The organism is Pseudoalteromonas sp. P1-25 (assembly GCF_001401805.1).
Classification (GTDB): Bacteria; Pseudomonadota; Gammaproteobacteria; order Enterobacterales; family Alteromonadaceae; genus Pseudoalteromonas.
Genome location: NZ_LKDW01000001.1, coordinates 1 through 57671, shown reverse-complemented (window position 1 = coordinate 57671; position 57671 = coordinate 1). Strand labels below are relative to the sequence as shown.

Annotated in this window: 48 protein-coding genes (1 of these 48 running past the window's edge); 26 read left to right on the top strand and 22 right to left on the bottom strand. The window is 40.1% G+C overall.

Features of this window, described 5'->3' with window-relative positions:
* On the bottom strand, positions 1-1146 hold the 5' portion of the coding sequence (locus tag AN393_RS00240) for a malate synthase G (protein ID WP_055013483.1). It extends 1047 nt beyond the left edge of the window; 1146 of the gene's 2193 nt are visible here — the first part of the coding sequence; its start codon is at positions 1144-1146; the stop codon falls past the left edge of the window.
* 236 nt (positions 1147-1382) lie between these two features.
* On the opposite strand from AN393_RS00240, the gene AN393_RS00235 reads away from it, so the two are divergent.
* Positions 1383-2984, top strand: coding sequence for an isocitrate lyase (locus AN393_RS00235; protein WP_055013482.1), 1602 nt, complete (start codon positions 1383-1385; stop codon positions 2982-2984).
* Between the two features lie 682 nt (positions 2985-3666).
* On the opposite strand, the gene AN393_RS00230 is transcribed toward AN393_RS00235, so the two are convergent.
* From AN393_RS00230 to AN393_RS00220, 3 genes are all read right to left on the bottom strand, one after another.
* On the bottom strand, positions 3667-5703 hold the full coding sequence (locus AN393_RS00230) for a S9 family peptidase (protein ID WP_055017006.1): 2037 nt from the start codon (positions 5701-5703) through the stop codon (positions 3667-3669).
* A 139-nt stretch (positions 5704-5842) separates the two neighbouring features.
* Entirely contained in the window at positions 5843-6574 is a 732-nt protein-coding gene (locus AN393_RS00225) for a 5-oxoprolinase subunit PxpA (RefSeq protein ID WP_055013480.1), read from the bottom strand.
* A gap of 19 nt (positions 6575-6593) precedes the next feature.
* On the bottom strand, positions 6594-8390 hold the full coding sequence (locus AN393_RS00220) for a glycoside hydrolase family 3 protein (RefSeq protein WP_055017137.1): 1797 nt from the start codon (positions 8388-8390) through the stop codon (positions 6594-6596).
* 745 nt (positions 8391-9135) lie between these two features.
* Here AN393_RS00220 and AN393_RS00215 point away from each other — a divergent pair.
* Both AN393_RS00215 and AN393_RS00210 read left to right on the top strand, forming a co-directional pair.
* Positions 9136-9345, top strand: coding sequence for a cold-shock protein (locus AN393_RS00215; RefSeq protein WP_004587186.1), 210 nt, complete (start codon positions 9136-9138; stop codon positions 9343-9345).
* 176 nt (positions 9346-9521) lie between these two features.
* Complete coding sequence (locus tag AN393_RS00210) at positions 9522-10223, top strand: ABC transporter substrate-binding protein (RefSeq protein ID WP_055013479.1); 702 nt, start codon at positions 9522-9524, stop codon at positions 10221-10223.
* 15 nt (positions 10224-10238) lie between these two features.
* On the opposite strand, the gene AN393_RS00205 is transcribed toward AN393_RS00210, so the two are convergent.
* From AN393_RS00205 to udk, 3 genes are all read right to left on the bottom strand, one after another.
* On the bottom strand, positions 10239-10952 hold the full coding sequence (locus AN393_RS00205) for an ABC transporter substrate-binding protein (protein ID WP_055013478.1): 714 nt from the start codon (positions 10950-10952) through the stop codon (positions 10239-10241).
* A 446-nt stretch (positions 10953-11398) separates the two neighbouring features.
* A complete protein-coding gene (locus tag AN393_RS00200; protein ID WP_055013477.1) occupies positions 11399-12622 on the bottom strand; it encodes a NupC/NupG family nucleoside CNT transporter in 1224 nt (407 codons plus the stop codon).
* A 17-nt stretch (positions 12623-12639) separates the two neighbouring features.
* Positions 12640-13269, bottom strand: coding sequence for a uridine kinase (gene udk / locus AN393_RS00195; protein WP_004587190.1), 630 nt, complete (start codon positions 13267-13269; stop codon positions 12640-12642).
* A gap of 195 nt (positions 13270-13464) precedes the next feature.
* Between udk and AN393_RS00190 the strand changes: the two genes are divergently transcribed.
* The 5 genes from AN393_RS00190 (at position 13465) to AN393_RS00170 (ending at position 18113) form a co-directional block, all read left to right on the top strand.
* Positions 13465-14682 carry a phosphopentomutase gene (locus AN393_RS00190; RefSeq protein WP_055017005.1) on the top strand — a complete coding sequence of 406 codons (1218 nt, stop codon included), beginning with the start codon at positions 13465-13467 and terminating at the stop codon, positions 14680-14682.
* Positions 14683-14698: 16 nt separating this feature from the next.
* Positions 14699-15400, top strand: a complete 702-nt coding sequence (gene deoD, locus AN393_RS00185) for a purine-nucleoside phosphorylase (RefSeq protein ID WP_055017004.1) — start codon at positions 14699-14701, stop codon at positions 15398-15400.
* 817 nt (positions 15401-16217) lie between these two features.
* On the top strand, positions 16218-16961 hold the full coding sequence (locus AN393_RS00180; protein WP_055017003.1) for a ferredoxin--NADP reductase: 744 nt from the start codon (positions 16218-16220) through the stop codon (positions 16959-16961).
* 92 nt (positions 16962-17053) lie between these two features.
* Positions 17054-17779, top strand: coding sequence for a nuclear transport factor 2 family protein (locus AN393_RS00175; RefSeq protein ID WP_055016594.1), 726 nt, complete (start codon positions 17054-17056; stop codon positions 17777-17779).
* Positions 17780-17792: 13 nt separating this feature from the next.
* A complete protein-coding gene (locus tag AN393_RS00170; protein ID WP_004589283.1) occupies positions 17793-18113 on the top strand; it encodes a hypothetical protein in 321 nt (106 codons plus the stop codon).
* Between the two features lie 457 nt (positions 18114-18570).
* Here AN393_RS00170 and AN393_RS00165 read toward each other — a convergent pair whose 3' ends face one another.
* Entirely contained in the window at positions 18571-19449 is an 879-nt protein-coding gene (locus AN393_RS00165) for a TPR end-of-group domain-containing protein (protein ID WP_055016595.1), read from the bottom strand.
* A gap of 646 nt (positions 19450-20095) precedes the next feature.
* Between AN393_RS00165 and katG the strand changes: the two genes are divergently transcribed.
* Positions 20096-22276 (top strand): catalase/peroxidase HPI, encoded by a 2181-nt coding sequence (katG, locus tag AN393_RS00160; RefSeq protein WP_055017002.1) that lies wholly within the window; start codon positions 20096-20098, stop codon positions 22274-22276.
* Positions 22277-22965: 689 nt separating this feature from the next.
* Here katG and AN393_RS00150 read toward each other — a convergent pair.
* From AN393_RS00150 to AN393_RS00140, 3 genes are all read right to left on the bottom strand, one after another.
* Positions 22966-24567 (bottom strand): ABC-F family ATPase, encoded by a 1602-nt coding sequence (locus AN393_RS00150; protein WP_082422642.1) that lies wholly within the window; start codon positions 24565-24567, stop codon positions 22966-22968.
* Between the two features lie 187 nt (positions 24568-24754).
* Positions 24755-25504, bottom strand: a complete 750-nt coding sequence (locus AN393_RS00145) for an ABC transporter substrate-binding protein (protein ID WP_055017000.1) — start codon at positions 25502-25504, stop codon at positions 24755-24757.
* A complete protein-coding gene (locus AN393_RS00140; protein ID WP_055016999.1) occupies positions 25501-26238 on the bottom strand; it encodes an ABC transporter substrate-binding protein in 738 nt (245 codons plus the stop codon). The genes AN393_RS00145 and AN393_RS00140 overlap by 4 nt, the downstream gene beginning before the upstream one ends.
* A gap of 281 nt (positions 26239-26519) precedes the next feature.
* On the opposite strand from AN393_RS00140, the gene AN393_RS00135 reads away from it, so the two are divergent.
* The 3 genes from AN393_RS00135 to AN393_RS00125 all read left to right on the top strand — a co-directional run bounded on the left by AN393_RS00135 (position 26520) and on the right by AN393_RS00125 (position 30941).
* Positions 26520-27122, top strand: a complete 603-nt coding sequence (locus AN393_RS00135; RefSeq protein WP_055016998.1) for a bifunctional 2-polyprenyl-6-hydroxyphenol methylase/3-demethylubiquinol 3-O-methyltransferase UbiG — start codon at positions 26520-26522, stop codon at positions 27120-27122.
* Positions 27123-30074: a DEAD/DEAH box helicase family protein gene (locus tag AN393_RS00130; protein ID WP_055016997.1), complete on the top strand. Its 2952-nt coding sequence runs from the start codon at positions 27123-27125 to the stop codon at positions 30072-30074. It begins immediately after the preceding gene.
* A 456-nt stretch (positions 30075-30530) separates the two neighbouring features.
* Positions 30531-30941 (top strand): hypothetical protein, encoded by a 411-nt coding sequence (locus AN393_RS00125; protein ID WP_055016996.1) that lies wholly within the window; start codon positions 30531-30533, stop codon positions 30939-30941.
* A gap of 5 nt (positions 30942-30946) precedes the next feature.
* On the opposite strand, the gene AN393_RS00120 is transcribed toward AN393_RS00125, so the two are convergent.
* On the bottom strand, positions 30947-32524 hold the full coding sequence (locus AN393_RS00120) for a DNA cytosine methyltransferase (protein WP_055016995.1): 1578 nt from the start codon (positions 32522-32524) through the stop codon (positions 30947-30949).
* A 357-nt stretch (positions 32525-32881) separates the two neighbouring features.
* On the opposite strand from AN393_RS00120, the gene AN393_RS00115 reads away from it, so the two are divergent.
* On the top strand, positions 32882-34348 hold the full coding sequence (locus tag AN393_RS00115) for an MvaI/BcnI family restriction endonuclease (RefSeq protein ID WP_055016994.1): 1467 nt from the start codon (positions 32882-32884) through the stop codon (positions 34346-34348).
* Positions 34349-34940: 592 nt separating this feature from the next.
* Positions 34941-35816 (top strand): nuclease-related domain-containing protein, encoded by an 876-nt coding sequence (locus AN393_RS00110; protein WP_055016993.1) that lies wholly within the window; start codon positions 34941-34943, stop codon positions 35814-35816.
* A 44-nt stretch (positions 35817-35860) separates the two neighbouring features.
* Here the strand turns inward: AN393_RS00110 and AN393_RS00105 are convergent, their stop codons facing one another.
* Both AN393_RS00105 and AN393_RS00100 read right to left on the bottom strand, forming a co-directional pair.
* On the bottom strand, positions 35861-36202 hold the full coding sequence (locus AN393_RS00105) for a hypothetical protein (RefSeq protein ID WP_055016992.1): 342 nt from the start codon (positions 36200-36202) through the stop codon (positions 35861-35863).
* Positions 36203-37222, bottom strand: a complete 1020-nt coding sequence (locus tag AN393_RS00100) for a hypothetical protein (protein WP_055016991.1) — start codon at positions 37220-37222, stop codon at positions 36203-36205.
* 928 nt (positions 37223-38150) lie between these two features.
* On the opposite strand from AN393_RS00100, the gene AN393_RS00095 reads away from it, so the two are divergent.
* The 10 genes from AN393_RS00095 to AN393_RS00055 all read left to right on the top strand — a co-directional run bounded on the left by AN393_RS00095 (position 38151) and on the right by AN393_RS00055 (position 45295).
* Positions 38151-38810 carry a hypothetical protein gene (locus AN393_RS00095; protein ID WP_055016990.1) on the top strand — a complete coding sequence of 220 codons (660 nt, stop codon included), beginning with the start codon at positions 38151-38153 and terminating at the stop codon, positions 38808-38810.
* Positions 38807-39292: a hypothetical protein gene (locus AN393_RS00090; protein ID WP_055016989.1), complete on the top strand. Its 486-nt coding sequence runs from the start codon at positions 38807-38809 to the stop codon at positions 39290-39292. The genes AN393_RS00095 and AN393_RS00090 overlap by 4 nt, the downstream gene beginning before the upstream one ends.
* Before the next feature lies 1 nt (position 39293).
* A complete protein-coding gene (locus AN393_RS00085) occupies positions 39294-40073 on the top strand; it encodes a hypothetical protein (protein ID WP_055016988.1) in 780 nt (259 codons plus the stop codon).
* 60 nt (positions 40074-40133) lie between these two features.
* The gene (locus AN393_RS00080; RefSeq protein ID WP_055016987.1) at positions 40134-40397 is read left to right on the top strand and encodes a hypothetical protein; all 264 of its coding nucleotides are present in this window, start codon (positions 40134-40136) and stop codon (positions 40395-40397) included.
* A 39-nt stretch (positions 40398-40436) separates the two neighbouring features.
* Complete coding sequence (locus tag AN393_RS20390) at positions 40437-40577, top strand: hypothetical protein (RefSeq protein WP_162838355.1); 141 nt, start codon at positions 40437-40439, stop codon at positions 40575-40577.
* Positions 40577-41110: a hypothetical protein gene (locus AN393_RS00075; RefSeq protein ID WP_055016986.1), complete on the top strand. Its 534-nt coding sequence runs from the start codon at positions 40577-40579 to the stop codon at positions 41108-41110. Before AN393_RS20390 ends, AN393_RS00075 begins: the two co-directional genes overlap by 1 nt.
* Positions 41111-41162: 52 nt before the next feature.
* Complete coding sequence (locus tag AN393_RS00070) at positions 41163-42074, top strand: NYN domain-containing protein (RefSeq protein WP_235576003.1); 912 nt, start codon at positions 41163-41165, stop codon at positions 42072-42074.
* A gap of 64 nt (positions 42075-42138) precedes the next feature.
* Entirely contained in the window at positions 42139-42612 is a 474-nt protein-coding gene (locus AN393_RS00065; RefSeq protein ID WP_055016984.1) for a hypothetical protein, read from the top strand.
* Between the two features lie 2 nt (positions 42613-42614).
* Positions 42615-43748, top strand: coding sequence for a DUF1570 domain-containing protein (locus tag AN393_RS00060; RefSeq protein WP_055016983.1), 1134 nt, complete (start codon positions 42615-42617; stop codon positions 43746-43748).
* A 986-nt stretch (positions 43749-44734) separates the two neighbouring features.
* A complete protein-coding gene (locus AN393_RS00055; protein WP_055016609.1) occupies positions 44735-45295 on the top strand; it encodes a hypothetical protein in 561 nt (186 codons plus the stop codon).
* Between the two features lie 217 nt (positions 45296-45512).
* Here AN393_RS00055 and AN393_RS00050 read toward each other — a convergent pair whose 3' ends face one another.
* Both AN393_RS00050 and dgt read right to left on the bottom strand, forming a co-directional pair.
* Positions 45513-47123, bottom strand: coding sequence for a hypothetical protein (locus AN393_RS00050; RefSeq protein ID WP_055016982.1), 1611 nt, complete (start codon positions 47121-47123; stop codon positions 45513-45515).
* A gap of 166 nt (positions 47124-47289) precedes the next feature.
* Entirely contained in the window at positions 47290-48756 is a 1467-nt protein-coding gene (gene dgt / locus AN393_RS00045; protein WP_055016981.1) for a dGTPase, read from the bottom strand.
* A gap of 191 nt (positions 48757-48947) precedes the next feature.
* Here dgt and AN393_RS00040 point away from each other — a divergent pair, with 191 nt between their 5' ends.
* Complete coding sequence (locus AN393_RS00040) at positions 48948-50171, top strand: alkaline phosphatase family protein (RefSeq protein ID WP_055016980.1); 1224 nt, start codon at positions 48948-48950, stop codon at positions 50169-50171.
* A gap of 31 nt (positions 50172-50202) precedes the next feature.
* On the opposite strand, the gene AN393_RS00035 is transcribed toward AN393_RS00040, so the two are convergent.
* From AN393_RS00035 to AN393_RS00010, 6 genes are all read right to left on the bottom strand, one after another.
* Positions 50203-51543 carry an ATP-binding protein gene (locus tag AN393_RS00035; protein ID WP_055016613.1) on the bottom strand — a complete coding sequence of 447 codons (1341 nt, stop codon included), beginning with the start codon at positions 51541-51543 and terminating at the stop codon, positions 50203-50205.
* Positions 51533-52225, bottom strand: coding sequence for a response regulator transcription factor (locus tag AN393_RS00030; protein ID WP_055016614.1), 693 nt, complete (start codon positions 52223-52225; stop codon positions 51533-51535). The genes AN393_RS00035 and AN393_RS00030 overlap by 11 nt, the downstream gene beginning before the upstream one ends.
* Positions 52225-52758: a PepSY domain-containing protein gene (locus AN393_RS00025; protein ID WP_055016979.1), complete on the bottom strand. Its 534-nt coding sequence runs from the start codon at positions 52756-52758 to the stop codon at positions 52225-52227. Before AN393_RS00025 ends, AN393_RS00030 begins: the two co-directional genes overlap by 1 nt.
* 136 nt (positions 52759-52894) lie before the next feature.
* Positions 52895-54211 carry a DUF5666 domain-containing protein gene (locus AN393_RS00020; RefSeq protein ID WP_055016978.1) on the bottom strand — a complete coding sequence of 439 codons (1317 nt, stop codon included), beginning with the start codon at positions 54209-54211 and terminating at the stop codon, positions 52895-52897.
* 156 nt (positions 54212-54367) lie between these two features.
* Complete coding sequence (locus AN393_RS00015; RefSeq protein ID WP_055016977.1) at positions 54368-55111, bottom strand: zinc-dependent metalloprotease family protein; 744 nt, start codon at positions 55109-55111, stop codon at positions 54368-54370.
* A gap of 60 nt (positions 55112-55171) precedes the next feature.
* Entirely contained in the window at positions 55172-55888 is a 717-nt protein-coding gene (locus AN393_RS00010) for a hypothetical protein (RefSeq protein WP_055016976.1), read from the bottom strand.
* 377 nt (positions 55889-56265) lie between these two features.
* Between AN393_RS00010 and AN393_RS00005 the strand changes: the two genes are divergently transcribed.
* Positions 56266-57423, top strand: coding sequence for a benzoate/H(+) symporter BenE family transporter (locus tag AN393_RS00005; protein WP_055016975.1), 1158 nt, complete (start codon positions 56266-56268; stop codon positions 57421-57423).
* Positions 57424-57671: the final 248 nt, after the last annotated feature.

The window sequence follows — 57671 nt, the reverse complement described above, 5'->3', positions numbered from 1 at the left end:
TTTAATGCCTGAGTGTTTATTTAAATCGTGCAGGGCGGCGGTCGCCGTAAACATTGCATCCATAATGCCTTCAAATACGCTTTGGCCGTAAATGTCGGTAATGGCGGGGTTTGTCATTAAGTGGCCCACATTACGTACAAACATCATACTGCGGCCTTTAAGCGTAAGGCTACTGCCATCAAGGGCGGTATATTGCCTATCGCTTTGTAAGGTACGCTCTATGGTTTTATCACCTTTTTTAAATGATTCAACTAAGTTACCTTGCATCAAGCCAAGCCAATTTTTGTAAACTTGTACTTTATCCTCGGCATCTACTGCGGCAACCGAGTCTTCGCAATCCATAATGGTTGTCAGAGCAGCTTCAAGCAGTACGTCTTTTAGGCCTGCTTTATCGGCTTGACCGATAGGGTGATGGTGATCTATTTGTAGCTCTACATGCAGGCCATTGTTTTTTAATAAAATTGCGCTTGGGTTTTGCGCCTCCCCTTGGTAACCAATAAGTTGCTCGGGGTTTTTTAGTTGGGTATGCGAGCTGTCTCTTAGGGTGATAGACAAGGCGCCTTCAACAATGGAATAGTTGGTACTTTCTATGTGTGAGCCATTTTTAAGGGGGAGGGCTTTATCTAAAAATTGGCGCGCATACGCCATTACTTTAAAACCACGAACTGGGTTATACGTAGTGCCTTTTTCGGCCCCGTCGTCTTCACTGAGTACATCTGTGCCGTAAAGGGCGTCGTATAACGAGCCCCAGCGTGCGTTAGCCGCATTAAGCGCAAAGCGTGCGTTACTAACTGGCACAACAAGCTGAGGGCCTGCACTAAGCGCTATTTCGGGCTCTACATCTTGCGTTTCTATGGCAAAGTCTGCAGGCTCGGGTACTAGGTAACCAATCTCTTTTAAAAATGCTTGGTAGTGCGCGCTATCCCACGTTTTATGTTCTTTATGGTAGTCATCTATTTGTTGCTGCAGCTGCTCGCGCTTAGCGAGTAGGGCGTTATTTTGTGGGGTAAGCGTTTGTACTATATTTGCAAAGCTTTGCCAAAACTGCTGTTCTGATAGGTGCGTGCCTGGGAGTAGCTGTGTTTTTACAAAGTTGGCCAGCTGTGTATCTACGCTTAGCCCTGAGTGTGTGAGAGTGTGTGCCATATTTACCTTCCTTAAACGGTCGCGGTGTTGTTGTGTGCGTTAAAGCAACCATAACGCAAAAAAGGCTCAGTGCGTGCTTTTTAGCCATTCATAAAAAATATAGCGGTAATAACAACTATAAATTTACTAAATCTAAAAAATAAGCCTAATGTTGAATTAAGCGATACGGAGCACACACTCCTAGCCACTCTCACAACAATTTAAATAATTTATAGACCCGTTCGAAGGATTTTATTATGACAACATACACACGTGAAACCGATACTCTAGCAACACTTTGCCAATCTCAAGGTAGCGCATGGAAAGCCATTAACCCAGAGTATGCAAGCCGCATGCGTTTACAAAACCGTTTTCGTACTGGGATTGAAATTGCACAATACACCGCAGATGTAATGCGTGAAGATATGGCCGCTTACGATAAAGACACCAGCCAATACACGCAGTCTTTAGGTTGCTGGCATGGTTTTACTGCGCAACAAATGATGATGGCAATAAAGCGTCATCAAAAAACAACTAAGCGCAGTTATGTTTACTTAAGTGGTTGGATGGTTGCTGCGCTTCGCTCTGCATTTGGCCCGTTACCGGATCAAAGTATGCACGAAAAAACCTCTGTGCCGGCACTCATTGAAGAGATTTATACGTTTTTAAAGCAAGCCGATGCACGAGAGTTAGACCACTTATTTAACGAGCTTGATGAAGCCAAAGCCAATGGCGGCGATGTGCAAGCGGTACTTAATAAAATCGATAACTTTGAGACACATGTAGTGCCCATTATTGCTGATATTGATGCAGGTTTTGGTAACGAAGAAGCAACCTACCTACTTGCTAAAAAGATGATTGAAGCGGGTGCCTGCGCCATTCAAATAGAAAACCAAGTGTCTGACGCTAAACAATGCGGCCATCAAGCAGGTAAAGTAACTGTTCCGCACGAAGATTTTTTAGCAAAAATTAATGCTGTACGTTACGCATTTTTAGAGCTAGGAATTGATAACGGGATTATTGTTGCGCGTACCGACTCATTAGGTGCAAGCCTTACGCAAAAAGTGCCTGTGTCGCAAACACCAGGCGACTTAGCTAGCCAATACAATGCGTTTTTAGAAACCACGCCTATTAACGGTGTAGATGATTTAAACGAAGGTGATACGGCAATGAAAATTAATGGCCAATTATGTAAGCCAACGCGTTTAGAAAACGGCTTGTACCAGTTCCGCGAAGGCACTGAAAAAGACCGCGTAGTACTCGATTGTGTTACAAGCTTACAATCAGGCGCTGATTTATTGTGGATAGAAACCGAAAAACCACATGTTAAGCAAATTGCAGAGCTAGTAAACCGCGTTAAAGAACAAGTACCGGACGCTAAACTTGTTTATAACAATTCACCATCATTCAATTGGACACTTAAATTCCGTGAGCAAGTGTATCAACAGTGGGTAGAAGAAGGTAAAGATGTAAGCGCGTACCCAACTCTTGGCGATAACAAAGGATTTATGGCACCAGAAATGGACGCTACAGAGCTTGCAGCCGAAGCGGATGTACTAGTACAAAATTTCCAGCGTGATGGCGCACGTGAAGCAGGTATTTTCCATCACTTAATCACGCTACCTACTTATCATACGGCTGCACTAAGCACCGATATTTTATCAGAAGGCTACTTTGGTGACATGGGGATGCTTGCCTATGTACGCGATGTACAACGTCAAGAAATACGCCGTGAGCAAGCTTCAGTTAAGCACCAAGATTTAGCTGGCTCAAATATTGGCGATACACACAAAGAGTACTTCTCTGGTGAGAACGCACTTAAAGCCGGTGGTGAAGATAACACCATGAATCAGTTTTAACGTTTCTAGATAGTGTTACTCAAGGGCCTTACGGCCCTTTTTTTGTGGCTGATTATTAATACTATTCAGTAATAAAGCTTAATCACTTCGAGAGTTAAACGTGTCGTTATTGGTGTTAAAAAACTCTCATTTACGACTTCATGGAGGCAAAGCAAGGCAGGGGCAATCTCCAAGAGCAACTAAATAGCTCATTTTTGCTTAGCTATTAACACGTTTTCCATCTTCAAAATTGTTCACTTAAATAGGCGGATTGGTATCACTGTTTGAGATTTAGATCAGCTTTTAACTAGCTCAGTTATTTTGAGATCAGAATTTAACTAGCTTTTAAGTTGGCCTGATTTAATAGCTTATTTTTACTTTAAATACGATGAAATAGAGGAAAAAACAAAAGAAAACAGCCGTTTTTAAGTTTATAACAGGTATCAAGTAAAATAATAAACCGAATTTTTACTAACTAAGCTCTGTTATAAAACATTTTTTTACTAACTGAGCGCTTATAAACAGTGACTCAAACCGATTTTTTACTAACTCAAACCATTAAAAACACAATAAACCGAAATTTTACTAACTGAAAACCAGCTAAGTCCGATATGGTTAAAGATTAAAACTGTAAAGGGGGTTTACAGTTTTAGCAAAATATTAGCCACGCAGAGGTGGCTAATATTAAATTTAGTCACAGTACTTACTTTTTGTTTGTATGTTTATCAAACCACCATTGGATATAAGCGACTTTGGTCATTAAATTAGAAGGGCGAGCTGTAATTCCATGCGAGGCATTAGGTATACGTACCATCGCAGTATCAACACCTTGGAGCTTAAGAGCTTGGTAAAATTGCTCGGTTTCTGAAATTGGAGTACGGTAATCAGACTCACCTGTTAAAAGCATAGTGGGAGTTGTTACGTTCCCTACATAACTAATAGGAGAGCGTTTCATGTAATGCTCCATATGATCCCAAGGCTTACCCGGAAACCAGTAATCAGCGAAGAATGGATAGAAATCGGCAGTTAGTACAAAACTGATCCAATTAATAACAGGTTTTGCAACTACGGCAGCGGCAAACCTATCAGTGTGACCTACAATCCATGCGGTTAATACACCACCGCCCGACCCACCGGTAACAAATAGTTTAGACTCGTCAATAAAGCCTTTTGCTATTAGCGCATCAACACCGGTCATTAAATCGTCAAAATCGTTACTTGGATAATTATGATGAATTGTCTGCGCAAAGGCTTTACCGTATGAATCGCTGCCACGAGGATTCATGTATAAAACCACGTTACCTTTGGCTGCAAATAATTGCACCTCGGTACTAAAATGAGGGCCGTAGTTAGCCACAGGGCCGCCGTGAATTTCTAGTACCAGTGGGTATTTTTTTGATTTATCAAAGCCTGGTGGGTAAGCTACCCAGCCTTGAATCGGTAATTGGTCGTGGCTTGATTTAAGCCAAATTTCTTCTACTTTTGCCAGTTGTTTATCGCCTAGTGCATCGACATTGAGTGTGGTGAGGCGCTGAACTTTACCGCGTTTTATAGTGGCTATATCTGCAGGGCGCTGAGTATCGGCAAGTGTAAAAGCAATGTCGCCATCTTCGCTTATATCAAAGTCACCACCTGAGTAGGGGCGGCCAAAAGCAACACTACCAATTTGCTCAGTGATCACTTTACGGTTGCCACTGCGAGGCTGATAAGCAAGGGTGGTTTGACCTTCATCTGCGTAGCTAAAGTAAACCCCTTTAGAATTAGCACTCCATTTAATTTGTCCCACGCTTCTATCAAAGTTAGGGGTTAGGCTTGTTGTTTTACCAGACTTTAAATCGCGAATATAAAGTTGCGTGTTTTCGTAATTAGTACGTTTATCGTCATACCCTGTATACGCTAAGTAACGCCCATCGGGAGATACTTTAGGTTGTTGATCTGGCCCATTGCGGTTGGTAATGGCCTTGATGTCTAGGGTGGTTAAATTAAGTTGGTATATTTCACTGTTGATTGGCTTTAATTGATTTTGTTCATGGCGATTGGCAGAAAAATAAAGGGCTTTACCGTTTTTACTGAAACTTACTTCACCCGCATTATCAAACTTATCGTGTGTAAGCTGCTTTGCATTACCGCCGTTGGCATCTATAGCAAATAATTGATTATAGCCTTTTTGTGTGTAGCCTCCACCGTCGGCTCGGTAGTAAACATCGTCTATAAATTTTGCTGGTTCGGCCCACGTCGCGCCTTTAGGCTTACCAGGCAAGCTTACAGGGGCGGCACTGCTACTTGGCACAAACATACTAAAAATAAGTTGATTAGAATTAGGGCTCCAAGTAATTGCACGTGGGTTGCTGGTTAGGTTACTTATTTTTGCTAAAGCACCTGTTTTAAGCCACTTTATATAAATTTGGCTGCTACCATCGCGGTTAGATATAAATGCAAGGCGCTGGCCATCAGGTGAAAGAACAGGGGAGTGATCCATATGAACGCCAGAGGTAAGCGGCTGTAGTTGTTTGGTTTTATAATCAACTGACCAAATATTACTGACTTTACGGTCGGTTTTTATATCCATCCGATTACGTACAAAGTACACCGTTTTACCATCGTCGGTTATATCAATTTGATTGGCATATTCAAGATTAAACACATCTTGTAGCTGTAATGTGTTGTCCTTTGCAAAAGCTAACTGACTACTAGCTAGTAATAAACTGCTACTTAAACTAAGTGCTATAAGCGTCTTCATTTGTATTCCCTGTTGTGTTTTTTGTATACATAGTTATATGTCAGCAGGGAAAGGATGAAAAGCGCAATGCGGTGAAACAATAATTTGTAACTACGAGTTAAAGCTGTAAAGGGGCTTTACAGCTCAAAAGTATGAGTTATTAAGTTAATTCACACAGGGATTTAATTTCTTTAATAAGTGCAATACCGGCTGCGTTGTCGCCATGTACACATAAGCTGTTAGCGTTTAAATTAAGTGTACTACCTGAGCGGGTAGTGACTGTGCCGTCGTTTAAAAGCTGTTTTACTTGCGCTAAAAGCGCTGGTTTATCGTGAACACTGCCCTCAAGGTGGCGAGATACTAAGTGTCCTTCGTCTGTGTATTGCCTGTCGGCAAAGGCTTCTAAAATTAGCTCAACGCCTAAGCTGTTTGCGGCTAAAGAGTGTTTAGCAGAGTCTTTAGTGGCTAATAGCATAAGCTTTAATGGCGACGGGTAGTGCGCAACGGCTGTAATAACCGTTTGTAAAATATGATCGTTTTTCATCATATCGTTATACAAAGCACCATGTGGCTTAACATAGCTAAGTGTTAAGCCTTGCACTTTGGCCATGCCATCAAGGGCAGCAATTTGGTAATGTAAGCAATTAGTCAGTTCTTGCGCACTCAGCGCCATAGAGCGCCTACCAAAACCTTGTTGGTCGGGATAACTTGGATGCGCACCTATTTGAACGTTATGCTGCTTTGCTAAATATAATGTATCAGCGATGACATCTGAGTCACCAGCATGAAACCCACAAGCAATATTCGCCATATCAATATGAGGCATTACCTCATCATCTAACCCCATTTTCCATGCGCCAAAGCTCTCGCCTAAATCGCAATTAAGTTTCATTTTATATCCCTTGTTTTTATTATTTTATGGTAACAGGCAGCACGCCGTGAGCCGGTACATTACCCAACAATACCTTTGCTAGCGCTGTAAATGCAGGCCCTGCAACCGCATTGTTTTTATCTGTATCTATATTGTACGCATAAGAAGCAAGCACTGCATCAGCTTTGCTGCCAAACTGCGCTATGTCGTAGGGGGCACGTAAGCTTATAAAAATTGTTTTTTTATTCACAGATGCTGCAATATCCAGTAAAGATGCCAGCGCTTTAGGTTGCTCTGCCGTATTGAGCGCAAAGCGAGGATTGTCTTTTAAATCATCCATTCCGCCAATCTCTACTGCACTTTGGTTTGGTGTGGCGTTGCCCGCGATAACAATATCTGCGTTTTTAATTAAGTTATGTGCTTTTACTGGGTCAAAGCCTTGCAAACTGCTGCAACTATATTTAAGCGTAATTGAACTTGTGGCGCTAAGTGCTTGCTGCATAGCCATGCATTTTCGTGTGTCGGGCATAATAATATGTACATGCTGCCCTTTAGTTAAATTAAGGGGTAATGCGTTATTGTTATTTTTAACCTCGGTAATGGCGTTTACGGCAAGCTCAGCTTCTATTTTTCGATGAGCTTTAGAGCCAATAATATTTTTTGCTTTAGCTAACGAGCTTAATGGGTCTAACTTGGTCGTTAATTTAAACTTATTTTTTAACGTTGTTATACGCGCAGCCGATTGAGCCACTTCGTTTTTATTTAGCTGGTTGCTGTTAACCGCTGCGATTAGTTCATCCATGAGTTCGTCTAGTGCGTTTAAATCATCCGGTGTTCTTATTTCTATGGGCATGAGGGCTAAATCTACGCCTGCTGCAAAAGTATTAATTACCGCTTGGGTAGGAGTAAAAAAATCGCTAATGCCAGCCATATCGAGTGCGTCGGTAACAACTACGCCTTGATAATTTAACTCGCCTCGTAAAATATCAGTAATGATAGTACGCGACATAGTGGCAGGCTTAATCATACTTTTGCCTTTAGTACTAACAAATGTACTGCTATCGAGCTGTGGGTATTGAATATGCGCCGTCATAATCATCCCCGGGTTTTGCGTAGCAATAATATCCTTAAATGGAGCGAGATCTTGCTGGTAAATTTCTTCTTTAGAATGGTTAACTTGTGGCAAACCTGTATGGCTATCTACGTTGGTATCGCCGTGCCCTGGGAAGTGTTTTAACGACGTTATTACCCCATTGTTTTCGTACCCTGCAACTTGGGCTGCGCCAAGCTTACTGACTAAAGCTGGATTTTCACCAAATGAGCGTACATTAATTACAGGGTTATCTGGGTTCATGTTTACATCTACGGTGGGAGCATAGTTAACATTAATACCTAAAGATTTAAGTTCTTTTGCTATAACCGTCGCTATTTGCGTCGCGTATTTTGTACCGTGCTTTTCATATGTAGCCCCAATAGACATGTTACCAGTAAATGAGGTGGCCACGTCGCGAGGCAGTCTAGCAACGCGCCCGCCTTCTTGATCTATTGAAATAAATAACGGCAGCTTAGAGCTCGACTTGCTAGCAGCATTTTGTAATTGGCTATTAAGGTTAATGGTTTGCTCAATAGATTGGGTGTTTTCAGAAAATAAAATTACCCCACCAATATTATGCTTTGTAATGGCCGCTGCTAGTTCATCAGGGAGAGACGTAACCGGTGTTCTACATTGTTTGCTTGACCCTTGTTGGCAAAAATAGCGTAAATCGAGTATTAGTTTTTGCCCCAGTTGTTGCTCAAGAGACAGAGTAGGCTTAGCAAAAGAAGATTGTAATGGCATTAAACACCCAGATAAAAAAACAACAGACGAAATAAAGCATTTATTTAGCAAAACACACTCCAGCGCTAAATAGATAAGTACCAGTAGCTTATCTACTTTTTTATACAACTGCAAAGTGCAGCTGCTTGTATGAGCAGGGTAATTTATTGGGCGTGTATCATTGCTGAATACAGATTTTTAGTTTGTACCAACATGTACAGCTAAAGTGTTTTTGGAGTAAGTAGTAATGCACTTTGCTTAAGCCACAGTATATATTTACACCGTTTGGTAACAATACACTTTTAACGCATGCAGTGGATGTTACAAAGGCGCTAACGTACATAGGTTCTGGCGCAATTAAACGTGGCAGGTGAGGGTGATGTTATTTCCAATGGTGGGTATGCTTATAAATAGGGGCTCTGCAAAGGAGATGATAAAAAGCTGAGAATTTAATAGTGTGCAGTTTAAATAAGCACGTTAACTACAAAAGCCTTGCTGTGGTTAGGTTTCAGGTTAGTTGCGAGGCTATTTATAGCAAAGCCCAAGCACTATTTATTAATTGTATTACCATAAAGGCTTGACATAAATAGTTAACTCTATATAGTGGGCCGCAGCTAGAAAGAAAGCATGATAGTTTATAAATCTTTATTTCGTTGTTGTATAAGTAATACTTGTAGTACCGTCCTGAAGTTTTTAAGTACCATCTCATTTTTTGCTACACCCGCTCTTACGAGCATATTTTTTATTTTTATATCAGGATATTACAATGTCTAACATCGTATCAGGTACAGTTAAGTGGTTTAACGAGTCTAAAGGTTTTGGTTTCATCGAGCAAGAAAACGGCCCAGACGTTTTTGCACACTTCTCAGCAATCAAAAGCGAAGGTTTCAAAACTTTAGCTGAAGGCCAACGTGTAGAGTTCACTCTTTCACAAGGTCAAAAAGGTCCTCAAGCGGATAACATCACTCCGTTATAATTTTTACTGTTAAAGTAAAAATAAAAAAAAGCGCTTAAGGCGCTTTTTTTGTGCCTAAAATTTGACTGTCCTACCTAAACACCTATTCTTTTATAAAAATTTATTATATTTATTGTGGTGTTGTTATTTTAAAAGCCTTACTTTCACTTCTTTTTATATTTTGCATACAACCTGTTTTGGCAAATAGCTTTAAGCTAACTATATATACTGATCATTTTGCACCCTATAACTTTTTAAACGATGAAGGTGTTTTGACTGGTGTAAATTTTGATATCGTAAATACATTATGCATTGACGCAAACATAGAATGCACATTTAGAGTGCAGCCCTTTGCGCGTGCTATGAAGTCTGTATCGTTAGACCCCCACTCAGCAATATTTTCTGTAGCTAAACATGAAAACCGGGTAAGTGTATTCAATTGGTTAGGGCCATTAGTTTCAGGTAAAACCTACTTTTATAAATTGGCTGGTAACAATCAAGTACAGAGCGCTAGTTTGAGCGAGCTTAAAAGTTATACTTTAGGTATTGTTAGAGGAGATATATATAGCACCCTAGTCGAAAAGGCGGGTTTTGAACGCGGCAAAAACCTCTTGGTGGTGGCACAAGAGCAAGAGTACATTGAGCTATTTATAAAAAAGAGGTTAGATTTAATTATAGGATCGGAGCAAGTCGTTAATAACCAACTTAAGGCATATGGTTTATCGCTAAGTAATGTTGAACAACTGTATGAGCTGCCTGTTCCGCCTTCTCTAAAAGATAACTATTTGGCGTTTAATAAACAAGTGCCTTTAGAGGTTACTAAGCGCTTTGAAATTGCGTATAACAAGCTTGTGCAACAGCGAGGGCTGGCATATTTTATGGCCCCCTATGAAAAATAATTAAGCTAGTTAAGGCTAAATATCATAGGGTAGGGGCGTTGTTTTTACTACCTCAAAATAGGCTTCATTAAGGGCCTTTATATATTTTAGATCAGTATTTATGTTGGCGGCTAAGTATGCATTAATGGTTAATTCATCCACTTTATAAAGAAAGCTTAAATGGTTTTTTTCATAGCCTAAGTACTCTACCATTTTAACCATAAAGTTTTTATCATCTACAATTAAGTCGACTTTGTTTGCTAACAAAAGCGCATATGATTTTTTTATGTCAGAGGTTAGTACCACTTCAAAGCCTATTTTCGATAACGTATCTGTTGCAAAATCGTTGCGCTGCATCGCAATTTTATATTTTTTAGCATCCTCAGTTGTTGAAATACTTATATCTGAGCGACTACTTAAGCTAATAAATCCTAGTTCAAAATGACCTACTGGGCCGCCTATCCAGTGAAACTTAGCCTCTCGTTCTGGGGTTCTGGCGAGGCTATATATAAATGTATTATCGACTGTTGTTGCTAATTTATAAGCACGCGCCCAAGGGTACATATGAATGTCGGGAGATAAGCCAGCAGCTTTAAAAATGTCGCGTATGAACGCAGTGCCAGAGCCTGACACCTCTCCATTAACGAGGGTTTGATGCGGTGGTGAAAGCTCCGTAACGACTAAAATTTGCTTAGATGAAGCAAAGCTAAAAAAAGAAAAAAACAGCAATAAAGATACAATTACACGCATTAATTAAGTTCATCTCATAGTGTTCAATAACGAATACAACGCTTAGCTGGCCATCACATAGCAAAAAGTAAATAGGTTTTATTTTTTTGATAGTTTTGTGACTAATAGCTCATAAGCAAAAACACACGCCACTTATGTGCAAAAGATGCGGCAACGTTACAGCAAAAAATTACTACTAAGTGTGGTCTAAGATTGCAAATTTACCAATAATTAAAAGGATTTATGAAAAAAAGCTTATTTATTACGGGTGTTTGAGTAAACAGCTCGTTGAGGGAGGGACAAAGGCTAGTGCTTATTTAACTAAAAGGAGTAAGTTTTTAATAGCCCTAAAACGATAAAAGGGCCTTGCGGCCCTTGGTGAAGTATCGTTCAAGTCAGATAGTGCTTTAACCCCTTAAAGTACTATCTTCTTGTTTTGCAACACCGGTGTTCATCTCATTAAGTTTCTAAGCTAGCGAGAGGAAAAACCCAGCAATTGCTGCGCTCATAAGGTTAGCCATAGATCCTGCTAACACTGCTCTGAGCCCTAAGCGTGCGATATCCTTTCGCCGACTAGGCGCCATACCGCCTAATCCACCTAGTAAAATAGCTATCGACGATAGATTAGCAAACCCACACAAGGCAAATGTTACAATTGCTTGAGTGTGCGCACTTAACGTATCGCGATAATTTATAAAGTCTAAGTAAGCAACAAACTCATTTACTACTAACTTTTGACCAATAAAACTACCTGCTATGATTGCCTCATCCCATGGTACGCCAAGTAACCATGCAACAGGGGCAAATACATAACCTAAAATCTCTTGTAGCGTTAAAGTAGGATAGTCAAACCACCCTCCAATTCCGCCTAATAAGCCGTTTAATAACGCTATTAATGCTACGAAAGCTAATAGCATTGCGCCCACATTTAGCGCTAAATGCATGCCGTTAGCTGCGCCTGATGCTGCTGCATCAATAACATTAACAGGCTTGTCTTCATCGCTATCTAACTCTGCGAGCGTATCTTTAGGTGTTTCGGTTTCTGGCACAATCATTTTGGCCATTAAAAACCCACCTGGTGCAGCCATAAAGCTAGCGGCAATTAAATACTTAAGCTCTACACCAATTATTACGTAACCTGCCATTACAGAGCCTGCTACCGTGGCTAAGCCACCTACCATTACTGCAAACAACTCAGACTTAGTCATGGTTGCTATAAACGGCTTAACGATTAAAGGTGCTTCAGTTTGGCCTACAAATATATTAGCCGTTGCTGAGAGCGATTCTGTGCGCGAGGTTTTCAATAATTTTTGTAAACCGCCGCCCAAAATTTTAATTATCCAATCCATAATGCCAATGTGATAAAGCACAGCAACAAGTGCTGAGAAAAACACAATGACCGGTAAAACTTGAATAGCAAAAATAAAACCTAGCGTGTCTTGCGAAGCAAGTGGGCCAAATAAAAATCCAATCCCATCGTTTGCAAAACTAATAACCGAAGAAACGGCACTAGACATACTTGCTAACACATTTTTGCCTGCTTCAAAAAACAGTACAAACCCACCAATAACTACTTGCATAGCAAAGGCTATCGCTACGGTGCGTAAGTTTATTGCTTTGCGATTAGTCGACGCCGCAAAAGCAATACTTAGTAGTACAAACATGCCTACTAAGCTCATAAATGTTGTCATACAGATGTTTCCCGTTATTATTCTTGTAGTAAATACTTAATTTTACTTTTAATAATATCAATCGCAACGCGGTTCATACCGCCTCGAGTCACAACCAAATCAGCGTTATGCTTTGAAGGCTCAATAAATTGATAAAACATCGGTCTAACAGTTGCTTGATATTGCTCAACAACAGATTGTAATGTTCTACCTCTTTTTTCCATGTCTCGTTGCATACGACGCATTAAGCAAATATCAAGGGGGGTATCTATAAACACCTTAATATCAAATTCTTTATTAAGTGCTTTATCACTTAATAATAAAATACCTTCTACTATTAAAATTTTAGCTGCAGCAACGCGGCGAGTTTCATCGCTTCGTGTGTGTTGTGCATAATCATAAGTAGGTACTTCGACAGAGTTACCACTACGAAGTTGAGTTAAATGTTCTAGCATTAACTCATGTTCAAATGCATCAGGATGGTCGTAGTTAGTTTGCGTACGGTGTTCCATAGGCAAATGCGACTGATCCTTGTAATAAGCATCTTCTTCAATAATGGCGATAGCGCCTGGTTCAAGCTCATTAACCAACTCATTGTAAATAGTTTGGCTAAAAAGAGATTTGCCCGACGCCGATGCGCCAGCAATAGCTATAATAGTTCGTGTCACTAAAGTTCTCACCCACACAGAAAAGGAAAAGTTGTTTGGTTGATCACAATAGCAAAAAAGACACGAATAATCTCTTTTGCTTTGCTTAAGAACGCAAATTTATAATGTTTAGCTTTTATGAAACAGGACTTATGTCCTGTACGGAAAATTCGTTCAGCGGATAAAGTAACCACCTAGAAGCAAAGTGAGGTCAACATGGCAAGAGCAATCATCTTAATGGCAGACAGCCTAGGTATAGGCGCAGCACCCGATGCAGACAAATTTGGTGATGTTGGAGCAAATACACTTGCCCACTTGTTAAAAGCATACCACGACGAAACGGGTAAAGCGTTATCGTTACCTAATTTATCTAAATTAGGTTTAATTGATGCCTGTGAGGCAGCAGGTGGCGAAACGTGTTTAGTTTCTGACCGTCAAGCATCACAAGGTGCATGGGGTTATGCAAAAGAGCTTTCAAGCGGTAAAGATACGCCTTCAGGGCATTGGGAAATGGCCGGCGTACCCGTGTTATTTGATTGGGGTTACTTCCTTAAAACACAGCCGAGTTTCCCACAAGAATTTGTAGATGAGTTTATAGCCCGCACGGGTATTCCTGGTATTTTAGGCAACTGCCATGCATCAGGCACCACGATTTTAGAGCAACTTGGTGAAGAGCACGTAAAATCAGGTAAGCCAATTTGTTATACCTCTGCAGATAGCGTATTTCAAATAGCTGCTCACGAAGAGTCATTTGGTCTAGAGCGACTTTACGAAATTTGTGAAATTGCTCGCGAATTACTCGACAAGCTAAATATAGGTCGTGTTATAGCTAGGCCATTTTTAGGCACAAGCAATGCAGACTTTGCTCGCACAGGTAATCGTCGTGATTATTCTGTATTGCCGCCGTCGCCAACATTGTTAGATGTGTTATCTAAACACGGTGGTGAAGTAATAAGCATTGGTAAAATTGCTGATATATATGCACACCAAGGTATTACGCAAAAACATAAAGCCCCAGGGCTAATGAATTTGCTTGAAAAAAGCAGCGAAGTATTAGCAAACGCGCCAGACAACAGCTTAATTTTTACCAATTTAGTTGATTTTGACGAAAAGTTTGGCCACCGTCGTAACCCAGTTGGTTATGCAAAAGCATTAAAAGAATTTGACGATTACTTACCAACTATACTAAACCAATTAAATGCAGATGATGTATTAATGATCACTGCAGATCACGGCTGTGACCCAACCTTTCCAGGTTCTGAGCACACCCGCGAATATGTACCAGTTATAGCTTATCAACCGGGCATGCAAAATACCCCGCTTGGCGAGCGCAATAGCTTTGCAGATATAGGTCAAACCCTTGCACAGTGGTTTAACTTACCTGCACTTGAATACGGCGACGGCTTTTTAAATAAGCTTAACGCGCCTAAATAAAAAGGAAAAACAATTAATGAGTACTCCGCATATTAGTGCAAACGTTGGTGACTTTGCTGAAACAGTATTAATGCCGGGCGATCCGCTTCGTGCACAGTACATTGCTGAAAACTTTTTAGATGATGCAGTACAAGTAACTGGTGTACGTAACATGTACGGCTTTACAGGCACATACAAAGGTAAACCGGTAAGTATAATGGGTTCGGGCATGGGCATACCATCTATGTCTATTTATGCGCGTGAGTTAATTGTAAGCTTTGGCGTAAAAAATATTATCCGTATTGGCACCTGTGGTGGTATTGGTACAGATATTAAAATTCGCGACGTAATTTTTGCACAAGGTGCAAGCACCGACTCAAACGTAAACCGTGCACGTGTTCGTGGTTACGATTTTTCAGCAATTGCTAACTTTGACCTACTTTTAAACGGTGTTAACGCCGCTAAAGAGCTAGGTATAAAAGCAAAGGTAGGTAACGTATTTACTACCGATACTTTCTACCAAGCTGACGACACATTTTACAAAGACCTAGATAAACTAGGAGTACTTGCTGTTGATATGGAAACAGCCGGTTTATACGGTGTAGCAGCAGAGTACGGTGCAAATGCAATGGCATTATTCACGGTAAGTGACCACGTGATCACTGGTGAAGCAACACCAGCCGATGAGCGCCAAAGCACGTTTAACGAAATGGTTAAAATTGCATTAGAGTCTGTTTAATAAACGTAATTTTATTAAATTAGCAAACAGTTCCTTGGTAACGTATTCACTAAGTTTTGGAGACACGCCCAAAGTGAAGTGAGACTAAACCCCCAAAGCCGCATTTTATGCGGCTTTTTTTATGCCCATAAAAGCGTTGCTTTTAAAACGCCAGCAAGCTGCGCGTCTACAGGGCTGGGTTTTGCTCCGGCGTTAGTTTGACTTGTAGACGTTGAGCTTGCTCACGTTAGAAGCGCAGCTTCTCATGACTTTGGCAAAGGGGTTTACACAACGTAAAACGTTGTTTTTAAAACGCCAGCAAGCTGCGCGTCTACAGGGTTGGGTTAAGCTCCGGCGTTAATTTTACTTGTAGACGTTGAGCTTGCTCACGTTAGAAGCGCAGCTTCTCATGACTTTGGCAAATGGGTTTACACAACGTAAAACGTTGTTTTTAAAACGCCAGCAAGCTGCGCGTCTACAGGGAAGGGTTAAGCTCCGGTGTTAATTTTACTTGTAGACGTTGAGCTTGCTCACGTTAGAAGCGCAGCTTCTCATGGCTTTGGCAAAGGGGTTTACACTTAGGTAAAAGCGTTGCTTTTAAAACGCCAGCAATGTGCGCATTAAAAAAAAGTAGCTGGAGTTTACCTCGCGTATTTGTATTAATTTATCGCGGCATAAAGCCGCTGCTACTCATCTTTTTAATAAAATCAATGTTACCCAAAGTAAAAACGTTATGTTTAAAAAGTAGTTGCTCGCAGTGTCACTCTACTTAAGTTAATGCTAGTGTATAAATTACAACCATTTATCATTTTTAAAGCGTTAAGCTATGGAGTTGACTATGTCTAACTGGGTAGATGCAACTGTAAAAAAAGTAATATGGTGGAGCGATACACTGTTTAGTTTAGTCGTAAACGCACGTGTAGAGCCATTTAAAGCAGGGCAGTTTACTAAGCTCTCGATTATGGATGGAGATAAGCGTATTGCACGGGCATATTCTTATGTAAACGCGCCTAATAACCCCGATTTAGAATTTTACCTTATTAATGTAGAGGGTGGTTTATTATCGCCTAAGCTGGCGCAATTAAAACCAGGCGACACTGTATTAATAGAGCAACGTGCTTCTGGCTTTTTTACCCTTGACGAAATACCGCCAAGCCAACAGTTATGGATGTTAAGCACAGGCACCGCAATAGGGCCGTTTTTATCTATTTTGCAGCAACCAGAGGTATGGGAAAAATACACACAAATTAACTTAGTGCACGGCGTACGTTTTAATGCCGATTTAAGCTACCAAAACTTAATACACACGCTTACAAACGCGCACCCTACACAGCTTAATTATATTCCGGTTGTAAGCCGTGAGGAGCCACAACAAGGCCTAAAAGGGCGTATAACGACAGCAATTCAAAACGGTGAGCTGTTTAGTAAAACCCCACACATGCCAACGCCTGATAATGCCCAATTTATGATTTGCGGTAACCCACAGATGGTGAAAGACACAACCGACTTACTTTTAGCCAAAAACTTTAAACGAAATCGTCGCAGAGACCCAGGGCACATAACGGTTGAGCAGTATTGGTAAAGTGTATAACAATCATTTAATTGCTACCCGAAAACGCTCAAATTTGTTATGTTGCAGCATTAACAGCGTTATATGTTCATATTAGGAAAGTTATGAAATCGTTATCTATTATTTTTGCCACGCTTATTGCCACAGTAGCCCTGATCAGTTACGCAGCAGATCAAACCGAAGAGAGTCAACAAGAGCAAAAAAGCACCGAGCAAGCGTCAAGCTCTACTCAAGCCAGCAGTTCGCAACCAAAAGATGAAAAGTTAAACACACTTGAGTACCAAGCCCCAAAGCTTAAAACGCCAAAAGTAGAGACAACTAAACCTGATGATTCAAAAGTACTAGGTAGCGAAACCCCTAAACCGGTAGAAAAACCAAAAACCAAAGTAGAAAAAGCAGCGGCCGTAGCCGAGGCAGAAAAAGCGGTAACCCAAGCCAAAGAAGCATTAACTGCAAAACAACAAGCTAAAGCTAAGCAGTCTCGTGAGTCGCTCGCTGTTGTAGAGCAATTAGTTGAAGCTTATAACGCACGTAACATTGAACAATTTATTCGTATGTACGATGAAGATGTAGAGTTTTATATTTTTCCTAATGAGCTATTATTTAAAGGAAAAGAAAAGCTCATAGCCCGTTACGGCTTAATGTTTAAAAAATTAAAGTGCATTAATAGCTCACCAATAAAGCGTATTGTGCACGGCGACATAGTAATAGATCACGAGCTATCAGAAACCTGTTCAACAGACGAAAACGTGGTAGATAAACGCTCAGAGTTAGTTTCGAGCTACCAAATAAAAGATGGAAAAATAATCCGCGTATTATTTTTTAGATAATAAAAGGCCTACTATGCAGTTAGCAGACGACAAAAAAATTCGCTTAATGTACCGTGTTGAGCCTGGGTGTTTAGGGCCGCAAGGCGCAGATCACATAGAAGACTTTTGTCGTTATGCTAACAAGCACATTAAATCACCTTATTACGGGCAATTTTTGTTTTTACCGCGTTTTGATAAACAAAAAGATGAGCGCCAGTACAGCGTAAAAAACCGTAACTTGTCGCGAGTGCAGGCCAAAGCCTATTTAAATCATTTTGAAATTGATATAGATACCTTCGAAGAGCAACTCGACGAACTCCTCACCAAAGCCATCGATTTATACTTTAAACGCTAACGTTAACATTTTATTTGTTGAGCTTGCTCACGTTAGAAGCGAAGCTTCTCATTACTAGTTACTTCTCTAAAGCGAAGCGCCTCTTCACCTCTTTGTGATTGTATTGGTTTAATATTTACGAGCTATCGCTCGTTACGCCAGCAAGCTGTGCGTCTACAGGGTTGGGTTTAGCACCGGTGTTAATTTTACTTGTAGACGTTGAGCTTGCTCACGTTAGAAGCGTAGCTTCTCATGGCTTTGGCAAAGTGGTTTACGTTTAGGTAAAAACGTTGTTTTTAAACGAAAGCAATGTGCGTCTACAGAGCTGGGTTTAGCTCCGGTGTTAATTTGACTTGTAGACGTTGAGCTTGCTCACGTTAGAAGCGAAGCTTCTCATGGCTTAGGCGTGTAGCTAACGCAATGATAAAAAACCACAACAGCTTTTATATCAACACGTTAGCATCTTGGCTATAAAACTCTAGCTACCTGCCACTATCGCATTAAAGCTGTCGTTATCGTGCAGGCTGGCAAATGCGCTTTCGTGCAATAACTCATTACGTAAGTTTGGCGAGTAATCAAGGGCCATTTTAATATCGGCCAATGCATCGGCATGTTTGTGTGTAAGTGCATACGCACATGCACGCTGCCAGTAGGCATAGCCGTAGTCGCTATCTATATCAATGGCTTGGTTACATAACTCAATGGCTTTGGCGGTTTCGTTTAGCTCTAATAATGCATCCGCTTTGTAGGCAATGGCTTCTACATCTTCCGGCTTACGTTTTAAAATTTCGTCAAATATTTCTATTTTGTTTGCAAAGTCGCTTTCTAGGTTTGCGCGCATCCATAAAGAATGCACCTCGTTAGTGACTGATATACGCTCTTGGTTACTGAGTATTTCTTCTGAGCGTACACGTAGTTTTTCTTCAAGAATTTTTAGGCGATCTTCGTACTCGTCAGTGATCACACTTACACGCGTATTTACTATGTCTTCTACTTTGTTTTTAACATCGCGCAGCGAGTTCCAACCTACTAAAACCAAAATAGAGGCCGTAGCAGTAATAATAAAAAATACATTATTTATTGTGTCGGTGGTGTAAATAAGCGCTCTGTCGGCGGTGTCTAATTGGGCGTGGGTAACTTGTTTAGTTACATCTTCGCGTAATTGTTGTTGGTCTTGGCGAACAGCTTTTAACTCATCAAGAATATAGCGTTCTAAAAGCGGTTTATACATAGGCTCATTTAATTGTGCTAACGCTTGTTGCTGTTGCTGTTCTGTTGGGGCAGCTGACTCTTGTGCATTAACAGTATTTAAAAGCGAAAAAAAACAAATAAATAGAATAGATATATAAAAACGCATGGGTACGCCTAAGTTAATTATTAGTGACTAACCGCACTTTAACATGCAAGGCTTATTGGCACTAGGGCGTGTTGGCTTTGAACATAAAACAACATAGCAAACTCACATAACTTTAAAGCGCACTAAGTGTTAGGCAAAAAAAGCCAGCCCAAAGTGGACTGGCAAAACTGCTTAAAACAACAATAAATTGTCGCAGGGAAATAACAGGAGTGAGTGGTCATAATAATCAAGTTAATCTGAACATTTACTTAATTATTTAAAATAGATTTCAATAAGTTATAAAGTAAAGGTGCATTGGGCTTAGTAATGCACCTTTATAAACAACTTTAATTTCATGGTGAAGGGGGGTATTCCAATGTGCGCTTAATTAAAAGCCACTTTCAAACCCTTCACATAACATTACGGGTTAACTATTTAATCCGATCACTTAAATTTCAGCGCTTAAACATTATCCAATAAACCAATGGTTTCAATCGATTTAATTCAAGTTAATACACTGGCGAATGTAATATTTGGGGTCTATATTGTTTGGGCAGTAAACAAAAATTATGCGCAAAATTAATACACCTTAGCGTGTTACTTCAAATGTAGGCGCTGGGGCTTGAGTAAAATAGTTAAACTCTTCATTTAAAGTAAGGAGCTGATAATGAGCAGCACTAAAACGGGCCAATGCCCGGTAATGCACGGTAGTAACTCAGTTATTTCTAAAGTAAACACAGATTGGTGGCCAAATACTCTAAATTTAGACATTCTTCATCAGCACGACACCAAATCAAACCCCTACGGCACAGACTTTAACTACGCCGAAGCATTCAAATCTCTCGATTTAGACGCAGTTAAAGCAGACCTAAAAGCATTTATGACCGATAGCCAAGATTGGTGGCCTGCCGATTGGGGTCATTACGGCGGCTTAATGATCCGCATGGCATGGCACTCTGCAGGTACGTATCGATTATCAGACGGCCGTGGTGGTGCAAGCACCGGTAACCAGCGTTTTTCACCGCTTAATTCGTGGCCAGATAACGCAAGCCTAGATAAAGCGCGCCGACTACTATGGCCAATTAAGAAAAAATACGGCAATAAACTTTCATGGGCCGACCTATTTATTTTGGCCGGTAATATGGCATACGAATCAATGGGCTTAAAAATTTATGGCTTTGCAGGGGGACGTGAAGACATATGGCACCCAGAAAAAGACATATACTGGGGCGCAGAAAAAGAATGGCTAGCACCAAGTGATGAGCGATACGACAACGTAGAAAAGCCCGACACAATGGAAAATCCATTAGCTGCAGTACAAATGGGCTTAATTTACGTAAACCCAGAAGGTGTAAATGGTATACCCGATCCTCTTAAAACGGCGCAGCACGTACGTGAAACCTTTGCACGTATGGCAATGAACGATGAAGAAACCGCAGCGCTTACCGTAGGTGGCCACACAGTGGGTAAAACTCACGGTAACGGTAAAGCTGAACACTTAGGCCCAGAACCCGAAGCAGCCGACGTACACGAGCAAGGCCTAGGTTGGAACAGCACTAAAGAAGGCGGCTTTGGCCGCAATACCGTAACATCGGGGCTAGAGGGCGCGTGGACAACCCACCCAACAAAATGGGACAACGGCTACTGCCACTTACTATTAAATTACGAGTGGGAACTAACTAAAAGCCCTGCAGGTGCGCACCAATGGGAGCCTGTAAATATTAAAGAAGAAGACAAACCGGTAGATGTAGAAGACCCATCAATTCGTTTAAACCCAATGATGACCGACGCCGATATGGCCATGAAGGTAGACCCAATCTACCGTAAAATTATTGAACGTTTTAACGACGACTTTGAGTATTTTTCTGACGTGTTTGCCCGCGCATGGTTTAAACTTACACACCGCGACTTAGGCCCTAAAGCGTGTTACTTAGGTAAAGATGTACCAAGCGAAGACCTAATTTGGCAAGACCCAATTCCAAGTGTTGACTACACCTTATCAGAGGATGAGATTAGCGAGCTAAAAGCACAAATTCTTGATTGCGGCGTAAGCGCAACCGATTTAATTACTACAGCCTGGGATAGCGCACGTACGTACCGTGGTTCAGACCGCCGTGGTGGTGCAAATGGCGCGCGTATTCGCTTAGCTCCGCAAAAAGATTGGCAGGGTAATGAGCCAGAGCGCCTAGCAAACGTACTTAACGCCCTTGAAAAATTTAAAGCAGGGTTAGCTAAACCTATCAGCATTGCAGATTTAATCGTATTAGGTGGCACAGCTGCTGTAGAGCAAGCGGCAAAACAAGCTGGTGTTGATGTAACAGTACCGTTTGCGCCAGGACGCGGCGATGCAACCGACGAAATGACCGATGCCGAATCGTTTGAACCGTTAGAGCCAGTGCACGACGGCTTTAGAAACTACCTTAAAGGTGACTTTAGCGTATCGCCAGAAGAGCTACTGTTAGAGCGTAGCCAGCTAATGGGCCTAACTGCACCAGAAATGACCGTACTGTTTGGCGGAATGCGCGTGCTAGGCACCAACTACGCAGGCAGCAAGCACGGTGTATTTACAGATAATGTAGGCACGCTTTCTACCGACTTTTTTGTAAACCTAACCGACATGGCCAATAACTGGAAACCGTCTGAGCCAGGTGTTTACAACATTGTTGAACGTAAAACAGGCACCATAAAATGGACTGCAACACGTATAGATTTAGTGTTTGGTTCAAACTCTATATTACGTGCATTAAGCGAATTTTACGCACAAGACGACAACAACGAACGTTTTGTACATGACTTTGTAAATGCATGGGTAAAAGTAATGAACGCCGACAGATTTGATCTTAAATAAATCATTTTAATAGGCATAAAAGGGGAGCAACATTGCTCCCCTTTTTTATTGTCTAAATTTTAGCTTTGAGCTTGTATTTGTTGTGCTTGCTCACTTTAGAAGGATAGCCCCGGCGTTAATTTGACTTGTAGACGTTGAGCTTGCTCACGTTAGAAGCGAAGCTTCTCATGGCTTTAGCAAAGGGGTTTGCACAGGGCAAAAGCATTGCTTTTAAACGCCAGCAAGCTGTGGGTCTACAGGGTTGGGCTTAGCTCCGGCGTTGTAGACGTCGAGCTTGCTCACGTTAGAAGCGTAGCTTCTCATGGCTTTAGCTAAGGGGTTTAACAGCAGGGTAAAAGCGTTGCTTTTAAAACGCCAGCAAGCTGCGCGTCTACAGAGCAGGGTTAAGCTCCGGCGTTAATTTGACTTGTAGACGTTGAGCTTGCTCACGTTAGAAGCGTAGCTTCTCATGGCTTTAGCAAAGGGGTTTGCACAGGGTAAAAGCGTTGCTTTTAAAACGCCAGCAAGCTGCGCGTCTACAGGGTTGGGCTTAGCTCTTATGGCTAAAACAATGCACACCCGCCTATTCAAACACCCACAAAAAAAGGTGCTAAACAGCACCTTTTTAAAATGGTTTAGGCTTTATTTTTAATTTTGAAACCTAAAAACTTAAACCTAAAACAGACGCGATATAAAATCGTGGCTACAACTTAAGCAATTTTTTTCTCTTCTATGCTTGCTAGGTATTCATCAAACGTACCCTGAAAATCAATAACTTGTTTATCTTTAATATCAATAATACGGGTCGCTAATGACGATACAAACTCGCGATCGTGGCTTACAAAAATAAGCGTGCCTTTAAAGTCTTTTAATGCATTATTAAGCGCTTCAATGGCTTCCATATCCATGTGGTTGGTTGGCTCGTCCATTACCAGTACGTTTACGTCTTGCATCATTAACTTACCAAATAACAAACGGTTTTTTTCACCACCTGAGCAGTTACGCGCTTTTTTGTTTGCATCGTCGGCGGTAAACAATAAACGCCCTAACATGCCGCGCACCATTAAATCGTTGTGCTTGGCTGTGCGCCACTGCGACATCCAATCGAATAACGTTAAATCGTTATCAAAATCTTTTGTGCTGTCTTGCGGGCAGTAACCAAAGGTCGCATTTTCTGACCATTTAATCTCGCCTTCATTGCATTTTAGCTCGTTTACCAAACAGCGTAAAAAAGTGGTTTTACCCACACCGTTTTCGCCAATAATGGCAAGTTTAGCGCCGGCTTCTAATAAAAAGTCGCCGCCGCTAAATAAGGTTTCGCCATCAAAACCGTGGCCAAGCTTGGTGACTTCAAGCGCTTGGCGATACATTTTTTTACCCTCGTCAAAACTCAGTGACGGGCTCATACGGCTTGACGCTTTAACGTCGTCTAGCTTTATTTTTTCCATTTTTTTAGCGCGCGAACTGGCTTGCTTAGCCTTTGAGGCGTTTGCGCCAAAGCGGTTAACAAAGTCTTGTAGCTCATCAATTTCAGCACTCTTTTTAGCGTTTTCGGCTAATAACTGCTCACGCTGCAAGCTAGACGCTTCTAAAAACTTTTCGTAATTACCTGGGTAAATTCGCAGCTCGCCGTAGTCAATATCGGCCATGTGAGTACATACCGAATTTAAAAAATGGCGGTCATGCGAAATAATAATCATGGTGCATTTACGTTTATTAAGCTCGTTAGCAAGCCACGTAATGGTATGAATATCCAAGTTATTGGTTGGCTCATCGAGTAGCAGTATGTCTGGGTTTGCAAATAGCGCCTGCGCTAAAAGCACACGTAATTTCCAACCTGGGGCAACATTTGCCATTAACCCATAATGAAACTCTTTATCTATACCCGCTTCTATTAGTATTTCTTCAGCGCGGCTTTCGGCTGTGTAACCGTCCATTTCGGCAAAAACGCTTTCAAGGTCGGCCACCTTCATGCCGTCTTCTTCGCTCATTTCGGGTAATGAATAAATACGGTCGCGTTCTTGCTTTACTTTCCAAAGCTCTACGTCGCCCATAATTACGGCATCTACAACGCTGTATTGCTCAAAAGCAAATTGGTCTTGGCTTAAGTTACCTACTTTAAGCCCCGGCGTAATCGACACATTACCCGCACTTGGCACAAGCGCACCGCTTAAAATTTTCATGAAGGTCGACTTACCACAGCCGTTAGCGCCAATTAAACCGTAACGGTTACCGTTACCAAATTTAGCTGAAATGTTTTCAAACAACGGCTCTGCGCCAAACTGCATCGTAATATTTGCGGTGGAGATCAAAAAGTTAGTCCTAGAATGAGTACTGACAGGGGCCAACTGCAGCAAAACGCCACAAACAAGACCAAGCAATAGGGTAAATTAGCTGGCGAATTATACAGATCCCCCCACGGTAATGAAAGGTAAAAGATACACACCTAAAAGGGCTGAAAGTTAAGTTATAAATAAACAGTAAGGAGAAAGCCGTAGTTTAATAGAGGTTATAAATGCGCTTAATAGCCGCCTTGTTATTTTTAATAAGGCGATTAATTACAGCAACCTCGTTAAGCGTTATTGTTTTTTTGCTCATTATAAAATGCACATTATTTACGTGAACAGGCGCTACTTGCTCAACCGGCAATATACCAGCGTAATTTTTAGTAAAGTAAGCGGCCACTAACGAATCATCCACTACAAAATCTACCCGCTTTTTATTAAGTAAAGCAAAGCGTTTATCGGCCTCGGAGGTAAGCACTATTTGCTCACTATACTTTTCACTTAATGCTTTAAATGCCTGCCCTAAATAGCTACCGCCATTAATACCCGTTGTTAAGCCTTTTTTAAAAAGCTGCTCTAAGGAGCTAATGTTTGCCGAGTCAGTGTGTTGATACAACATCATAGCTTCTTCGCGGTAAGGCAAACTAAAGTGAGCGTACACCTCACGTTCGCGGGTTTTACTCGCCGCAAACATTAAATCTATACGGCCATGTTTTAACTCTTCCAAGGCACGTTGCGAGTTAGGTAATAAGGTAAAATTTATACAAAAGGGAGAGTCTTTAAAAATGGTTTTAATTACATCTATTTCAGAACCCGTTAAAGCATTATTTTTTAGTACAACATACGGCGGCCAATAGCGCTCGTTAGTGCCTACGTTAATTGTTTTATCGCACGCCACTGCACTGGCACAAAACAGCCCCAAACAGGCTACCCATATTACTAAATATATTCGCAATCTACTCATTCAAATAACGCCTTAAGCGCCGCGTTCTTTTTTAAAATATGCGCGTTAATAATGTTAACCTCATCAAGCGTTACCGTTTTTTTGCTCAGCATTAAGTGTATTTGATCTTTATTTATAGCGGGTATAGTAGGGGCCGCAATTAAATTTTTACCCCGTTTACTTAAATAATTGCCTACTAGCTCGTCTTCTATTGCGTAATCTATACGTTGTTTATTTAGCATTTCAAAGCGCTTACTGGTTGCACTAGTGTACTCAATTTGTTTTTTATGGCTGTGTTTATACTGCTCAAACTCTTTGCCGTAATAGCTACCAAAATTAGCGCCAATGGTTAAACCTTGGTCAAAAATTTCGGCTAAATTTTTAGCTTTATGTAAATTGTTTATATTTTCGTATAAACGCATAACCTCGGTGCGGTACGGCTTTGTAAAATGAACGTGTTTAGCGCGCTCATTGGTATAGCTGGCCGCCCAGCCTATGTCTATTCGGCCATAGCGCAGCTCGGTAAAAGCCCGTTTAGAATTAGGCAACAGTTTTACTTCAAAGCAAAAAGGCGAGTCTTTAAAAATAATATTTAACGCTTCTACCTCTTTACCCTGAAACTGCCCATTAATACCCATAACATAAGGCGGCCAAAAAGCATCATGCGAGGCAACCGTTAGTGTTTTTTCGCAGGCAAACACACCCCAAGAAGCACTAAACAATACACACATTAATAAGGTTATTAATTTATTCATTAAAACTCTAAGGTACGTTTTTAATCGTTATTTAAACAGTATAACCCAGCAAAACAATATAATAATGAATGAGACGTTAAAGTTGTAAAAAAATGTATCTAAAAGCAAAGAGTTTACGCTTGGGAGAAATGATTAATGCAAAATTCAATACAAACAGCGTATTAAGCTAAAAAAACCTACTTATAAGTTCTTTAATTTATTGGCCTGTTCCTGTAGATTAAACAAAGATGAATACAGCATTAACGTTGCAAACGCACAAAAGCCAAGGAGCGGTATAAGCAGTGCCCAATACCACACTAAATTATTATAACCAACATGCACAAACTTTTAGCGACTCAACACTTAATGTTGATATGTCGGCGCTTTACCGTGAGTTTTTACCGTATGTTGCACAAAACGGCCATGTGCTAGATGCAGGTTGTGGCTCAGCACGTGATGCCGCCTATTTTAAAAGCCAAGGTTTTAGTGTGTCGGCCTTTGATGCAAGCACCGCTCTTGCAAAGTTAGCCAGTAATTACTTACAACAACCAGTCGAGGTTAAAACATTTCAAGAGCTTGAGTGTATAAATAAATACGATGGCATTTGGTGCTGCGCGAGTTTATTGCATGTACCAAAAGTAGAGTTACCACAGGTGTTTTTAAACCTACAAAATGCGCTTAAACCGAGTGGCGTTTTGTATGTATCGTTTAAATATGGCACGCAAGAACGCGAACATAATGGCCGTAAATTTACCGATTTAACCGAGCAGTTATTAAGTAATTTGCTAAATCAGCACACGCAATTGCGCATAGTTAAGCACTGGCAAAGTGTTGATCAACGCCCAGGGCGCGAAAGCGAAGTGTGGCTCAATGCCTTGTTAACGCATAGCAAAGCGAAATTATAAGTGAATAGTTTTAGCGAACATCAACACCTGCAAAGTAATAACCAACAGCTTATTACGGGTGATAATGACCCGTTATTACCTAACCTTGTGCATGCCATAAACAATGCCACTGAGATTGAAATTACAGTTTCATTTATTCAGCCAAGTGGCTTAGCACTGTTGTTCGACCCACTAAGCGAAGCGTTACAAAGTGGCGCAACGCTTAAATTACTTACCTCAGACTACCTCGATATTACTCATCCCAATGCGTTAAGAGAACTTATGGCGTTAGTAGATCGAGGAGCCGATGTGCGCATTTACCAAACGCATAGTAATCAAAGCTTTCATATGAAGTCGTATATATTTGTTAAAACAAACGACCAAAACGAGATTACTGATGGCTGTGCCTTTATTGGCTCAAGTAATATTAGTGCCAGCGCATTAACCAAAGGGCACGAGTGGAACTTTAGACACGATTATACGCAACCAAAAACAAGCCAAGCAGCAAAGCAGTTTTTAAGTATTCGCACAGCTTTTGAAAATATTTTTAATCACGAATTTGTTACCCATTTAAGCCATAAATGGATAAATAGCTACATTACTAGGCGTAAAACACAGCAATTTGTATCGGTAAACCACGCTGATACAGCTGAGCAAGTTATTGAAAAGAATGAAGCTAAAACACCAAGGCCAGCTCAAATTGAAGCGCTTAATGCCTTAGCGCAAACGCGTACCGAGGGCTTTAAGCGTGGCTTAGTGGTTTTAGCAACGGGTATGGGTAAAACATGGTTAAGTGCATTTGATGTAAAACAGTTCAAAGCAAAACGTATTTTATTTGTAGCGCATCGCGAAGAAATACTTTTGCAAGCACAGCGAACATTTTCTGAATTACTCACTCTATCTACTGGGTTTTATAACGGTAAACAGCGAGACAAAAACGCTGAGTGTTTATTTGCCTCAATTCAAACCATTGGCCGAAGTAACCACTTGAAGCAGTTTGCACCAACAGCATTTGATTACATTATTGTCGACGAATTTCACCATGCAAGTGCGCGTGTATATCGCCAGCTTTTAAACTACTTTGAACCTCAATTTTTACTGGGTTTAACAGCTACACCAGAGCGTACCGACCAAGCTGATATTTTAGGGTTATGCGACAACAACCTAGTGTTTGAGCGTAACTTAACGCAGGGGATAGACCAAAAAACGTTAGTGCCATTTCATTACTATGGTATTTGGGACGAAAACGTAAACTATCAAGCTATTCCGTGGCGCAATGGTCGATTTGATCCCGCTGCACTAGAAAACAAATTTGCGACTCAAAAACGGGCAGACCACGCACTTTTACAATGGCAGCAATACAAGCAGCAGCGCACATTAGGCTTTTGTATTTCAACCAAACATGCCGATTACATGGCTGATGCGTTTAATAAAGCGGGTGTAAAAGCGCTATCTGTACATAGCCAGTCAAAAGTACGCCGTAATGATGCACTAAAACAATTAGAACAGCGTCAAGTTGAAGTATTATTTACTGTTGATTTGTTTAACGAAGGGACTGATTTACCAAGCATTGATACCATATTAATGCTGCGCCCAAGCGACTCTAAAATACTCTTTTTACAGCAATTAGGACGGGGTTTACGCACCCTTGAAGGTAAAACACATTTAGTGGTGCTTGATTTTATTGGTAACCACCACAGCTTTTTAAATAAACCCTATGCACTACTTCATGAGACCACGCCAACTGGTGTAGTTAAAAAGCTTAAAAAGCCAAATCTAGCTGATGGCTGCTTTATAAATATTGATTTAAAAGTCACCGACTTCTGGCAACAGCTAGCTAAGGCGCAGCGCACCACGGCGCTTGAAGATATAACACAACTTGCTGAGCAACTTGGGCATTTACCCACCTTAAGTGAGTTTTACTACCACTATGGGGATATAAAAAAGGTAAACAGCAATTACACTAGTTGGTTTGATCTAATTGCTCAAACACAAAATATTGATGACGAAGCACAGCAAAGTGCCAAGCAATTAGCCCCGTTTTACGACTTTTTACATAAAGGTATACAAACAACCAGTATGACCAAATGCTTCAAAGCTATTTTGCTTGAAGCGTATGTTGCTTTAAATGGCTTTGCCAAACCCCCAACAGTTGCAGAACTTGCGGCTATGAGTGCTAAGGTTTTAGCGCGCCATCCAAATTTAAAGCAACACGATTTACCTATTAAAGAACAGCAAGCGGCTGCAAATTCACAAACATGGCAAAGCTACTGGCGTAAAAATCCAATTAAAGCCTACACCAATAAAAATAAAGACGGCACACAATGGTTTACCTTACAAAACGACATCGTAAAAGCCACGTTTGACGTACCCGCAGAAAAATGCGAATTACTAAACAACGCCGTGTTAGAACTAGTTGAATACACCTTAGCTAAATACAGCCAACGGCTAAAAGTAAAAACGCCAACCACGAAAAAAAATACAGAGCAAAAACCTAACAATGTAACTCAGCTAGCGTTTAAAGATCTTGCCGATACAGCAAAAGAACAAGATAACGCATTAAAACTGCCGTGTTTCCCCAATATTAAAATTGCCTGTGGGCATTTTAAAACTGGCGATAGCAGCGATGTTGAATATTTAGACGCGCCACTTGGCGCAGGCAAGCTTGATCCACAAATACATTTTTTAGCACACGCATCGGGTAACTCTATGAATGGCGGAAAACACCCAATACTTGATGGCGACTTATTGTTACTTGAACTTATAACCTCCGACAAAGCGGGTTCGCTTCGCGATCAAATAGTTGTTATAGAACGAGACGATATAAGCGGAGACGGGCAGTATTTACTGCGAAAAGTAAATAAATTACCTAATGGGCAATATGAGCTAATTGCTCAAAACCCAGATTACGAGGTAATGATTGCAGATGAAAGTATGCGAACATTCGCACGCTTTAAACAAGTGGTTTTGTAGTCGCGATTTTATATCGCGTTTTAACGTGTAGACGCGCAGCTTGATGGCGTTAAAAGCGTAGCTTTTAAAATAGGTTTTTGCGTGAGAATTTAAGGGATTTAATAACCTCTATTCGAGGTTTTATCGCGTTGGCGATGGCAACCAAAGGGTGAATACCGCCGTCCACCCTTTGGAATCCCACTGCGCACCCGAGGATCACACTGTCTCCTCAAGTTAAAAATTGATGTGAACGTAAGCGCCGTGTATTCGCCATCCATGGCGAAGTCACGGCTTAACTTGCATCCATGCAAGTGATTACTCATCAACTTATAACTTTCGGGTGTGATCACGGGGAGTTGGAGTGTGTTGGTAGATTGGGTGTTTATCAATATAAGTATGCAGAGTTCTTATATTCAAAGAAGCTGCAATTTAACTGAAAGTTAATTTAACTAACTTATAACTTTAAGGGGTGAATAAATGGCAATACAGCCAATTAAATTTAGTAAATCATGTATAAAAACACTAACAGCTGTAGAAGCGGATGAAGCACGTTCGCACCAGCATGAATTTCAAGGAGTTGCTCCGTTAAAAGAAATGTTTGGTTATGCTAAATTAACTACCAAAGCTACTTTTTCAATTAGAGGTAGTAGCGATTCGTACTCAGCGGATCTAACTTGGTATGATGCTAGAGAAGGAAATCCAAATCGCTCTGCTGAATATAGGTTATATTTTCAAAGCTCCCCTGTAATGGAGGCGGCTCAAGAGGGTGATGTAATAGTAATTGGATATGATAAGAATAATAATATTCACTGTGAACTTATTCAGAGCCAAAGATTAACAAATCAAAATACTCAATGGCAAATATCCCAAAATACAGTTCATTATTGATGCTGCTAGTTACGTTTAATTAAATTAGCTAAGCACGCTCCTAATCTGTAGCCTAAAAGTGGTGGAACTGCATTACCTACTTGAGTATATTGCGGTACTTCAAACTTACGCATTTGCCCACCTGTAGTAATTTTTGAGCGAAACTCAAATTGGTCAGGGAATGATTGTATTCGAGCCATTTCCCTTACAGTCAGTACGCGAAGTTCGCACTTATCGTAATGACAGGCGTCGTCTGGGATTGATAGCGCTGCAGGTGCAGGAGAATCTGCAATTAATGCTTTTTGAGTTTGTTTTTTAGTCGGATGTTCTAATAGGTATTGGATTAGATCAGACTTATTTTTAAATTTAATCAATTTGTTTTGATGATTTAAAAATTCTTTATTAATTAATAAAGCAGCGCTCTCATTACTTAAGGTCGCTATACCATTTTTAAGAATATTAAATACGTCTTTTGTTACTTGTTTTTTATCAATGTCTTGCAATATTTGGTAAATTCTAAAACGTCTTTTTACAATATCACTGTTTGCCCTTAGTGCATGATTTTTTAGCTCGGTGGCACCCCCTAGGACACCTGAAAAATGAGTATTTAATTCATTAATATATGTAGATTTTTTTGATGGACTAGTTAGCTTTAAATCATCAAGTGCATCTTTTACTGTTGCGGTATCATCAGCGATTAAGGAACTGAGAAAGCTATCTTTAAAGAGCTTAATGTGCTCTGCTTTTGTTATGTCGAAATAAGGTAGATCACTAAATTTTACGTTATTAATGTTCTTCTTAGTTTTTTTGAAAAAGTAAACTGATTGTTTGAATAATTCTATTTCAGTTTCATTTAAATTCTTAAGCTTTTCAAAATAGTCATCACGTATTGCAATCATGATAAAGCGAGGTCTGTTTTGAGCTATACCGGCAAATTTGGCATTAATATGTAAGCAAAGCGGAATATAACCTTTGGTTGCAAATACCTTTGCAACTTCATGCCATGCATGAAATTTGTTTCCGTCTTCATCCTTAAAGGCGCGTAAAATACCTGTAACGTTTTCTAGCATTGCAATTTTAGGGCGAACGAGTGACACAAAAGTTGCAAATTCCCAAGGTAGAGTATTTTTATCACAATCTTTTTTACGCATACCCGCCATACTGAAACTTTGGCAAGGTGGTCCGCCAGATACTAGATCTAACTCACCTTTACCGAATGAGTTGTGGAGTTCATAGCATAATGCTGAGTTTGCTTTTAATAGCTTATTAAGCTCAACAATACTGCCAACTACAAGTTTATTTTGAAAATTATTTAAGTCGTTAGGTAAATCAGAGTACCCATCTTTATTGTCGAACTCAGGGAAGTGAAAAGGGTTTTCCCTTAATCTAGGTTTTAAGTCTTTATAATTACTGTTTAGCCATATTGTATTTGCTGGCATTAAGTTATCTTCAGCTAATTGTGCTAAATCTTCTTTAAAAAAATTATAAGCAAAAGTTTCTGCCGCCATTGGAGAGAGTTCATTAGCAAGTACGGTATTAAAACCGACACTTTCTAGTCCTAAAGTTAAGCCGCCACAGCCTGCAAACAATTCAATATGATTCAAAACACACCAAGTAATAAATGGAAACCACAGAATTTTACGGTAATCGCCTCTAAAAGTCCAGGTAAGAATTTATTATTTTATCTGTTGACTTAAGAGTATGAAAAGAATAAGTTAATTTAAGGCTTATGAGAGTAGCCTTCCTTCCTGTAAAGACCCTTTGTGTCCTCTCTGTAGATAAAGTTGTGAATTCGCAGCTAGATTTACAGTGTTCGGACTGAAATCAATTTATTACTTTAACTACATACATTTCTGGCGCGGGAAGTGCCGTCCTGATTATAGGAGAAGCGTTTAGCATCACCCATTTAACTTAAATTTATTTTAGCTGCGATGAATTCCAAAATATTTGGACCATCGAAAATGATAAATGAAAAACGACTTAAGCAAGAAGCAAAACTTTTAAAGAAAAACAATGACAGTTTAAATCAAGCCCAAGCACTAAATATTGTTGCTCGTAAGTACGGCTATTCTAGTTGGCCTGATGTTTCAAAAGAGTTAAAAAAGCAAGAGGTAGAAGGTATTCCCATACCAAGCATTTCAACAAATTTTGTTGAATACAATGAAGTTGAAATGTCAGATAAGGATTATGAGGTTTATGATCAAGAAAGGGCCAGTGATTTACAACTAGACCAAAAATTATTGTTGAGAAGTAATACCGTTGCTTTGACCAAGTTAGGTGTTGAGTTTTCTCTTTTTGAGCCTACGCAAACAGGTTTGAATAAATCTATTCTGGATGCAACTCAATCAGTAAGAGATCATTTTGAGTTAGAGGAATTTCATTATTACTTCGAACAAGAACAAGGCGTTATAAGAAAAGAAGTTAGCTACTTAGTTAATCAGAATGAAATAAAAGAAATTCTAGGAAGTTTTTACCGCCCTAAAACTAAGCAGGGTGATCCAAGGATGTGGTATAGGCAATTACCAAAGTTTGCCACTGCAGGTGATCAAATTGCTATTATTATTTATCAGGGAGCCCCGCATCTTATTAATCTTAGTCAAGTTAATTTAGAGAATGAATTACAAAACCCTTATAGCCAAATATATAAATTAATAAAAAGTTATATAAATAAGGAATTCTCTTATTCAGCAGAGTTACTTGATAAAATAAAAGAATTAGCTAAACAACCATTTAAAGCACAGCGAAGTGGTGATACAGCAATAGGTTACACATTAGAGGCTTTACTTGGTATAGATGCAAATTCATCAAAAGATCCTGATTATCATGGTATTGAAATAAAGTCTGGTAGAGGTGGTAAAAACCGAACAACTTTATTTGCCCAAGTTGCTGATTGGAATTTAAGTCCTTGTGGTTGCAAGGAAGTTGATTTTACTAAAGGCTCTAGTGCAAAAATTTTAGATAGATACGGCTATGAAAGAGAAGATGATTTTAAATTGTACTGCACAGTCAGCACTCAACGCCAAAATACTCAAGGACTGCATTTTATATTCAACAAGCAAAAGGATCAGCTTGAAGAATGGTATCGAAATGAAGAATTAGTCGCTGTTTGGCCTGCTAAGTTATTGAAAAAAAGGCTAACTGAAAAGCACTCAGAGACTTTTTGGGTGCAAGCTAAAAGCTTCAAAGAAGGTGGAGAGGAATTTTTTCAACTAGAAAAAATAGTTCATACTAAAGCACCTGTTTTGAGTCAGCTCATACCATTGATCTGTTCAGGTGTTATTACAATGGATCATTTGATAAAACGCTCCGGTAAAACTGGTCGTGTTACAGAAAAGGGGCCGCTATTTAAAATAGATAAAAGAAATTTAGAGTTACTTTTTCCTGAGCCAGTTGAGATTAATTTGAAGAATGAAACTCAAAATGTTTAGTAGGGGGTAGATTAACCTGGCGCTGCCAAGACAATTTCCCGTGATCACATCCGAAATTGAATTAATGATGAGTAATAGCAGCGCATGGCGGAATTTTGTTCCCGACAAATTCCAAGTACCTAAATCCCTTTAGGCAATGCGCGTTAAGTGATGCTTACACACGGACGTGTTTCATCGCGTTTACGTTCATATCATTAATTTAAATTGAGGATATAGTGTGATCCTCGGGGCGCCGAGAGATTCCAAAGAGAAGTCGGCTTCTACTTCTCCTTGGTTGCCATCGCCAACGCGATATAAGTAAATACAATTAAAAAGCTCCGTTTTTCGCGCGAGCAAGCTGTACGCCTACGTCGAGTTTTAACAGAACACTTTGATATAACCTGTAGACGCGCAACTTGTTGGCGTTATAAAAGCAGGGCTTTTATGGTGTTAATTTATTAAGTAATGAGAAGCTACGCTTCTAACGTGAGCAAGCTCGACGTCTACAGGTGTTTTGGTGAAATTTGTTGAATAGATTGTACGGAGTTTGAATTATACGACATGTACCTGTTTTTAAGGTATAACGTAAACATTGTGATTATAGGAACTCCCCATGGATGATTTATTAAACCAAGGTTTAAGCCTTTTAGTTATTGTAGGTAGTGTTTATTCCTTATTAGGCGTTTTGTTTCTCAAAATATGGCTTCATCAAAAAAATGCCAAACTACCTGTTGAGCGAAAAAAACTCAAACGTGTTGCTGCGCAAACACTTAGTGAACAAGTAAATGACAAGATTGTTGATGTAATAGGGCTTATCTTTTTATCTGCGTTGATCGTTACAATGCCTTTTGCCATTAAAGGGATTGCTGAAGTATTTGCCAGCGGCGAGTTAAATTACTTTTTGGTTATTTTAATTGCTTTGGGTTTAGTTTATGTAGCAAGAAAGCTGTGGGTTAAATCAAACCTTTTGATAAAGCTTAAACTTGGACGAGATGCGGAGCTTGCCGTTGCATCGGAGCTTATAGAGTTACAGTCACATGGGTACCAAGTGTTTCATGATATACAAGCTGATGGGTTTAATATTGATCACCTAGTGGTAGGGCCAAATGGTATTTTTGCTATTGAAACAAAGGGCAGGTACAAGCGAATAAAAGATGATACAAATTACAAAGTTAAATTTGAGAAAAATCGTTTAGCGTTTCCCTCTTGGTTTGAAAGTAAGCCGTTAGAGCAAGCCCAAAATCAGGCTAATTGGGTGAATAAATGGCTGCAAGAGGCAACGGGCTTTACTACCCAAGTTTTGCCAATTTTATGCTTTCCTGGTTGGTTTGTAGAGCTAAAGCAAAGGCCAGAATTTCCTATCGTTTCTCATAAACAATTAGTTAAAACGATTCTTTCAATGCGACATATTAGCTTAAGCCAAGAACAGCAACGTGCTATTTGCTATCAAGTGATTCAGCGATCACTGCATGAAAGTAAAGCAATGTAAAAGCTACACTTTTTTGGGTCATGAAAGTGTAGCCGAATACGTGTCTACTTTGAAAAATAAGAAACAATACACAGACACAGCATCATCCCTGTAACTGAAATTAAGTGGATCATGCCTATTGTTTTATCAACAGGACGTGCATATTTGGCTACAAAACGCCCATCAAACATCGGAGTTGGTATGCGGGAGCGTTCAAAAAACATTGCAAATACATAAAATGAAACACTAGCGCCAATACCTTTATCCCAACTTGGGGGAAGTACACCATCCTTTTCCATATTTTTATTAATATGTTTTACCGAAATTCTTGAAAACAATATGCCAGAGGCAAAGGTACCTATCATAAATACGATGAGAGAATACCCAGCAAAATGAGCTGCGGGCATCTAAAATACCCCTTCAAATATAGGTTTTCTGTCGTATATGTTTTCAGAGGTTTGTTTCATAAATTTGCTCATTTCATTACTCGCTGCAAAACCGACATATAGTCCTACACCTAACGCAATGACCCACCCATATGGAGTTAACATAAGTAAAGAACTTAAAGCTGTTGTTGTAACCGTTCCAACATAAACACCAGTTGCAGTAGCCGCCCCAAAACTAGCTAGTTCGGTTGATATACTTCTTTGTAGGTTGCCGCCATTTTTGTAATCACTATAAACAGAAATGCCTCGAAAAACACTATCTAAGGCAATCATCCCATAACCTAGCCAACGAGCATTATTTTCGAGCCGTTTAATTTTGTTTAATTCAGCAGTACTACTTATATCAAGTTTAGTTGAATGTCTGGCACTTTTGGCTATATGAACACCACGGTCAGGGTTAGACCAAACTGTACCTCTTCGACTTGCACGGTTAGTATTCATAAAACGTTGTAATTCAGCTTGATATTTAACTTGCAGCTCTTTAAATATAGCAAGCGCTTTTTGCTCTAAAGCGACCATGTGGTATTTAGGTATACCTGATTTATGTGCGGCTCGAATGTCTTTTAAAGATGCTTCATATTTAATCGCTAAATCAACAAATTTTGAACTGCGAGCTTCTATTGATGTGGCACCTGAACCAACAATAGTATGTGTGTTACTTTCTAAAAATGGTATCACTTGAGCTTGAAAGTCAGAAATTGCAAGCAAGGTTTCACTCCCAAAATCACGTAACATACCTGCAATATTTCTTCTTGATTGAGCTGGTAGTAGCGAGAATTGTCTGAGTATATTTTTTTGTTCTGAGGTAGGGTTATCTGTGAGTTGAGAATATTTTTTGCGCCAGATATATGGTGTACCAGAAGTTATTACTTCATTTTTTATATGGCTGTTGTCGTTGGAGAAAACGTCTTTTTCGTCTGTTTTGCATTGAACTGCTTTTTTTGTAATTGGATCAAAACAAATAACTATATCTATCGCCATGGTAATTCCTTTTACTTTAATGGGTACGACACCATAATAAATCGCATATATTTTTTAGTCAAATATCTCCAACGCTTTTATTAACAACAAATTTGAAAGCGGCTGCAGAGATAGCTCCTATTATATCCAAGCCTGAAATTGATTAATGATAATTAATTTACAGCAGAGCTTATTTTTAAAAAAAGGCCATTTGATAGTCATGGCTAAAGCGGTAAAAGAAGCTTTAAAAAAGAGCGTGATTAAACTTCGCGCCTATATCGAGTGTTAAAAGCAGGGCTTTTACGGTGTTAATTTATTAAGTAATGAGACGCTGCGCTTCTAACGTGAGCAGGCTCGATGTCTACAAGCGAAATTAACCACAGAGAAGTGAAGAAAAATAACGGTCGAAGTGACAAACTAATACTTGGGTTTCTTCTGTGTAGCGCGAAGCGCCTCTGTGTCCTCGGTGGTGCAATTAATGAGTAGCAGCGGCTTTATGCAGCGAAAAAATTTAATATAAAACGCGAGGTAAGCTCGCTGCTACGTGTTAAGCCCATACTAACGTGGAAGTAAAACGCAATGTTGTGACGTGCAGCTTGATGGGGTAACGAGTAGATAGCTCGTAAGAATTAAACCAATATAATCACAAAGAGGTGTGCGGATCTTATCCCCTTTACAGGTGTGCAGGGTAACTTAGTACTTCTTAGGGCTTTAAGTTACGCTAAGGAGCTTGCAGAATCGGAACATGCATAGACATGAAAATTATTAATGAGCCTCTCTTTAATTATAATTTAGGTGTGCTGGAATACCTCTATCCTTCTGATGGAGAAAAGTTTGTAAAAGTAACTAAGTTATTATGTATTCTTTAAAACCAGATTAGAAGATGCAAGTGGTTGTGTTTTGGAGATATATCGGCATAATTAGCAAAAACTATTTACAAGGAAAGTAGGTGCAGTCAACTACCATAAACTCAGATTATTCAGCTAACACTACTTTTAACGAAACACCAAACTATACCCAGCATACGGATAAAAGCCAATTATCTTCTCTTACAAAAGATGAATCACTATATCTAAATAAAAAGCGAAAAAGCTGGAAGTTCATTAATCCTAAAAACGTGTTCATTTTTAGGGACCAACCTATTGGTATATTTAATCATTTGCTACATATAGTAAGTTTTTTAATATGTTCATTGATGTTTATTTCCTATCTTTATCTTCCATTGAATAATGAACTCATTATAGATGTAGGAACTTATAGAGATATAACACCATTTGAGCGTTTGGTGAAAACGCTATTAGTAGGTTTGGTTTTATTTAACTTAAATACATTGAAAAAAAAGCTAAAAGCTTACCCAGTCAAACGCTATTGGTTTGCTATGGCATCTAATTCATTGTTTAAGACTGTTATTTTAACCCTTTACTATTTACTTTTTTTACTTTTATGTGCAGCTTTTATTGGCGCAACTCAAGGGGCTAACTTATTTAGTGCGATTGAGTTATTTGGGCAGAGCGCTCAGTACGAAGTATTTTTAATAATTAATGCTATTATATTAATATCAATTATTTGGCATTCCTTTAGCTTTTGCCGCAAGGAGCTTAAGCAATGAAATACTTTGTTGTTTTAATGTTAGTGTTCATTTTATTTTCGCAGCCTAGCTTTGCGAAGAGTGATTTGCCCTATAGTTGTAAGGAATACTCAAAGGTTGAAGATAAAGATCTTGTACTATTTAATAAAAAACAATTTATAGAACTTGGTGAATGTGCTGGAGCCGAATTAGTTAAAGCTAAAAAAGTCTTCCATATATCAAGTGCATGCTCAGAAGTTATAGAAGACAAGCAAAGCTTATTAGGCATTTTTAGTTTATCGAAAGTTGAAGCAATTAAAATGGGAGTCTGCTTTGGGGCTATTAATGCAGTTTATACTCGCTATGATAGAGAGTTAACTATAGATAGTGGTCGCTATCGCACAAAACGTTATTACAGTTGTAAAAAAGGCATTGAAGCCGTAAATACCCTTGTTTTTGGTGCCAAGGATGAGTATTACGAGCGCTCTGAATTAAGAGATATTTTATGTAAGCAGGTGTATTAGAGTGGTAAAAACAATTGAAATTGAAACTGAAACGATCCCCTCAATTGCTAAGTTATATATCAACTTAGCGCCGTCTAATACGCTACACAAAGAGCTGCATGACGCATTAAATAATATTTTTACAAAAGGGCACAAAGATTCAGAAGATTCGCATGTTTCAAACCGCGGTGTGCTTGAATATCGTAAAGCAATGATTATTTCACAAAAAACGATACAATTTAGTCGTGTAGAGCATAGAGTTATTCGGGGGCGAAAGGCGTCTATATATAATGCACTATGTTTATACACGTTGCTCGGCACAGCTGGAGCTAAAAAGGTTTTCCACGAGTATTATTCTACGCGTTTTAAAAAAGATAAGCGTGAATTCAAACTATTAAATACACTGTCAAAAAAAGAGCTTAGTACTGAAATGTTATTTTTTGGGGTGTCGCAGCGCTCTTTCGACAGTATAAAAAATAAGCTGTTAGATGATGGTTTTGATCTGTTCACAGATAAGCTTCCTTCTCCATTTCAAAGTATGAAAAACAACGATACCGATTTATCACCTCTTGCTGTACTTTATGATAGAGATATTAACTGGCAAAAGTTTATAGAAATTTATATTAAGTCAGATAAAAATTTTAAGTCAAAAAAGTATATTGAGGCAAAAGATACACTCCAAGAAATATCTGATAAACGTTTACTTAGACTTTCATTAGTTAAGGTGTTAATCACTAATGTGGATGCTGCTATTAATGAAAATAAAGAAGCTTGGGAGTATCTTCAAAATATTTTAAACTAATCCTTTGTAGTGCTCCGCACAAGTTCATTATTAAACCTAGTTAACAAATGGAGTTTAATAATGAAATCAATCAAACGTATACTTAAAACCCTTCCTCCCTATCAATCTGCCCGTTATGCGGCCGAGGCTAACAAAATATATAAGCATCTTTTGTTAGGGCGTAGCTATAGAGATATTGGCGGTAAAAAGCTCACTATTTCTCCCAATCTGATACGTTTTAAGTTGGGTCATTACCGCTTGATTTTTATATTTTCAAATGGGGTCTTTCACCCACAAGCATTTATTGCTCGTAAAAACCTTGAGTCTTACCTAAAACGAAGGTGAATAACGTTATTCACATAAAGTTTAATTTAGGAGCAGAAAATGACCAAAAAAATAAGCCCAGCTAATAACCAAGCAAATCAAGGAAATGCGAATAAAAGTACTGATGGTGTGAATAAACAGTACGCCAAGGTCCATAGTAATAGTGGTAATCAATTGAATAAAAATAGAGGTGATAAGTAATGGAACAGTTAATACAAGCAAAATGCTCTAAACCTTTTCAAGGTGTTTTAAACACAGATCCTCAGGTTGACCCAAATGTATCTGCATTAAATTTTGATAAGTTAAAGTGGAAATTAACGCAATCAGCCGAGGCAACATGGGAAAATGAGTTGTGTGATTTTGCAGAAATTGAATATCGAAAATTTTTATCGCTGAAAAAGTGGTACCCAAAACTATCACTTGTTCCTAGCAAGTTAGTCGATAAGTTTTGGCATGAACATATTTTAGATACAAATAGTTATACAAATGATTGTGAAGCATTATTTGGCTTTTACCTTCATCACTATCCTTATTTCGGAATTTATGGAGACAAAGACCAATCAAAATTACAAAGCTCATTCGACGAAACAGTAGCGGCATATGAGACGCACTTTGGTCCATTCCCTACAGCTGAGTTGTATTCAAACGAATCTGTACAAATGGCTCGTTGTGAAGATCATGCCTGTCATGCTCCCACCTCATGTGCATGTCGTGTGCCAGGAGCTTGTAAGTAATTGATAAAGAGCTGCTTGAGAGCAGCTCGTTATATGTATTAAAGGGATAAAAATGAATTTTACTTTTGCAGTTTTAGTTGATGGTGAGAACGCATCTTATACTGACTACGCGTCTTTACTTGAAGAGGTTGAAAAGTATGGCACAGTGGCAATCAAATGGGTTTACGCTGATTGGACTTCTGTACGCCATGGTAACTGGCAACAAATTTTACACAAAACCGCTTCTAGTCCAAAGCAGCAGTTTCAGTATGGGAAAGATTCAGCTGATCACGCACTCGTTATGGATGCTATTGAATTAATTAATAATAATCAACGGATAAATGGGGTATGTATAGTATCTAGCGATGGTGGGTTTTATAGCTTAGCGCAACGTATAAGAGAAAAGGGGTTGCATGTTATGGCAGTAGGGAATGAAAGTACCCCAGAGCGTTTTATTAAGGCATGCCATAACTTTGTTTTTACTAAAAACTTAACAGAACCTGCGGTTTCAAAGGTTTATAATGACGTAAACTCTCTACTTGTAAATTCTTACATACGCTGTGCACAAAGTAATGAGCCTGTTTACTTAGGAGATTTAGGAAGTACACTAAAAACGTTGGATTCATCTTTTGATTATAGAAATTACGGTGTAAACAGTTTAAAAGCTCTCATAAAAAGTAAGTGTGGTTTGTTTGAAATAATAGAAGAAGGCCACGATCGTTGTTTTATTTCAATGATTAAGCAGTCTACCCTAGATTGTACAGAGTGTATGGTCGGTGTTATTCGTAAACTTGATAAGGGTAAGAAATTTGGTTTTATAACGTCGGAACGCGGTGATTTTCATTTTAGAGTTGATGAGTTATTAGGTAATATTGAAGAATACAAAGAGACAAGTAAAGTTTCTTTTTACCCAATTAAAAGCAATGGAGTGGTTTCACAAGGGCTCAAATGTCCAAGCGTACATAAGATTGAAATATGTAATTAAAGGTATTTTAAAGGGGCTATTACTTTGTAAATTTGCTCCTTGATTTTTTAGTTAGCAATAGTGAATGATTAAATGGATTTTAGTTTTGCTTAGTTTTATTTCAACGTACGCTTATGCAGGCGAGGCTTACACGCAAAGTAAGTGCGCAAGCATAAAAAAGGAGCGTGAATCTATTCGCTCTCAATTTAGGCAAGGTTATAGCGTTAAAAAAGGTGAGCGATTAACGGCTCGCGACAAAGTGTTGTTTAGCCAATTGGCAAAGCACTGCAATAAATCTAAAAAGAGTAATCACTCATACCGTCCACATGCAACACGTTCAGTAAATACCAACTGGTTACTTAATCAAAAGGTATCAAACATGACTTTGCACAGTGCCAGCTATAAAAACAAAGCTAAGCTTGAGGCGTGGTCTAAATTTTATAAACTACCTAAGCGGTGTCGTAAAAAAGAAATGGAAACAAGCGATTTTGTTTGGTGTAGAGAGTACAGAGTGGCGCAAAAGCAAGTATTTGAAACCCAATGGCAGGGCCGTCCGTAGTTATGTTTAATAGTAAGCTTCGTATAGTATTTATGTTTGTTGTGATGCTTATTGCATCAGCGCTTATTGCTAATCATTTTACAGGGCGAGTGTTTAATTATCACGACCCGATAGGTGAAGTTAAGCGTATTTACAACGATTTATACGTAACCCAGCCAAGTAAGCCATTAGTTAAATCTCAACCCGTAACCCCTATAAAAACGCCTGCGAGCAGCTCTTTTGCACCTGCATGGAACCACTCGCCTCAAGCAGATAAAACACAATGTACAGATGTATCTTTAGGCGAGGTAAAATATAAACGTAACGGCGATATATACACTTGGACCGATAAGGCGGGAGTTACGCATTTTAGTGATACTAAGCCTAACTTTGCTGTAGCAACGTACGAGAGTAATTTTTCTGAGCCACTGGATTATTTTGACCTTAATCTAAACACACCTAATTTGCCGCCTTCATTTAACCAAAAGCTACAAGTAAAACTCAATACCGTATTTAAGGTGTATGGACAAATTATTGGCACGCATGCCTTAAAAAAAGTAAAGCTAAATTTAACGGTATTACCTAATCGTAGGGCTTATAACGCCGCTATTACTAACAATGGCGGCAACCCAGAAAATACAGCAGGAATGTATTTTCATGCAACTAACTCTGCGTTTATTAATTTTAGTGGCGAACAAAACACCATGAGAACGGCAGTGCACGAAGCAGTGCATGCCATTAATAAAGCAGTTTTAGGGTACACGCCTAGGTGGTTAAATGAAGGGTTTGCTGAGTATTTTGAGTTTACCCATAACAATATGCAAACTGCTATTGTAGAGCCTAATCAAACCTGGGTACGTAATAATAAGCTTATTAAAAACGTGCTTAGACTTAATCGGTTAACGGGGTTAAATGATACGTGGCAAAAAGGCGACAGTAGTATGCTTTACGCTAGTAGCTGGGCTGCAATTTATTTTTTAATGGATACCCAATCAGGCAGATTATTACTTAAAAATATTATGCTGGCTGAGCAGAAAAATCCCTGTAACAAGCTCTCGAAAGCTCAATTAAACGCGATGTTATTTAAACAGTTTCCTGCGTTTAATCATGACTATTCAAAATGGTTAAAAGCGCCATTTAAGCCACATAAATTTTAGTTTGTTTTGTTAAAATCGTAACTTGGTGGCGTTTAAAAGCAGGCTTTTACAATGTTAATTTATTAAGTAATGAGAAGCTGCGCTTCTAACGTGAGCAAGCTCGACGTCTACAAGCGCGATATAAAAACGCGCCTACGCATCACATCCACGCTAGCGTAAAGTTTCACCTTGTAGACGCGCATTGCTTTTGTTTAAAAGCAGGGCTTTTACGGTGTTAATTTATTAAGTAATGAGACGCTGCGCTTCTAACGTGAGCAAGCTCGACGTCTACAAGTGCGATATAAAATCGCGCCTACGCATCACATCTTCGCTAGCGTAAAACTTCACCTTGTAGACGCGCATTGCTTTCGTTTAAAAGCAGGGCTTTTACGGTGTTAATTTATTAGGTAATGAGACGCTGCGCTTCTAACGTGAGCAAGCTCGACGTCTACAAGCGCGATATAAAATCGCGCCTACGCATCACATCTTCGCTAGCGTAAAGTTTCACCTTGTAGACGCGCATTGCTTTCGTTTAAAAGCAGGGCTTTTACGGTGTTAATTTATTAAGTAATGAGAAGCTACGCTTCTAACGTGAGCAGGCTCGACGTCTATGAGCGCGGTATAAAATTGCGCCTGTATGTGAGTGCCTTTTTTGTGTTTTTTTTACTTTGAGTAATTTATTTAAGTTTTTGTAACAATCGCTGTAAACTTTTTTGTGGTGGAGTTGTCATAAAAGGTGTTGCCTTTTACAGATTGTTACAAATAAATAACCTGCCAGCTAGTTGCTAATAAGCGCGTAGCTGTTGCTAACATTATAGTGTGGCGATATGGGTTTAACGGGATGATGTTAAATTTTAACATTTATTAAATTGTGCTTTTAATTGGGGCGACCTAGTATTAAAGATTGACAGTACACACCCAAACAAAACATAATATTAACATTAGCTACACTTGAAAAGCATTTCACTTAATTGTATTGCGTAAATTGGTTAAAGGAGGGAAGTATTATGAACAAATTACTCATTGCATGCGCTATTACTGCTGCAACTTTGTACGTGTTTAAAAACGATTTGACCGCCTTGGCTCAAAATACCTCTTCAATAACTAACACCACTGCCACGCAGCCTGCTCAACCAATTGTGGTAGATATACAAGCAATGCAAAGTAGCCAGGGTATAACCAACAACAATGGCACGCCCCTTACCGAGCAAATAGTCATTACCCCGCAAGAGGTGGGTGAATACTCTGAGCTTGAAGGCGCTGTTAATACTCAAAGCCCGGTTGATATAACCCAATCAGAACAAGTATTTTTAAACAAAGTGCAAAACAGCTTTGCTGAAAAGTCGTTATTTTTATACAGCTTTGAATGTAAGCAAAACGACTGTAATGCGGGCATTGTTGCAACCGATGGACAACCTAAGCACGAAGATATCGCTGGCGTGTTAGCCGATTTATCGGCGTCGGAAGAGTTTGCTAATCATTCTGTGCAATTAGCGGGTGTGGCGGTTAATAACGATGGTATTTTGCAATACGATTTAAACATTAAAAACATGCTCCCTAATAACTAAATAACGTATGTTTAGTCGCAGTAGGCGCATTTTCCACTCTTAAGTTCATACTTACAATAGCGCGTTTAATTAAGCTTAAACTCTATATTTTTAAACAAAAAAGCGGCTTTTTAGCCGCTTTTTTGTGTTTGTAGCTTTTTATTAAATCATGTTTACTCTGTTGAGATAGCGCACTCATTGCGTTAAAAGTTATCAATATAAAGCAGTAACATGCTCGCTAATCTTTTGTTTTCATGTTTTTTGCCCGCTCTTCTGCCTCTATTAAGGCTTGAGATTTAGGCGCTTTCTTTTTTGGCTCTATTACGGGCTTTTTATCTGAATTTGGATCCCAGCTTTCATCTAGCGATAAATTGGCAAATGGGTTGCTAGAGTCTGTTTGCTTGGGCGCACTTTTCGGCTCTGGTTTATCCGTAAGTGGTGATTCGTGGGCCTCTGGCGCCGGCGTATCTAAAGAGGGGCCGTCACTAGATTTTACTGATGCGTTTACTGGTTCAGGCTTTTTACTTGCCTTTAATGGCGCATCAGGATCGTAGGTACGAATTTCGGGCTCTTTAAAGTCGTGTTCGCCATTAAACGTGGTTTGTTCAAGCTCGCTGTTTTTATCGCCAGTATGCAGGTGCGCGCTGGTATTTGGCTCGGTGATCGGGTTACTTGGCGCGGCCGGTTCGTTTATAAGTGTTGACTCGTGTGGTTTAACTTCTTCAATAGGCTTGGCTTTTGGTTTTTCAACCGCACTGCTTTGCGGCTTGCGGGGTCGCTTAACCGAAGGCGCATCTGGGTCAAATTCTCTAACTTCGGGCTCTGCAAAACCGTTTGCACTTTGTATACGCGCTAATGTGTTTTTAGCGGCGGCTTCAAACTCGGCGGTGTTTGGCTCTGGCGCTACTTTTTTAGGCTCAGGGGCTGGTACATCTTCTTCTGGTTTAACTTGCTGTGGCTCAGCCTCTGTTACAGGTATTGGCGCGTTTGTTGCCTCGTTTATAGGCGTATTAGGGCTTACTGGTTCAGGCTCGCTTTGAGCTGCAACCGTGTGTGAAACTGGCTTTGTAAGCTCATCACTTTGGTCTGCGGCTTTGGGCGCTGTTACGTGTTTTGTACTTATATTGCTATTTTTAGCAAGCGTGCCTGTTGCGGTTGGCGCAACAGGCGGCTCGGGCTTATTTTGTTTAGCGCGGCGTAAACGTATAACCACCATAGCGCCAATTAATACCACAATAAGCAGTAGTAAACTTGGTAACAGTAATGAACTTGGCGGCTCTTCAACCGGCGCAGGTATACTTACTGGTGCCGGTTTTGGCGTAGTATTTACCGTTGGCTGCTCTTTTTTAGGCTCTGTTTTTAGGGCCGTTTTAGGTGCCGATGGCTGCGTTTCTGTTTGGGTAATTGGGGGGGGTAATTCGCTGCTATTAGGTGCAAGTTCGGGTGTAGGCGCACTTGCTGCATCCTCATTAATTTTTGGGCTTTGCTCGCTTATTGGGGTAGTAGGTTGAGTGGTTGTTGTGGCTTTGCTTGCACTTTGTTTTATGGCTTCTTCTGCTGCATTTATTTGCTCAAGCAAGGCTTGCTCTTGCTCGGGAGTAAGTGCAAGCGGTTCTGGCTCTTGTTCAACCACTGGGGGCGCTACTGGTTTTGTTTTTACTTGCTTAGGTTTATTACAGTTTCTGTTAAAATCGCGTGCGGCCTTACGATACTGCTGGCTGGCTTTATTATTACTGTACTGCTGCATTTCTTGCTTAATTAAAATACACATGGCTTCGTTATAGGCAGCGCTTTGGCTGCTGTAAAATAAAGCAAAGCAAAAAATAAGTTGAGAGAGTCTAATAATCATAAAACACGGCGCTTAAGTATCAATAGTCTGATTTTAAGCGCAAAATTAAAATATATCTAGGCACTAAGGGCGTGTTGACCTTTGCGGATTGAAATTTGTTCAAACTAGGGGCAATTAAATCGTGGCGCGAGGTTTGTAACCTAGTGAGATAAGTAAAAGCTCCTCGTTAATCAATCACCATTAGGCTGCGGTACTCGTCGTAGGCAAATTGGTCGGTCATGCCACTTATGTAATCTTGTATTAGCCTACAGCGGTAGTAAAACTCGTAAGCGGCAAAGTGGTCGGGCTCTTCTTGCATGGCATCTATGGCGTGCTGATAACTATTTAAGTGCTTTTTAGAGAGCTTTTTAACCAAACGCGATTCGATTAATAAGCGTGAGTCGCCATTGAGTGCACGTTTAAAGTCGTCACTGTTAAGTTGCAGCAGTGGCTTATAACAATCGAGCAGGCCATTAATTATGCGGTAGCCTTGCAGTTCTAGTTTTTCTACCTCTTTGTTAGAAAACACATGTTTAAGCGCCACTTGTTTTAAGGTTTTAGTAACCGCATGCAAGTGGCTGCTATCTTCTAGCAGGGCTTGGTTAAAGTCGCCATGGTAAATAGGTTCAATGTGCTCTATAAAACGCTTGGCGGCGTGATTTACAAGCGGGTGGAGCAAGGCTACTCGCAGGTATATAAAAAATTCGCTGTTAAAATTATAAGGCTGTGCATTGGCGCGCTCTAGTGCGTAATCTACCGCTTTATCTACAAAGTTTAGGTGTTCGGTGTCGTCAATGGTTAGGTTTATTAGGGCTTTTTTATATTCACTTTTCAACTGTTGGCAAAGCAGCTCGGTGGTTATTATATCTTTTTCTACGGCGTCTTCTATGTCGGCTAGGCAGTACGAAATATCGTCGGCTGCTTCCATAATGTAACTGGCCGGATGGCGGCAGTATAGCTCTATAACCAGCTCGTTTTGTAGTGCCTCTACAAAGGTTTTTTCACTGTAGTAGTAACCTACTTTTTTCATTAAGTAGTTTTTATTTTGCGGTATGTCTTTTGGGTTTAAGCCTGCAGGGCGGGTGTATTTTAAAATGCCTGCGCTTTGGCAATAGGTTAAGTTTAAGCCCAGCAGTGAATGAATGATACGTATGCCTTGAGCGTTGCCTTCAAAGTTACAAATATCGTGCGCTAAGTGTTTAAAAATAACCCCTATGCCGGTATTTTGCTCTTGGCAGCGCGCAGGTGTAACGCTTGCTAGGTTGTTATTAAACCAGTGATTTATGGCGGCTTCGCCAAAGTGTCCAAAAGGTGGGTTGCCAATGTCGTGCATTAGGCAGGCCATTTCTACCAAGCTTTCGAGCGGGCGTTCTAGCCCTTTTAAACCAAACTCGGTTTGCTGCTCAAAACTTAAATTGGCAAAAATGCGCTGCACTATAAAGCGCCCTACTTGTTGTACTTCAAGTGAGTGGGTTAAGCGCGAGCGTACCGCGGCGTTACGCTCTAGCGGAAAAACCTGGGTTTTTTGCTGTAGGCGGCGAATAGCAGCACTGTTAATTATGCGCCCGCGGTCGCTTTCCATTGCCATTTGCAGGTTTGCGGTGGTGCGATACATGCGCGCTGGGGTTATTTTTTTACTAAAGTCGATAGTCATCTGAATCCTTACTAAGTGGTGACGACTGGCAAAGTAAATGCGCGTTGTCATTCGTTTTAAATACTTACTTGTTAATATATACATCTAGGCGAGTTAGGTACAGGTGTGTGTATCATTTAAGGCTTAGCAATTGTATTATAAAGCTATATTTTTCAGTATTTAACGCATTTTAATGTAGGCGAGTATTTGTAATGAAGTATGTATTTTTAAAGGCGATAATGTTGGCGCTTTTAGTGTTAACCAGCCACGTGGCTTATGCGGCAAAAGAGCAAACCGTTGTACTTATATCAATAGATGGCATGCGTTGGGATTACATAGAAAAACACGGCGCATCTAATTTAAAAGCCATGGCTACTAAAGGTGTACGCGCACAAAAGCTAATGCCGGTTTATCCCACAAAAACATTTCCTAATCATATTTCTATTATTACTGGGTTATTGCCGGTGAACCATGGCATTGTAGATAATAAATTTTGTGATAAAGCGCGTAAAAACCAGTGTTACAGCATGGGTAAAGCGCAAAACGACAGCACCTGGGTCAACGGTATTCCACTTTGGAATTTAGCTAAAATGCAGGGCTTAAAGTCGGCTACTTATTTTTGGCCAGAGTCGGATGCGCGCTTTAATGGTATGACGCCAGACTATTATTTTCATTACTCTAAATACAGTGAGTACCAAGGCCGTGTTGATCAAATAATTCAATGGCTAAGCTTACCTAAAGCGCAGCGACCGCGATTTGTGGCAAGTTATTTTTCGTTGGTTGATAGTATGGGCCACGAGTTTGGGCCAGACGCACCACAAACACGCGATGCAGTTAAGCAATTAGATGACCTTATGGGCCAATTGCAGGCGCGTTTAAGTAAATTAGAGCAAGATATTAACCTTGTTATTGTGTCTGATCACGGTATGGCGCATGTGGACCCTGAGCAAAGTATTGATATTACAACCTTGCCTAAAAGCGATAACTTTATTATTAAAAATACGGGGCCGCGTTTACTTATTTATGCAAAACCTGGGGTAACAAGCGAGCAAGTTGCAACTTACAAACAAGCCTTACAGTACGCAGCAAACGGCCGATATACGGTGTTAAATGACCAGCAATTAGCGGCTTATCATTACAATAAAGGCACCCGTGTAGGCGATATTGTTGCGCAAACGAATGCCCCTGCGGTGTTTACTAATGAAGGCAAAGCGATGTACTTAGGTACACATGGCTATGCTTACACCGACGATATGGCAGCCACGTTAATTGCGATAGGGCCTGCGTTTAAACAAGGGCTAAGCCTTGAAAAAGTAAATAACCTTGATATTTACCCAGTGCTTGCAAAGGTAATGGGGCTTAAGCTATTAAATAAAATAGATGGCGACGGTAAAACTCTTATGCCAGCTATTAAGCAAAAAATAGTGGTGCATTAGCGCCACTTTTTCCATCCTCAAAGTAGCTCACTTAATTAAGCGGATTGGTATCGCTGATTGTGCTGCTAAATCCGTGTTCGTCACTGTTAAGCGTTAAAGTAAAGTTATGCCTATCGCAAATTGCTTTTACGGTAGCAAGGCCTAAGCCAAATCCGTCTTTTTGCCGTGCAATATCGCTTCTGTAAAAGCGCTTAGTAAGTTGACTTAACTGCTGTTTATTAACCCCTTTACCGTTGTCGCTAATAGTAATGCTATTTTGTAATAGAGTAATCGTTATAGTGGCGCCGTTACCTGCGTATTTAATGGCGTTTTGCAGCAGGTTATAACACGCTTGAAACACGAGGTTTTTGTCGCCTTCAATTATAAGGTTGTGGTTTTTAAGTAGCGTTATTTGCTGCTGATTTTGCTCTGCTGTGGGCTCTAGTATTTCTATTATGTCGTTAATTAAAGGCACTGCGTGTACAGGCTCTAATTTTAGCGGAAACTGCCCATGCTCTAAACGAGTAAGCTTTAACATAGCGTCAAAGGTGTGCAGTACGTTTTCTAGTTGCTCTATTGCAAGCCCTAGGCTTGGTTGTTTTAACGCTTCTTGCTCAAGCATTAAACGTAAACGCGTTAGCGGGGTTTTTAAGTCGTGTGCTATGTTGTCGGTTATGCCTTGCACAAGGGCAAAGTTTTCTTCAATGCTTTGCAGCATGGTATTAATGTGTTTAGCGAGGGTTACAAATTCGTCGCCTTTTTGTTTGTGTACAACGCGCGCCGATAAATCGCCTTTTTGCACTTGCTCTGCCACATTATTAAAGTAATTTACGCGTTGTAAATGGCGCCTAGCAAAAATATACCCAAATACACACGTTACAATAAGGCTGAGTATGCAAGCCCATATTGCAATTGTTTTAAACTCGGTAATTAAGCGGCTTAAATGCTCGGTTGGCGTGGCAATAACCACGGTGCCATGCTGAGTTTTAACTAAACCTGTGGTAAGTAATCTAATTTGCTCGCGTTGCGTATCTAATACCGGAAACTCCACCGTTTGAGGTAGTTGAGGTATATCGTTTGGCAAAAAGCTTAAACCTTGGCTTTGTTCGTTGTCGTTTTGCCAAAACATTAAAATGCCACCTTCGTTTTTAAATACGTTAAGTTGTTTAAAAAACGAGGCTTTATCAAATTTATTGGCAAGCCCTTGTATTCTTACTTGCTCTGCATTTAAACGCCTGTCTACCTGGCGCGTTTGCTCACCAAGTAATAATTGATAAATAAGCACAATACACAGCACCAGCACCACCGAGGTAATTGTGGCAAAGGCAAGCGTTAAGCGCCACACCGAGCTTACACGGGGGTTAAATTGCCACCATAGCGATTTATTGTTCATTGTGCTGCGCTTTTTGTAACCGATACCCCACGCCCCGTATAGTTTGTATTTCTACGGTGGCATGGTGCTGCATAAGTTTTTTACGAAGCCTGGCTATGTGTACATCTATTACGTTGGTTCCGGGGTCAAAATTATATTCCCACACCGATTCAAACAATAACGTGCGTGTAACTAGCTTGTCTTTATGATCTAGCAAAAAGTGTAATAGTTTAAATTCTTTAGGTTGAAGAGTGAGTGTATTGCCGTTTACCTGCGCTTTATGGTGGCGATAATCTAAGCGTACGTTTTCAAACTCTAAGGTGGTGCTTTGCTCGCTTGCAGGCGAAGGCCTGTTTATCAGTTTTTCTACACGTATGGCCAGTTCAGAAAACGCAAATGGCTTTGTTAGGTAGTCGTCGCCGCCCGCTTTTAAACCTGCTACGCGTTCGTCTACTTTATCTAATGCGGAAAGAATAAGTACCGGGGTACGCTTGCCGGTGGCCCTAAGTGCGGCCAATACTTGTAGCCCATCAAGTTTAGGTAACATACGGTCGAGTATTATTATGTCGTGCTCTTCGCAGGTGGCCATAAGCAGTGCTTGCTGGCCGTCTTCGGCAGTGTCTACGGTGTAGCCTTGCTCGTTAAACGCTTTGTATAAAAACTCACGATTTTGTTTGTCGTCCTCTACTAGTAGCAGCTTCATTAATTACCCCAACGCAGTAAAGGCAGGTTTTTACCTGTGGCTAAATCTATGGCTTTTTTATGCCGACCTTTTGCTGTAATAAAGGTGGCAACAAGGTAGGTTATGCCTATGTCTTGCTCTAATTGCGACTCAATTAAGTAATAAGGCGGCGCAGGGCTTAACTGCTTAACTAGCTGATGCATTTGGTAATGTTTTTTCTTCATTAGTTTGGCAGCAGCTACTTCGTCTTCTTCGTCAAGTTCGGGTTGTTCATACTCCTGCTCAATAACCTGCCCTTGGGCATTAACAATTAACTCAATAAAACGGTTATTGTTTAAATCAAACAGCGTGACTTCGTAAACGGTAATGCCTTTTTCAAACTCAAGTTCAAACTCTACAATAATGCCTTGGCTTGAAAAGCTTTTTTCTATTTTTGCTAAAATTTGCTGTGCAGAAGGGGCGTTAGCTTGGCTGAGCTTATTAAAAATAGCGGAGCTATTAGCGTGGCAAAATGCGCTCGCAAACAGGGTTACAGTTAATAAAATATATTTCATAAATAGGCTCTTGTGGCTTGAACGTTATTTTATGCGTTAGTTTATCAAATAAACAAACAACTCTGTTTAACTTTAATAGGGCTTGTTACCGTAAAAGGTAACAAGCCCTTTGCAAAGTTAAGCGTAACTATTGTAGTTAATCGTCTAATACGCAGGCTCTTACCTGGTTAGCACTCACCCATTGGCACTCAAGATCTACATACTGGCCGTTAAATTGTGCTAACGAGCTATCTTCGCTCACATAACCCCATATTGAGGCTTGGCCATTGTTATTTAACGCTACATTGCCTTTTAGGTCTATGGTGTTGCTGTCATCCTCAATGTCTACTTCGCTGACTAGGGCTTGCTCAGCGGTATAGGTGCCTTCGAGTTCTAACCATTGGCCGTCTAATGTGGCTGCGGTTAAACCATCTTCGTATTGTGTTTGATTAGTTAATGTAAAGTTTTGGCCGTTAATCGTGGCTGTGTTATTGGCATAGCTAACAAGCCCCGATACAGAAAATGTATAGTGCGAGGTACTTGGCGCTGTATTAGTGTCTTCAAATTCAATGCTTGTGGCTAATAATTTGCCATTACTTTGCTGCCATTGGCCGTCTATTTCTACCTGTTGGCCTGTGACTAAATTAGCGGCGGTGCCATCTTCGTATTGGGTTTGCTCGTTTAATGTTACTTGCCACTGAGTATTAATAGTTATAAGCGTTTGGGTATTATTTACAAAGGTAATAACGCCTTCAAGCTCTGTGTATGTGTTATCGCTAAACGCAGGGGCTTGCTCAGCATCTACCTCACTGGCAATAACGTGTTGTTCATTAAATATGCCTTCTACTTCTACAAATTGGCCATTATTGAGCGCGCCTTCAACGTCGGCTTGTTGATAATTAATAAGCAAGTCACCTAAATTAAATGTGCCAGCTTGTGTATTTAAGTGAGTAATGCTGCCTTTTAGTTCAAGCTCTTCTTGTGGATTATTTACAGGCGCCTGGTAGGTCACTGTAATGCTATTGGTTGAGTCGCTGTAGCCGCTAATTTCAAGCAGGTCGCCTTGCGACAGGCCTGCGCTTTGCACGTTGTTTAGCTGTGTACCTGCTATGGTTAATGTATCGCCATTAATATTTACAGGGCCTTTTAATAAGGGCTCGTACTCAACTTCGGTGGCTTGCGAGCCATTTGTTTCAACTTCTAGGTACATGCCTGTTTGAATATCGGATAGGCTGGCGTTAATGCCATCTATTTCTATCTCTGCGTTACTTGCTGGAATAGTGTGATTATTAATAGTAATTGCATTGTCGCTTACCTCTGACACTTGGCCAATGATAACACTTGGAAAATTACTCACCTCAGAAATGGCGTCTGTGTTTTCATCACTTGAGCTGCTTCCGCAGGCGCTTAAAGCAAGTGAAATAGCAGATAACGAAATGAGTTTAACGGTTGTGTTTAATGGTGATTTAATCATAGCTTACTCCTTGTTTTTGATATGGAATAAGTGTACCTAAGCAAGGTTATTTTTAAGGTGGACGCAAGATTAAATTTTGTTAATGTTTGAGGTAAACAAAAAAGAGCGCCAGAGCGCTCTAAAGGGAAAAAATACAAACGGTTAAACTAATTTAGGTTATTTAAAATTAGCAATGCTTGTTTTAGTGTCGGTCACGGTGCGAATAGCATATGCTTGGCCAGTTACACCAAAGGCTAGGCCATTTACACTCCAATTAGGATTTGAGAAGTAATCGTATTGGGTTGCGCTGCCGTACACGTGCGGGTAAGCCATAATGCTGGCAAATTCGTTTTGCACACCGTGGCCCATACCATCAACATATACTCCACCTGAGGTGTCACCTTGTTTGCGTGAGTGCGCTAAACCTTGGTTATGACCAAGCTCGTGCACAAACGTAGTAGCACCACAATCTATAGCCGTAATTGAGTACATACGGTCGCTCATTGAGCTGTATAAATTACCGTTAGTGCCTTGGCCAACCCATGCTAAACCACACGAAATTAAACCATTGCCCGCACTTTGACCAGTACCCAGCACGGCTACCATGTCGGCTTTCCAGCTAGTGCGTAAACCATCTACATAGCTGCTGTTTGTTACTGCATCTAACCAGTCTTCAGACGGTGTAATGGCATAATCGCCAAGGTTTTCTGTGCCCGCTAAACGCAGTGTAATATCTACCCCATTTTGGCTATAAACCTGGTTACTAAAGGCGATCAGCTGGTTTATTTTAGTGTTTATATTACTTGTTGCTGCGGCCGATTGGTCGGTATATAAAATACCAATATCAATCGTTACTGCCTTTGCTGCACTTGTTGCAAATAGTGCGCTGGCAATGGCTGCCGTAGTGATTAGTTTTTTCATTTTTATATTTCCTTACTTATGTAGTGGTTGGAAGTTTTACTGCTGATTGATTTAGTTGGGTTACTGCATGTTGGGTTGTTCGGTTTTTTTGGGGGCAAACATATCTATGGTTTTATCTGTTTTTGGTGTGGGTGCATCTACGTGATGCTCTATGTGGCTTTTGTATAAGTCGCGTTTTGCTGCAATCCAGCCATATTTACCTTTGCTTTCAAAAACGTAATTGCCGCTAGGTGCGGTAAATTGTCCATAAATTGCGTCGTCTCCTACGGTCATAACTGTGGTGTGGAGTTGCCCATTGGCACCTATTACTTGGCCAAATATGCTTTTATCGCCATTACTAGCCTCAGATAACGAGGTGATTTCGGCGCTGTAGGTTTCGGCGGTTTGCGGGATTGAAATATCAAATGAGTCGCCAGTTTCGAGCGCTTGCAATGTATTTAGGTCAAACTCTATGTAGGCTTCGTTGTTTAAATCGCTTGGCAGCACCTTGGCGTTGGTAAGTACCTCTTTGGCTTTTTCAGATACCTTATTAATGGCTTCAAACTGGCTGCTTTGTGCTGGCTCATTAAGTGTTTGAGGCTGTACGTTAACAGGATCTTTACTCATATCTATAGGCTGAGGTGCTTTTTTATTGGCTGCAAATTTAGAGTCAACGGGCACTATATCTACTGCAACAGGGGCTGTTACCTGCTGTACTTTTTCGGTATTAAATAGCAGCTTATAAATAGCAAAAGCAGATAGTCCAAAGGCAACAATTATTAAAAGAGCGCGTTTCATTTGTTTCTCTTATGGGGTTTTTGGTTAACTAATTGTTATGTTTTATATCATATGAAGAATTAGATCAAGTTGGGGTGTGTAGTATTAAAGTGCTGGTTTTGCTTTTTGTAAATGATTGTAAATAAACAATTTACCCGTTTTGGGTTTTAAATTTTTTACTTTATAGGATGGGTTTTGCTAGGGTTTTAGCGAGGTATAGACGAACGCTAAAAAATATATTTATTTTTAATCTGGCAATTAAGTGTGTTCACTTTATAGGTAAAAATTTTTTTAAAATAATGAATATTTTTCACGCTTAATAGCGTAAACGCTAATTGCAAAGCGTAAATAGGCAACGTATGTTGTGAGCATAAAAATCTGAATTTAAGAGGGATTTTATGACGTTTTCGGATCAGCTACTTAATCGTGCAACTGCAGGATTAGTGGCGGTTATTATAGGTTTTTCAAGCTCTATTGCGCTTATTTATCAAGTTGTTATTACCCTTGGCGGCACACCCGACTTAGTGGCAAGCTGGCTTTTAATGTTAGGGCTGGTAATGGGCATAACCACCATAGGGCTGTCGTATTATTATAAAGTGCCGGTTTTAATTGCGTGGTCTACCACTGGGGCGGCTTTACTTATCTCAAGCGCAAAAGGCTACCATTTAAATGAAGCCGTTGGTGCATTTATGTTTGCCGCTACATTGGTTTTTATATCGGGGGTTACGGGTTGGTTTGAAAAAATAATGAACAGAATACCAAGCGAGCTTGCCTGTGCCATGCTGGCAGGCGTGTTGGTCACTTTTGGTATAGATGTATTTAATTTTATGAATGAGCTACCACTGGTTATTGGCTTAATGGTGCTTATGTATTTTTTAGGAAAACGCTTTTTTGCACGTTTTGCCATGCTAAGTGTTTTAGTTGCAGGTGTAATACTGGCGTGGCAAATGGGGCATATTGATACCGGCACTATCCACTGGAAACTAAGTGAGTTTACATACATAACGCCGCATTTTAATTTGCAAGCGTGCATAAGTATTGGCCTGCCACTTTATATAGTGACTATGACCTCTCAAAATTTACCGGGTATTGCTGTGTTAAAGGCACACAATTATAAAGCGCCTATTTCAGCCACGCTCAATGTAACCGGTTTTATTAATATTTTAACGGCTCCATTTGGTACGTACTCTATTAATTTAGCGGCCATTACCGCTGCTATTTGTATGAGCGACGAGGCCGATAAAAGCCCCGATAAGCGTTATTGGGCAAGTATTGCCGCAGGCGTATTTTATATTGTTATGGCACTATGCGCGGCAACGCTCGTTGGCTTAGTGGCAAGTTTACCGCAGGCATTAATTTTGGCTTTAGCGGGGATTGCGTTGTTTGGCACCATTGCTAATAGTTTGCAACAAGCGTTAAGTTCAGCCCAATATACCGAGGCCGCAATAGTCACGTTTTTGGTAACCGTATCTGATTTAACCATGCTCTCGGTGGGTTCTGCGTTTTGGGGAATAATTGCTGGGGTGTGTACGTTGATGATCACTCGTAAAGGTTAAATAAAAGCGTTCAGGAATAGGTTAAAACAGGTAAAAGCGTTGCTTTTAAAACGAAAGCAATGCGCGTCTACAAGGCAATTTACCTCGGTGTTAATTTTGTAGGTAGCCGTGATTTTATATCGCGCTTGTAGACGTCGAGCTTGCTCACGTTAGAAGCGCAGCTTCTCATTATTTCTACCACCCAGGACACTTAGACGCTTCGCGCTACACAGAAAAACACGCGTAACGTTAAGTCACTTTTCTAGGTA

What these genes read in the sequence shown, in the direction of transcription:
- AN393_RS00235 (WP_055013482.1), top strand. Translation starts at nt 1,383, where the DNA reads ATGACAACATACACACGTGAAACCGATACTCTAGCAACACTTTGCCAA.
- AN393_RS00230 (WP_055017006.1), bottom strand. Translation starts at nt 5,703, where the DNA reads ATGAAGACGCTTATAGCACTTAGTTTAAGTAGCAGTTTATTACTAGCT.
- AN393_RS00225 (WP_055013480.1), bottom strand. Translation starts at nt 6,574, where the DNA reads ATGAAACTTAATTGCGATTTAGGCGAGAGCTTTGGCGCATGGAAAATG.
- AN393_RS00220 (WP_055017137.1), bottom strand. Translation starts at nt 8,390, where the DNA reads ATGCCATTACAATCTTCTTTTGCTAAGCCTACTCTGTCTCTTGAGCAA.
- AN393_RS00215 (WP_004587186.1), top strand. Translation starts at nt 9,136, where the DNA reads ATGTCTAACATCGTATCAGGTACAGTTAAGTGGTTTAACGAGTCTAAA.
- AN393_RS00205 (WP_055013478.1), bottom strand. Translation starts at nt 10,952, where the DNA reads ATGCGTGTAATTGTATCTTTATTGCTGTTTTTTTCTTTTTTTAGCTTT.
- AN393_RS00200 (WP_055013477.1), bottom strand. Translation starts at nt 12,622, where the DNA reads ATGACAACATTTATGAGCTTAGTAGGCATGTTTGTACTACTAAGTATT.
- AN393_RS00190 (WP_055017005.1), top strand. Translation starts at nt 13,465, where the DNA reads ATGGCAAGAGCAATCATCTTAATGGCAGACAGCCTAGGTATAGGCGCA.
- deoD (WP_055017004.1), top strand. Translation starts at nt 14,699, where the DNA reads ATGAGTACTCCGCATATTAGTGCAAACGTTGGTGACTTTGCTGAAACA.
- AN393_RS00180 (WP_055017003.1), top strand. Translation starts at nt 16,218, where the DNA reads ATGTCTAACTGGGTAGATGCAACTGTAAAAAAAGTAATATGGTGGAGC.
- AN393_RS00175 (WP_055016594.1), top strand. Translation starts at nt 17,054, where the DNA reads ATGAAATCGTTATCTATTATTTTTGCCACGCTTATTGCCACAGTAGCC.
- AN393_RS00170 (WP_004589283.1), top strand. Translation starts at nt 17,793, where the DNA reads ATGCAGTTAGCAGACGACAAAAAAATTCGCTTAATGTACCGTGTTGAG.
- AN393_RS00165 (WP_055016595.1), bottom strand. Translation starts at nt 19,449, where the DNA reads ATGCGTTTTTATATATCTATTCTATTTATTTGTTTTTTTTCGCTTTTA.
- katG (WP_055017002.1), top strand. Translation starts at nt 20,096, where the DNA reads ATGAGCAGCACTAAAACGGGCCAATGCCCGGTAATGCACGGTAGTAAC.
- AN393_RS00145 (WP_055017000.1), bottom strand. Translation starts at nt 25,504, where the DNA reads ATGAGTAGATTGCGAATATATTTAGTAATATGGGTAGCCTGTTTGGGG.
- AN393_RS00140 (WP_055016999.1), bottom strand. Translation starts at nt 26,238, where the DNA reads ATGAATAAATTAATAACCTTATTAATGTGTGTATTGTTTAGTGCTTCT.
- AN393_RS00125 (WP_055016996.1), top strand. Translation starts at nt 30,531, where the DNA reads ATGGCAATACAGCCAATTAAATTTAGTAAATCATGTATAAAAACACTA.
- AN393_RS00115 (WP_055016994.1), top strand. Translation starts at nt 32,882, where the DNA reads ATGATAAATGAAAAACGACTTAAGCAAGAAGCAAAACTTTTAAAGAAA.
- AN393_RS00110 (WP_055016993.1), top strand. Translation starts at nt 34,941, where the DNA reads ATGGATGATTTATTAAACCAAGGTTTAAGCCTTTTAGTTATTGTAGGT.
- AN393_RS00105 (WP_055016992.1), bottom strand. Translation starts at nt 36,202, where the DNA reads ATGCCCGCAGCTCATTTTGCTGGGTATTCTCTCATCGTATTTATGATA.
- AN393_RS00100 (WP_055016991.1), bottom strand. Translation starts at nt 37,222, where the DNA reads ATGGCGATAGATATAGTTATTTGTTTTGATCCAATTACAAAAAAAGCA.
- AN393_RS00090 (WP_055016989.1), top strand. Translation starts at nt 38,807, where the DNA reads ATGAAATACTTTGTTGTTTTAATGTTAGTGTTCATTTTATTTTCGCAG.
- AN393_RS00080 (WP_055016987.1), top strand. Translation starts at nt 40,134, where the DNA reads ATGAAATCAATCAAACGTATACTTAAAACCCTTCCTCCCTATCAATCT.
- AN393_RS20390 (WP_162838355.1), top strand. Translation starts at nt 40,437, where the DNA reads ATGACCAAAAAAATAAGCCCAGCTAATAACCAAGCAAATCAAGGAAAT.
- AN393_RS00075 (WP_055016986.1), top strand. Translation starts at nt 40,577, where the DNA reads ATGGAACAGTTAATACAAGCAAAATGCTCTAAACCTTTTCAAGGTGTT.
- AN393_RS00070 (WP_235576003.1), top strand. Translation starts at nt 41,163, where the DNA reads ATGAATTTTACTTTTGCAGTTTTAGTTGATGGTGAGAACGCATCTTAT.
- AN393_RS00065 (WP_055016984.1), top strand. Translation starts at nt 42,139, where the DNA reads ATGATTAAATGGATTTTAGTTTTGCTTAGTTTTATTTCAACGTACGCT.
- AN393_RS00060 (WP_055016983.1), top strand. Translation starts at nt 42,615, where the DNA reads ATGTTTAATAGTAAGCTTCGTATAGTATTTATGTTTGTTGTGATGCTT.
- AN393_RS00055 (WP_055016609.1), top strand. Translation starts at nt 44,735, where the DNA reads ATGAACAAATTACTCATTGCATGCGCTATTACTGCTGCAACTTTGTAC.
- AN393_RS00050 (WP_055016982.1), bottom strand. Translation starts at nt 47,123, where the DNA reads ATGATTATTAGACTCTCTCAACTTATTTTTTGCTTTGCTTTATTTTAC.
- dgt (WP_055016981.1), bottom strand. Translation starts at nt 48,756, where the DNA reads ATGACTATCGACTTTAGTAAAAAAATAACCCCAGCGCGCATGTATCGC.
- AN393_RS00040 (WP_055016980.1), top strand. Translation starts at nt 48,948, where the DNA reads ATGAAGTATGTATTTTTAAAGGCGATAATGTTGGCGCTTTTAGTGTTA.
- AN393_RS00035 (WP_055016613.1), bottom strand. Translation starts at nt 51,543, where the DNA reads ATGAACAATAAATCGCTATGGTGGCAATTTAACCCCCGTGTAAGCTCG.
- AN393_RS00030 (WP_055016614.1), bottom strand. Translation starts at nt 52,225, where the DNA reads ATGAAGCTGCTACTAGTAGAGGACGACAAACAAAATCGTGAGTTTTTA.
- AN393_RS00025 (WP_055016979.1), bottom strand. Translation starts at nt 52,758, where the DNA reads ATGAAATATATTTTATTAACTGTAACCCTGTTTGCGAGCGCATTTTGC.
- AN393_RS00020 (WP_055016978.1), bottom strand. Translation starts at nt 54,211, where the DNA reads ATGATTAAATCACCATTAAACACAACCGTTAAACTCATTTCGTTATCT.
- AN393_RS00015 (WP_055016977.1), bottom strand. Translation starts at nt 55,111, where the DNA reads ATGAAAAAACTAATCACTACGGCAGCCATTGCCAGCGCACTATTTGCA.
- AN393_RS00010 (WP_055016976.1), bottom strand. Translation starts at nt 55,888, where the DNA reads ATGAAACGCGCTCTTTTAATAATTGTTGCCTTTGGACTATCTGCTTTT.
- AN393_RS00005 (WP_055016975.1), top strand. Translation starts at nt 56,266, where the DNA reads ATGACGTTTTCGGATCAGCTACTTAATCGTGCAACTGCAGGATTAGTG.